The 55,449-nt window shown below is 62.1% G+C and carries 57 protein-coding genes, 1 tRNA gene and 3 pseudogenes (1 of these 61 cut by a window edge); 36 read left to right on the top strand and 25 right to left on the bottom strand.

Annotation, left to right across the window (positions count from 1 at the left end; genetic code table 11):
* The 6 genes from NKH28_RS19690 to NKH28_RS19665 all read right to left on the bottom strand — a co-directional run.
* Positions 1–999, bottom strand: the 5' portion of a protein-coding gene (locus tag NKH28_RS19690) for an ABC transporter permease (RefSeq protein WP_352448966.1). The gene continues 114 nt to the left of window position 1, outside the view; only the first 999 of its 1,113 coding nucleotides appear in the window; its start codon is at positions 997–999; its stop codon lies beyond the left edge, outside the window.
* Positions 996–2,588, bottom strand: coding sequence for an ABC transporter ATP-binding protein (locus NKH28_RS19685; protein ID WP_502906644.1), 1,593 nt, complete (start codon positions 2,586–2,588; stop codon positions 996–998). Before NKH28_RS19685 ends, NKH28_RS19690 begins: the two co-directional genes overlap by 4 nt.
* Before the next feature lie 152 nt (positions 2,589–2,740).
* A complete protein-coding gene (locus NKH28_RS19680) occupies positions 2,741–3,718 on the bottom strand; it encodes a quinone oxidoreductase family protein (RefSeq protein ID WP_352980116.1) in 978 nt (325 codons plus the stop codon).
* 18 nt (positions 3,719–3,736) lie between these two features.
* Entirely contained in the window at positions 3,737–4,513 is a 777-nt protein-coding gene (gene pcsA / locus NKH28_RS19675) for a phosphatidylcholine synthase (protein ID WP_502896505.1), read from the bottom strand.
* Positions 4,514–4,548: 35 nt separating this feature from the next.
* Complete coding sequence (locus NKH28_RS19670) at positions 4,549–5,163, bottom strand: DUF1326 domain-containing protein (protein WP_352471871.1); 615 nt, start codon at positions 5,161–5,163, stop codon at positions 4,549–4,551.
* Between the two features lie 14 nt (positions 5,164–5,177).
* Positions 5,178–6,074, bottom strand: a complete 897-nt coding sequence (locus NKH28_RS19665; protein WP_352980113.1) for a DUF2182 domain-containing protein — start codon at positions 6,072–6,074, stop codon at positions 5,178–5,180.
* A gap of 103 nt (positions 6,075–6,177) precedes the next feature.
* Here NKH28_RS19665 and NKH28_RS19660 point away from each other — a divergent pair, with 103 nt between their 5' ends.
* A complete protein-coding gene (locus tag NKH28_RS19660; RefSeq protein WP_352980111.1) occupies positions 6,178–7,386 on the top strand; it encodes a UbiH/UbiF family hydroxylase in 1,209 nt (402 codons plus the stop codon).
* A gap of 221 nt (positions 7,387–7,607) precedes the next feature.
* The gene (gene hspQ / locus NKH28_RS19655) at positions 7,608–7,931 is read left to right on the top strand and encodes a heat shock protein HspQ (protein ID WP_023675043.1); all 324 of its coding nucleotides are present in this window, start codon (positions 7,608–7,610) and stop codon (positions 7,929–7,931) included.
* Positions 7,932–8,041: 110 nt separating this feature from the next.
* On the opposite strand, the gene NKH28_RS19650 is transcribed toward hspQ, so the two are convergent.
* The gene (locus NKH28_RS19650; RefSeq protein WP_352448908.1) at positions 8,042–8,671 is read right to left on the bottom strand and encodes an invasion associated locus B family protein; all 630 of its coding nucleotides are present in this window, start codon (positions 8,669–8,671) and stop codon (positions 8,042–8,044) included.
* Between the two features lie 231 nt (positions 8,672–8,902).
* Between NKH28_RS19650 and NKH28_RS19645 the strand changes: the two are divergent.
* Positions 8,903–10,723: pseudogene (locus tag NKH28_RS19645) on the top strand (extracellular solute-binding protein).
* 23 nt (positions 10,724–10,746) lie between these two features.
* Positions 10,747–11,424 carry a DsbA family oxidoreductase gene (locus NKH28_RS19640; protein WP_352980109.1) on the top strand — a complete coding sequence of 226 codons (678 nt, stop codon included), beginning with the start codon at positions 10,747–10,749 and terminating at the stop codon, positions 11,422–11,424.
* Between the two features lie 6 nt (positions 11,425–11,430).
* Here NKH28_RS19640 and NKH28_RS19635 read toward each other — a convergent pair whose 3' ends face one another.
* Positions 11,431–11,865, bottom strand: a complete 435-nt coding sequence (locus NKH28_RS19635; RefSeq protein WP_352980107.1) for a hypothetical protein — start codon at positions 11,863–11,865, stop codon at positions 11,431–11,433.
* A gap of 629 nt (positions 11,866–12,494) precedes the next feature.
* On the opposite strand from NKH28_RS19635, the gene NKH28_RS19630 reads away from it, so the two are divergent.
* On the top strand, positions 12,495–14,384 hold the full coding sequence (locus NKH28_RS19630; RefSeq protein WP_352682747.1) for an ABC transporter ATP-binding protein/permease: 1,890 nt from the start codon (positions 12,495–12,497) through the stop codon (positions 14,382–14,384).
* Between the two features lie 271 nt (positions 14,385–14,655).
* Positions 14,656–16,020 carry a magnesium transporter gene (gene mgtE, locus NKH28_RS19625; protein WP_352980105.1) on the top strand — a complete coding sequence of 455 codons (1,365 nt, stop codon included), beginning with the start codon at positions 14,656–14,658 and terminating at the stop codon, positions 16,018–16,020.
* A gap of 57 nt (positions 16,021–16,077) precedes the next feature.
* Here mgtE and gor read toward each other — a convergent pair whose 3' ends face one another.
* The 3 genes from gor to rpiA all read right to left on the bottom strand — a co-directional run bounded on the left by gor (position 16,078) and on the right by rpiA (position 18,880).
* Positions 16,078–17,466 carry a glutathione-disulfide reductase gene (gor, locus tag NKH28_RS19620; RefSeq protein WP_352873383.1) on the bottom strand — a complete coding sequence of 463 codons (1,389 nt, stop codon included), beginning with the start codon at positions 17,464–17,466 and terminating at the stop codon, positions 16,078–16,080.
* Positions 17,467–17,583: 117 nt separating this feature from the next.
* Positions 17,584–18,162: a DUF2059 domain-containing protein gene (locus NKH28_RS19615; protein WP_352448901.1), complete on the bottom strand. Its 579-nt coding sequence runs from the start codon at positions 18,160–18,162 to the stop codon at positions 17,584–17,586.
* Positions 18,149–18,880, bottom strand: a complete 732-nt coding sequence (gene rpiA, locus NKH28_RS19610) for a ribose-5-phosphate isomerase RpiA (RefSeq protein ID WP_352456755.1) — start codon at positions 18,878–18,880, stop codon at positions 18,149–18,151. Before rpiA ends, NKH28_RS19615 begins: the two co-directional genes overlap by 14 nt.
* 144 nt (positions 18,881–19,024) lie before the next feature.
* Between rpiA and NKH28_RS19605 the strand changes: the two genes are divergently transcribed.
* Positions 19,025–19,708 carry a phosphoglycolate phosphatase gene (locus NKH28_RS19605; RefSeq protein ID WP_352980103.1) on the top strand — a complete coding sequence of 228 codons (684 nt, stop codon included), beginning with the start codon at positions 19,025–19,027 and terminating at the stop codon, positions 19,706–19,708.
* A 103-nt stretch (positions 19,709–19,811) separates the two neighbouring features.
* Positions 19,812–19,886: transfer RNA gene (locus tag NKH28_RS19600), tRNA-Val, on the top strand.
* 34 nt (positions 19,887–19,920) lie between these two features.
* On the opposite strand, the gene NKH28_RS19595 is transcribed toward NKH28_RS19600, so the two are convergent.
* Positions 19,921–20,133 carry a hypothetical protein gene (locus tag NKH28_RS19595; RefSeq protein ID WP_023717618.1) on the bottom strand — a complete coding sequence of 71 codons (213 nt, stop codon included), beginning with the start codon at positions 20,131–20,133 and terminating at the stop codon, positions 19,921–19,923.
* A gap of 258 nt (positions 20,134–20,391) precedes the next feature.
* On the opposite strand from NKH28_RS19595, the gene NKH28_RS19590 reads away from it, so the two are divergent.
* Both NKH28_RS19590 and NKH28_RS19585 read left to right on the top strand, forming a co-directional pair.
* Positions 20,392–20,643, top strand: a complete 252-nt coding sequence (locus tag NKH28_RS19590; protein ID WP_023675031.1) for a PepSY domain-containing protein — start codon at positions 20,392–20,394, stop codon at positions 20,641–20,643.
* 127 nt (positions 20,644–20,770) lie between these two features.
* Entirely contained in the window at positions 20,771–21,247 is a 477-nt protein-coding gene (locus tag NKH28_RS19585) for a hypothetical protein (protein ID WP_352774143.1), read from the top strand.
* Between the two features lie 11 nt (positions 21,248–21,258).
* Here NKH28_RS19585 and NKH28_RS19580 read toward each other — a convergent pair whose 3' ends face one another.
* Together NKH28_RS19580 and NKH28_RS19575 are read right to left on the bottom strand one after the other, a co-directional pair.
* Complete coding sequence (locus NKH28_RS19580; protein WP_352980101.1) at positions 21,259–23,151, bottom strand: L,D-transpeptidase family protein; 1,893 nt, start codon at positions 23,149–23,151, stop codon at positions 21,259–21,261.
* Between the two features lie 220 nt (positions 23,152–23,371).
* Positions 23,372–24,118, bottom strand: coding sequence for a 3-oxoacyl-ACP reductase family protein (locus tag NKH28_RS19575; RefSeq protein WP_352815580.1), 747 nt, complete (start codon positions 24,116–24,118; stop codon positions 23,372–23,374).
* A 98-nt stretch (positions 24,119–24,216) separates the two neighbouring features.
* Between NKH28_RS19575 and NKH28_RS19570 the strand changes: the two genes are divergently transcribed.
* Positions 24,217–24,831: a TetR/AcrR family transcriptional regulator gene (locus NKH28_RS19570; protein ID WP_352682763.1), complete on the top strand. Its 615-nt coding sequence runs from the start codon at positions 24,217–24,219 to the stop codon at positions 24,829–24,831.
* A 33-nt stretch (positions 24,832–24,864) separates the two neighbouring features.
* Here the strand turns inward: NKH28_RS19570 and NKH28_RS19565 are convergent, their stop codons facing one another.
* The gene (locus tag NKH28_RS19565; RefSeq protein ID WP_352815584.1) at positions 24,865–25,773 is read right to left on the bottom strand and encodes an alpha/beta hydrolase; all 909 of its coding nucleotides are present in this window, start codon (positions 25,771–25,773) and stop codon (positions 24,865–24,867) included.
* Positions 25,774–25,820: 47 nt separating this feature from the next.
* Between NKH28_RS19565 and NKH28_RS19560 the strand changes: the two genes are divergently transcribed.
* Positions 25,821–26,273 carry a MarR family winged helix-turn-helix transcriptional regulator gene (locus NKH28_RS19560; protein WP_254817243.1) on the top strand — a complete coding sequence of 151 codons (453 nt, stop codon included), beginning with the start codon at positions 25,821–25,823 and terminating at the stop codon, positions 26,271–26,273.
* Between the two features lie 26 nt (positions 26,274–26,299).
* Here NKH28_RS19560 and NKH28_RS19555 read toward each other — a convergent pair whose 3' ends face one another.
* Both NKH28_RS19555 and NKH28_RS19550 read right to left on the bottom strand, forming a co-directional pair.
* Positions 26,300–26,911, bottom strand: coding sequence for a pyridoxamine 5'-phosphate oxidase family protein (locus NKH28_RS19555; RefSeq protein WP_352980099.1), 612 nt, complete (start codon positions 26,909–26,911; stop codon positions 26,300–26,302).
* 138 nt (positions 26,912–27,049) lie between these two features.
* Positions 27,050–27,403, bottom strand: coding sequence for a gamma-butyrobetaine hydroxylase family protein (locus tag NKH28_RS19550; protein ID WP_023717628.1), 354 nt, complete (start codon positions 27,401–27,403; stop codon positions 27,050–27,052).
* Between the two features lie 199 nt (positions 27,404–27,602).
* On the opposite strand from NKH28_RS19550, the gene moaA reads away from it, so the two are divergent.
* Together moaA and NKH28_RS19540 are read left to right on the top strand one after the other, a co-directional pair.
* Positions 27,603–28,598 carry a GTP 3',8-cyclase MoaA gene (moaA, locus tag NKH28_RS19545; protein ID WP_352568644.1) on the top strand — a complete coding sequence of 332 codons (996 nt, stop codon included), beginning with the start codon at positions 27,603–27,605 and terminating at the stop codon, positions 28,596–28,598.
* Between the two features lie 94 nt (positions 28,599–28,692).
* The gene (locus tag NKH28_RS19540) at positions 28,693–29,127 is read left to right on the top strand and encodes a hypothetical protein (RefSeq protein WP_352980097.1); all 435 of its coding nucleotides are present in this window, start codon (positions 28,693–28,695) and stop codon (positions 29,125–29,127) included.
* 51 nt (positions 29,128–29,178) lie between these two features.
* Here NKH28_RS19540 and NKH28_RS19535 read toward each other — a convergent pair whose 3' ends face one another.
* On the bottom strand, positions 29,179–29,907 hold the full coding sequence (locus tag NKH28_RS19535; protein ID WP_352980095.1) for a DUF1579 family protein: 729 nt from the start codon (positions 29,905–29,907) through the stop codon (positions 29,179–29,181).
* Between the two features lie 196 nt (positions 29,908–30,103).
* Here NKH28_RS19535 and NKH28_RS19530 point away from each other — a divergent pair, with 196 nt between their 5' ends.
* The 11 genes and pseudogenes from NKH28_RS19530 (at position 30,104) to NKH28_RS19480 (ending at position 38,171) form a co-directional block, all read left to right on the top strand.
* Positions 30,104–30,460: a hypothetical protein gene (locus NKH28_RS19530; RefSeq protein WP_352448884.1), complete on the top strand. Its 357-nt coding sequence runs from the start codon at positions 30,104–30,106 to the stop codon at positions 30,458–30,460.
* Between the two features lie 122 nt (positions 30,461–30,582).
* Entirely contained in the window at positions 30,583–31,503 is a 921-nt protein-coding gene (locus NKH28_RS19525) for a DMT family transporter (RefSeq protein ID WP_352980093.1), read from the top strand.
* A gap of 58 nt (positions 31,504–31,561) precedes the next feature.
* Positions 31,562–32,191 (top strand): molybdenum cofactor guanylyltransferase MobA, encoded by a 630-nt coding sequence (gene mobA / locus NKH28_RS19520; RefSeq protein WP_352471892.1) that lies wholly within the window; start codon positions 31,562–31,564, stop codon positions 32,189–32,191.
* Complete coding sequence (gene mobB / locus NKH28_RS19515) at positions 32,188–32,697, top strand: molybdopterin-guanine dinucleotide biosynthesis protein B (protein WP_352471893.1); 510 nt, start codon at positions 32,188–32,190, stop codon at positions 32,695–32,697. The genes mobA and mobB overlap by 4 nt, the downstream gene beginning before the upstream one ends.
* A gap of 212 nt (positions 32,698–32,909) precedes the next feature.
* Entirely contained in the window at positions 32,910–33,692 is a 783-nt protein-coding gene (locus tag NKH28_RS19510; protein ID WP_352471894.1) for an ABC transporter substrate-binding protein, read from the top strand.
* A gap of 118 nt (positions 33,693–33,810) precedes the next feature.
* Entirely contained in the window at positions 33,811–34,524 is a 714-nt protein-coding gene (locus NKH28_RS19505; RefSeq protein WP_352471895.1) for an ABC transporter permease, read from the top strand.
* On the top strand, positions 34,521–35,348 hold the full coding sequence (locus NKH28_RS19500) for an ABC transporter permease (protein ID WP_352980091.1): 828 nt from the start codon (positions 34,521–34,523) through the stop codon (positions 35,346–35,348). The genes NKH28_RS19505 and NKH28_RS19500 overlap by 4 nt, the downstream gene beginning before the upstream one ends.
* Before the next feature lie 58 nt (positions 35,349–35,406).
* Positions 35,407–36,282 (top strand): annotated as a pseudogene (locus tag NKH28_RS19495) (NAD(P)-dependent oxidoreductase); the annotation flags it as partial.
* Between the two features lie 9 nt (positions 36,283–36,291).
* A complete protein-coding gene (locus NKH28_RS19490) occupies positions 36,292–36,996 on the top strand; it encodes a DNA alkylation repair protein (RefSeq protein WP_352980089.1) in 705 nt (234 codons plus the stop codon).
* Positions 36,956–37,537, top strand: coding sequence for a GNAT family N-acetyltransferase (locus NKH28_RS19485; protein WP_352980087.1), 582 nt, complete (start codon positions 36,956–36,958; stop codon positions 37,535–37,537). Before NKH28_RS19490 ends, NKH28_RS19485 begins: the two co-directional genes overlap by 41 nt.
* Before the next feature lie 145 nt (positions 37,538–37,682).
* A complete protein-coding gene (locus NKH28_RS19480) occupies positions 37,683–38,171 on the top strand; it encodes a DUF3299 domain-containing protein (protein ID WP_352980086.1) in 489 nt (162 codons plus the stop codon).
* A gap of 11 nt (positions 38,172–38,182) precedes the next feature.
* On the opposite strand, the gene NKH28_RS19475 is transcribed toward NKH28_RS19480, so the two are convergent.
* The 4 genes and pseudogenes from NKH28_RS19475 to NKH28_RS19460 form a co-directional block, all read right to left on the bottom strand.
* Entirely contained in the window at positions 38,183–38,674 is a 492-nt protein-coding gene (locus NKH28_RS19475) for an Lrp/AsnC family transcriptional regulator (RefSeq protein WP_023675006.1), read from the bottom strand.
* A gap of 201 nt (positions 38,675–38,875) precedes the next feature.
* Positions 38,876–39,493: pseudogene (locus NKH28_RS19470) on the bottom strand (uracil-DNA glycosylase family protein); the annotation flags it as partial.
* A 13-nt stretch (positions 39,494–39,506) separates the two neighbouring features.
* Positions 39,507–40,118, bottom strand: a complete 612-nt coding sequence (locus NKH28_RS19465; RefSeq protein WP_352540524.1) for a glutathione S-transferase — start codon at positions 40,116–40,118, stop codon at positions 39,507–39,509.
* Between the two features lie 41 nt (positions 40,119–40,159).
* Positions 40,160–40,783 (bottom strand): thermonuclease family protein, encoded by a 624-nt coding sequence (locus NKH28_RS19460; protein ID WP_352834905.1) that lies wholly within the window; start codon positions 40,781–40,783, stop codon positions 40,160–40,162.
* A gap of 75 nt (positions 40,784–40,858) precedes the next feature.
* Between NKH28_RS19460 and NKH28_RS19455 the strand changes: the two genes are divergently transcribed.
* Positions 40,859–42,373, top strand: coding sequence for a sensor histidine kinase (locus NKH28_RS19455; RefSeq protein WP_352774127.1), 1,515 nt, complete (start codon positions 40,859–40,861; stop codon positions 42,371–42,373).
* A gap of 4 nt (positions 42,374–42,377) precedes the next feature.
* Here NKH28_RS19455 and NKH28_RS19450 read toward each other — a convergent pair whose 3' ends face one another.
* Complete coding sequence (locus NKH28_RS19450) at positions 42,378–43,376, bottom strand: nicotinate-nucleotide--dimethylbenzimidazole phosphoribosyltransferase (protein WP_352980125.1); 999 nt, start codon at positions 43,374–43,376, stop codon at positions 42,378–42,380.
* A 197-nt stretch (positions 43,377–43,573) separates the two neighbouring features.
* On the opposite strand from NKH28_RS19450, the gene NKH28_RS19445 reads away from it, so the two are divergent.
* Both NKH28_RS19445 and NKH28_RS19440 read left to right on the top strand, forming a co-directional pair.
* Positions 43,574–43,807 carry a DUF1289 domain-containing protein gene (locus NKH28_RS19445; protein ID WP_352471906.1) on the top strand — a complete coding sequence of 78 codons (234 nt, stop codon included), beginning with the start codon at positions 43,574–43,576 and terminating at the stop codon, positions 43,805–43,807.
* 13 nt (positions 43,808–43,820) lie between these two features.
* Complete coding sequence (locus NKH28_RS19440; protein WP_352448873.1) at positions 43,821–44,525, top strand: TIGR02281 family clan AA aspartic protease; 705 nt, start codon at positions 43,821–43,823, stop codon at positions 44,523–44,525.
* Positions 44,526–44,533: 8 nt separating this feature from the next.
* Here the strand turns inward: NKH28_RS19440 and dusA are convergent, their stop codons facing one another.
* Together dusA and NKH28_RS19430 are read right to left on the bottom strand one after the other, a co-directional pair.
* On the bottom strand, positions 44,534–45,526 hold the full coding sequence (dusA, locus tag NKH28_RS19435; RefSeq protein ID WP_352815609.1) for a tRNA dihydrouridine(20/20a) synthase DusA: 993 nt from the start codon (positions 45,524–45,526) through the stop codon (positions 44,534–44,536).
* A gap of 165 nt (positions 45,527–45,691) precedes the next feature.
* The gene (locus NKH28_RS19430) at positions 45,692–46,363 is read right to left on the bottom strand and encodes a GntR family transcriptional regulator (RefSeq protein WP_023674997.1); all 672 of its coding nucleotides are present in this window, start codon (positions 46,361–46,363) and stop codon (positions 45,692–45,694) included.
* Positions 46,364–46,503: 140 nt separating this feature from the next.
* Between NKH28_RS19430 and NKH28_RS19425 the strand changes: the two genes are divergently transcribed.
* From NKH28_RS19425 to NKH28_RS19390, 8 genes are all read left to right on the top strand, one after another.
* The gene (locus NKH28_RS19425; RefSeq protein WP_352815611.1) at positions 46,504–47,091 is read left to right on the top strand and encodes an amino acid synthesis family protein; all 588 of its coding nucleotides are present in this window, start codon (positions 46,504–46,506) and stop codon (positions 47,089–47,091) included.
* A complete protein-coding gene (locus NKH28_RS19420) occupies positions 47,084–48,883 on the top strand; it encodes an alpha/beta fold hydrolase (RefSeq protein ID WP_352980082.1) in 1,800 nt (599 codons plus the stop codon). Before NKH28_RS19425 ends, NKH28_RS19420 begins: the two co-directional genes overlap by 8 nt.
* A gap of 5 nt (positions 48,884–48,888) precedes the next feature.
* Positions 48,889–49,947 carry an LLM class flavin-dependent oxidoreductase gene (locus NKH28_RS19415; protein WP_352980080.1) on the top strand — a complete coding sequence of 353 codons (1,059 nt, stop codon included), beginning with the start codon at positions 48,889–48,891 and terminating at the stop codon, positions 49,945–49,947.
* Positions 49,944–51,419, top strand: coding sequence for an aldehyde dehydrogenase (locus tag NKH28_RS19410; protein WP_352540532.1), 1,476 nt, complete (start codon positions 49,944–49,946; stop codon positions 51,417–51,419). Before NKH28_RS19415 ends, NKH28_RS19410 begins: the two co-directional genes overlap by 4 nt.
* 83 nt (positions 51,420–51,502) lie before the next feature.
* Positions 51,503–52,522 carry an ABC transporter substrate-binding protein gene (locus NKH28_RS19405; RefSeq protein ID WP_352980078.1) on the top strand — a complete coding sequence of 340 codons (1,020 nt, stop codon included), beginning with the start codon at positions 51,503–51,505 and terminating at the stop codon, positions 52,520–52,522.
* Between the two features lie 66 nt (positions 52,523–52,588).
* Positions 52,589–53,449, top strand: a complete 861-nt coding sequence (locus NKH28_RS19400) for an ABC transporter permease (protein WP_502906645.1) — start codon at positions 52,589–52,591, stop codon at positions 53,447–53,449.
* A gap of 1 nt (position 53,450) precedes the next feature.
* Positions 53,451–54,251: an ABC transporter permease gene (locus NKH28_RS19395; protein ID WP_352980077.1), complete on the top strand. Its 801-nt coding sequence runs from the start codon at positions 53,451–53,453 to the stop codon at positions 54,249–54,251.
* Positions 54,248–55,324: an ABC transporter ATP-binding protein gene (locus NKH28_RS19390; protein WP_352980075.1), complete on the top strand. Its 1,077-nt coding sequence runs from the start codon at positions 54,248–54,250 to the stop codon at positions 55,322–55,324. Before NKH28_RS19395 ends, NKH28_RS19390 begins: the two co-directional genes overlap by 4 nt.
* Positions 55,325–55,449: the final 125 nt, after the last annotated feature.

Raw genomic sequence — 55,449 nt, 5'->3', positions numbered from 1 at the left:
GCCCTGGAACACGCGCGCCACCTTGTCGGAGATGCCGAGCGCGCTTTGCACTGCCTCGCCGCCCAGATAGGTCAGCGCCAGCACAAGGCCTGCGGCGACGATGCCGAGCGGATTGAGCCGGCCGAGAAATGCCACGATGATAGCGGTAAATCCGTAGCCGGGCGAGATCACCGGCTGCAATTGTCCGATGGCTCCCGAGACCTCCGAAATCCCTGCAAGTCCGGCCAGTGCGCCCGACAGCAGGAAGGCAAAGAAGACCATGCGGTTAAGGCCAAACCCGGCGAAGCGCCCTGCCCTCGGGCTTGAGCCGAGCACGCGGACCTCGAAGCCTTTCAGCATACGGCTCATCAGGATCCAGATCAGTATCGCCGCGATCAGCGCGAAGACAAATCCCCAGTTTGCCCGGCCGGATTCCGGGAGGAGTTCCGGCAGTATCGCCGAGTCGTTGAACTGGATGGTCTGCGGGAAACCATGGCCCTGCGGATCGCGCCACGGCCCGCGTACGAGCCAATCGAGGAAGAGCTGGGCGACATAGACCAGCATCAGGCTGGTCAGGATCTCGTTGGTGTTGAAGCGCGTCTTCAGCAGTGCCGGGATTGCAGCATAGGCGGCCCCACCGACCATGCCGAGCAGAAGCATCAGCGGCAGCACCAATGGGCCTTCGAACTGCGGAAACAGCACGGGGATGATCGAGCCGACAATGCCGCCCAGGATGAACTGGCCTTCGGCGCCGATGTTCCAGATGTTGGCCTTGTAGCAGACCGACAGTCCGACGGCGATCAGGATCAGGGGGGCGGCCTTGATCGCCAGCTCATGCAACTGCCAGACCTGGCTGATCGGTTCGATGAAGTAGATGCGGAACGCGGTCAACGGGTTGACGCCGAGCAGCGCGAACATGATGGCACCGGCAATGATCGTCAAAACGAAAGCGATGAAAGGCGAGAGTGCCGAAAACAGCATCGAGCGCTGCGGGCGTTTTACAAGTTCGAGGCGCATCAGGCCGTCTCCAGCGTATGTTCGGCATGACCGGGTTCGGCGCCGCCCATCAGCAGCCCGATTTTCTCGAATGTCGCTTCAGCTATCGGCAGCGGCTTCGACAATTCGCCATTGTGCATTACCGTGATCGCATCGGAAATCTCGAACAGCTCGTCGAGGTCCTGGCTGATCACCAGCACCGCCGAGCCGCTGCGCGCCAGTTCGATCAGCGCCTGGCGGATGTGGGCCGCCGCACCCGCGTCGACCCCCCAGGTCGGCTGATTGACCACCAAGACGCTTGGCCGGCGGTCGAGTTCGCGGCCAACGATGAATTTCTGCAGATTGCCGCCCGAAAGAGCCGCTGCCTCCGGATCCGGCGCGCTCTTGCGCACGTCCATTGCCTTTATGATGCGCTGGGCAGCGGTATGGATCGCATCGCCTTTGACCATTCCACCGGTGCCGACAAACATCTTGCCATCGGTGGCGTGGCGCGACAGAAGCAGGTTCTCCGAAAGCTTCATGCGCGGTGCTGCGCCATGGCCGAGCCGCTCTTCCGGGACGAAGGCAGCGCCCATCAGACGCCTGCCGGTGATGGTGAGGCCACCGGCATCCTTGCCGCGGATGCGGACCGAGCCGGCATCCTGCTGCAGCACCTCGCCGGAAACGGATTCGAAGAATTCGCCCTGGCCGTTGCCGGCCACACCGGCAATGCCGATCACCTCGCCGGCGCGGACTTCAAGATTGATGTTCCTGAGCGGGATCGAGAACGGGGTCGCCGGCTTGCGGGTGAGTTCGCGGATTTGAAGCAGCACCGGCGCGGTCTCGATACCCTCGGCCGGCGCCCGCACCACGGCCAGCACCTCGTTGCCGACCATCATCCGCGCCAACGAAGACGCGGTTTCCTGGCGCGGATTGCAATGGCCGACCACCTTGCCATGACGCAGCACGGTGGCGCGGTCGCAGATCCGTTTGACCTCTTCCAGCCGGTGCGAAATGTAGAGGATGGACTTTCCTTCCGAACGCAGCCGTTCGAGCGTCTCGAACAACTTATCGGCCTCCTGCGGCGTCAGCACCGAAGTTGGTTCGTCGAGGATGATAAGTTGCGGCGTCTGCAGCAGGCAGCGGATGATTTCGATGCGCTGACGCTCGCCGACCGACAGATCACCGACCAGCGATAGCGGATCGAGAGGCAGGCCGTAACTGTAGGAGAGCGCCCTCGCCTTGGCCGCGATCGTACTGATCGGCGAGCCGTCATCCAGCGACAGCGCGATGTTCTCCGCCGCCGTCAGCGCTTCGAACAGGGAAAAATGCTGGAAAACCATGCCGATGCCGAGCTTTTTTGCGGTGCCGGGGCTGGTGATCCTGACCGCCTGGCCGTTCCAGAAAATCTCGCCGGAATTCGGTTCCAGCGATCCAAACAGCATTTTCACCAGGGTCGACTTGCCAGCGCCGTTCTCGCCAAGCAACGCATGGATCTCGCCCTTGGCGATGTTGAGATCGACATGGTCGCACGCCGTCAACGTGCCGAATATCTTTGTGAGGCCGCGAACCTCAAGCAGGTTTGCGCCGTCCTGATCTGCACTCACGGTGCCTCCATCTGGTTTGCCAGACATGTTCTGTGTTCCCGCAAGCATCGTATGCGCGGGCTGCTCTCTACGGTAAGCGCCTCACGACTTGAAAGAGCTTCAAGAATTTCAGCGGAAACTCAAGCGGTAAAGAGCAGTTCGCAAGAACGCCGGCGTCGGCGGCCCGAAACGGCGGGCACCTAAGGGATAAGTATTGTTGTCCCGGTGGTCCGGCGCCCTTCGAGATCGGAATGCGCTTTGCCGGCCTCGCTGAGCGCGTAACGCTGGTTGATCTTGATCTTGACGGCGCCGCTGAGCACCACACCGAACAAGGCGGCGGCGGAAGCTTCGAGGTCTTCGCGCTTGGCATTATAGACGAACAGTGTCGGCCGCGTTGCGAACAGCGAGCCCTTCTGCGCCAGCAACGAGATGCTGAAGGGCGGGATCGGCCCAGACGATTGACCGAAGCTGACGAAAGTGCCGAGCGGCCGCAGGCAATCGAGCGAGGCTGGAAATGTGTCGTTGCCGACTGAATCGTAGACAACGTCGCATTTCTTGCCACCGGTGATAGCGGCAACGCCGGCCACGAAATCCTGTTCGCGATAGCTGATCACGTGGTCGAAGCCATGCGCCTTGGCGAGCTCGATCTTGTCGGTGGAACTCGCCGTGCCGATCACTGTCGCGCCGAGATGCTTGGCCCATTGGCCGAGGATCAGCCCGACACCGCCGGCCGCCGCATGAAACAGGATCGTGTCGCCGGCTTTCACCTTGAATGTACGGCGCAACAGATATTCGGCGGTCATGCCCTTTAGCATCATGGCTGCGGCCTGTTCGTCGCTGATGCCGTCCGGCACCTTCACCACGCGGTCGGCGGCGATCACGCGCTGCCCGGCATAGGCGCCGGTCGTCACGGCGTAGGCGATGCGATCGCCGGGTTTGAGCCAGTCGACATCCGAGCCGACATCCAAGACCACGCCGGCCGCCTCGCCGCCAGGGATCAGCGGAAATCCGCCCTGCGGCGGATAAAGGCCAGAGCGATAATAGACGTCGATGAAATTGAGACCGATCGCGGTATGCTTGACCAGGATCTGTCCCGAGCCCGGCTGCCCGGGATCGGCATCCTCATAGGTCAGGACCTCCGGGCCGCCATGGGCATGGATGCGGATCGCTTTGGACATCTTCTGGCTCTCTTGGGATCAGGCTTTCTTATCCGGCTTGGCGCCGAGATTTGGGAAGAACTGCATGATAGCGCCGATGCAGGCGAGGTAAAGCCCGGTGAACGTAATCCCGAACTTGATGAAATCGCTGACCTGCTCGCCCAGCACGCCGATCTGGTCGTAGAAGGAGGCAAGTGCGGCCTGCGCCAGCGCCAGCGCGCCGAAAGCGCACCAAAGCAGCGTCATGCCGAGATTGATTGGCCGCAGCCGCTTCACCCGCACCGGATGGATGAAATTGATCGGCACGAAGGTGAGAATGCCGGCCACCACGACCACGGCGAAAGAAACCCATTGTCCGGGCTCGATGACGAACAGCGTGAACACCACCATGTTCCAGACGACCGGAAAGCCCTTGAAGAAATTCTCCTTCGTCTTCATGCCGGTATCGGCATAGTAGATTGCGCTCGACACCACGATGATCGCCGCCGACAGGAACGACAGGCGCTCGCCCATGAAACCGCGCTGATAGAGCGCGAAGGCCGGAATCAACACGTAGGTCACGTAATCGATGATGTTGTCGAGCAGTTCGCCCGACCAAGTCGGCAGGATTTCCTTGACATCGAGCTTCCTGGCGATCGGCCCGTCGATGCCGTCGACGAAAAGCGCCAGCCCCAGCCACCAGAACATCGCCGTCCAGCGCTGCTCGCTTGCTGCCACCAGCGACAGAAACGCCAGGAATGAGCCCGACGCGGTCAAGAGATGGACCGAGAACGCCCGCGCCTGAGGCCACGTGACTTTCTTCTTCGGCCGCGGAATCCGGTCGGCGATTTTCCTGGCCGTCGTCTTCTTGCTCACGGGCCCCGCCAGTCCAGCTTGCAGATTTCGGCCGAACGGCCAGCAAAGTTCCAGTTGCGGCCAAAGGCCCGCATTTTGCTCTTGTCGGATTTGGCGACGATGATTTCCGGCGCAATCCAGTATTCCGAATTGCTGATGACCGTATCCTTGTCGCGATCCTTGCCGGTAATTGGCGTCACCGCACCATCGATGATCTTCGGTATCTGAAAGATGCGTGTTTTCTCACGCGTCTCGTAGGTGATCGGCACCTGCTCGGCACCGAGGAACTGTCCGACCAGGATGGAGAGCAGCGATGTGGTTCCACCGGCCTTGCCGGTGAATATCTTCGTCAGTCCCTTCACAGCGTAAACCGAGGCGCGCTTGTCGATGAACAGGCCCGCCGTCCAGTTGCCGCGGCTCATATAACCGGGGATTTCCATGACCAGCCCAAGATTGAGGCCGGACAGGTCGACCTCGCCGAAATGGCCGGCATCGATCCGGAACCCCGCCCAGGTTTGGCAATAGCCTTCCGTAGGCGGATGATTGCCGAGCGAAAGAACGCAAGGGCAAAAAACCGTGCAATTGCAGGAAAGGATGAGCTCTCCCTTCATTGCCCAGTTTTGATCTGTCATCGAATTCTCCCCCCTCATGCCGAGACTACTAGTAGCGCGGCTGCCCAGACAAGCAGTATCGCACCGCCCAACCGCGTCGGCAGATTGCCTGCCGTCTGTTTTTCGACCAGGCTGAACAAGCCGATCAGCGCCATCCAGAACACGTTCATCACACCGACGGCAAACATTACCAGCATCAGCGCCCAGCAGCATCCAAGGCACCACAGGCCCTGCTCCATACCGAGCCGGAAAATGCGAATGGGCCTGGCGCTCCAGTTGGCGAACAGGACCGAGAACGGATTTCTGCACTTCACCAGACAGGCTTCCTTCAGCCAGCTGAACTGATAGAGACCAGCGATCGACAGTGCGGCTGCTCCGGCAATTCCAAGCAGCGGATCGAGCATCTGCCCGGATGACACGAATGCATGGACTGCGAGCGTCAGGGCAGCGAATATTGCCGAGGCGGCAAGCCAGACGCTCAAATATCCAGCGACCAGGATCAGCGGATGGGCAACGGGTTCCCCCTTGATCCGGGCGGTATCTGCGATCTCGCAATAGGTGCGGATCATCGGCGCCGCGGAGGGCAGCATGGTCGCGATGGCCATCAACAGCCACATCGCGGTGAGTGCCCCGCCTTGCGCGCCTACGCTTGCGCGAAGCGGCGCCGGCGCAAGGCAAAGGGCGAAGAAACGCGCAAGGAAATCCGGCAGCGGCAGTTGCGGCAGGTATTCCAGCACGGCGTCGCCGGGTACATCGGCGCCCGGGAGCCGGCTCACCGCCCCCCGAACTGCCATTGCGCCGAGAAGGAGCCAGGCAAGGGCGATGCCCATGCCGGCAACGACGCCCACCGTCAGTCGAGGGCTGCGCGCAACGCTCGCCATCGCGCGGCCGGTGCCGTCGAGGTGGCTGAAATCGTCTTGTTGGCCGGTCATGGCAACCGAATGGGCCGAATCGCCGCGTTGATCAAGCCGCATCACCTGACCTATATGGACCAGCAGGTCGGACGGGCCTCACTTCGCAATCCGGAAGCCGAATTTGAACCATCGGGAAACAGCACGGATACTGGTCGCCGGCAGCGGCCCTGCGGGGCTGATCGCGGCGCTTGGCTTTGCCGAGGCGGGCTTTCCCGTGACGCTCGTCGGACCCGATGCAGCCGTCCCCGACGGCCGGACGACAGCCTTGATGAACCCTGCCCTGAAGATGTTCGAACGGCTAGGGATCTTCGACGGAATCAGGCCGCACGCAGCGCCGCTCAAGGTGATGCGTATCGTTGACGCAACCAACCGGCTGATCCGCAGCCCGACAGTGACCTTTCGCGCCAGCGAGATCAACGAAGAGCAATTCGGGCTGAACTTGCCCAACAGCGTTCTCAACCGCACGCTAGCCGAGGCTGTCGCGCATTCGGGCATCGAATGGCGAAAGTCGATGGTGGAGGCATGGCGCCTCGATGCCGACCATGCCCATGCCGTTCTCGCCGACGGCAGCGAGGTTGAGGCATCGTTGGCAGTTGCCGCCGATGGCCGTCAGTCGCCGGCCCGCGAGGCAGCCGGCATCCGCACCTCGATCCGATCCTATCCGCAGGCGGCGTTGGTGCTCAATTTCGGTCACCGCAGCGACCATGCCTTCACCTCGACCGAATTCCACACCGAGACCGGTCCGTTCACACAGGTTCCCCTGCCCGGCAACCGGTCCAGCCTTGTCTGGGTGCTCGAACCCGATATCGCCAAGGACCTTGCAGCACTCGACGACGCCGAGCTTTCGACGCGGGTCGAACAGCGAATGCAATCGATGTTGGGCCGCGTGTCGGTTGAGCCCGGCCGGCAGGTCTACCCACTTTCAGCGGTGAGCCCGTGGCGGTTTGCGCATCGCCGCGTGGCACTTGTCGGTGAAGCCGCCCACGTGTTTCCCCCAATTGGCGCGCAAGGCCTCAATCTCGGCATCCGGGACATCGACGACCTGATTGGTGCCGCAAGCAGAAACCGCTCGGACCCGGGCGCCCCCAAGGCGCTTGCAGCCTATGATTTCAAGCGGCGGCCGGACATTCTGGCGCGCAGCAGCGCGGTCAACCTGCTCAACATGTCGTTGCTTTCCGACATGCTGCCGGCTCAGATGGTGCGCAGCGCTGGCCTTGGCGCGCTTGAGCGGTTTGCGCCGTTACGGGCGTTTTTCATGCGCGAGGGTCTTCGACCCGGCAGCGGTTTTGCGGCGTTTTTTGGCGGATTGCGAAAACCGGCTGAGCGATAGCGATCTTGGCCACCGCCCTTGATCCGCATCTCGCGATGCTCAACCCGGCATCAAGGGGATCGGGATTGAATTGACGCGGCGTCTGCGCCAAATAATGACGATGTCGACCTTAAGGTCTGGGCCAATCTTTGCCGGACCGGTGCGTAAGAATCTAAAGTCCTGGAGCGTTCCTTGCGTGTTCCAGGATGCGTGGCGTTCAAGAAGTTCAAGTGGTGAGTGCGATGAAGACAGCCAAATTCTCGATCGGACAGGTGGTTCGGCACCGGCTGTTTCCGTTCCGCGGCGTCATTTTCGACGTCGATCCGCAATTCGCCAATACTGACGAATGGTACGAGGCGATCCCCGCTGACGTGCGGCCGCGCAAGGACCAGCCTTTCTATCATCTGCTCGCCGAGAATTCCGAAACGGAATACATCGCCTATGTGTCCGAGCAGAATTTACTCGAGGACCGGTCGGGCGAACCGGTCCGGCATCCGCAGATTGGTGAAATGTTCGACAAGAAGCCGGACGGGCGCTACGAGCCGAAGCACCAATTGAGACATTGACTTAGTCGGAATCTGGCTGGCCTGAGACATGGCTGGACCCGACAAACAGCCGGTCCAAACGAAAAAAGCGGGGCATGAACCCGCTTTTTTATTCGTCCGAAACCCGTCGATCAGTTGGCGGCCTTCGCCTTTTCCTGCTCTTCCTTGAGCTTCTTGGCAAAGTCCTGATTGTTCTTGGCGACGAACTCCTGGAGCTTCTTCTGCCGGTCCTCGATGTCGGACTGCTGCAGCGGCGGGCCGTCGAAGGCGCCGCTGAAGCCGGTCAGCGCAATCTTGATCGGGTTCGGCTGGTTCTGGAAATTGACCGAGGTGAGCGTCAGCGCCGATCCCTTCTTGAAGGATGCGACAAGCTGATCGCTCAGCGGCACTTCCGCCACGCAGCGATCCGGAAAACAGATCACATAGTCGAGCTTCTGCGCCTTGCCGCCGTCGATCTGGAGGCCGATGCCGGGAGGAACGAGACGGCCGGTCGGAACCGTCACCTGGAACACCTTGCGGTTCACCTTGCCCTTCAATTCGATCAGGCTGACGCCGGTGATGAGCTGGCCGTTGCCGGCGGTGGTGATGTTCTGGACATTGCAGATGTCGACGTCTTCCTGCTTGGTGCAGGCCTTGAACCAGCCTTGCGGAATCTGCTGTTGCTGCTGCGCGGAAGCAGCGGGAATCCCGGCGCCCAGAATGCCGACCACGCCAGCGGCCATGACCGACAGGCGGTACGCGTTGCTGTTCAGGCTCGTCATGTCGTGCATTCCTCTCAAATGATCCCGGAACCGGCTTTTTTCATGCCGTGTGGTCCAGCTACCTGTTGCCGAAATGAGGCAACAGAATGACTTCGGACGGCGTGTTACACTGCAAGCGGTGCCGAATCCAGCCCGGGTCTCGCGAATCTTGGCCAAGGGATAGGCTCAAGGGGTTGGCCGGTGCACGACCGGCTCATGTATGCTGCGCATCGAATCGGGAAGGAGACGGTCATGGGCCGCGTTGTCGTTTGGCTGATCGCCGCAATCTTGTTTGTCGGCCTTTCCCTGCAGCCGGCCGTGTCGGAACCGGTCCACGCGCTTGCCATGCAGGGCGAGCCGGCGCTGCCGGCCGACTATGATCATTGCCACTACGTCAATCGCGCAGCGCCTTAAGGCGGCAGCATTACCTATGGCGTCGGCGGCAGCTTCGACACTCTCAATCCGTTCATCCTGAGAAGTCTGCGCACCACCGCGCGTGGCATGATGGATCAAGCCTATGGCAATCTCGTCTTTGAGCCCCTGATGCAGCGCAACTACGACGAGGCCTTCAGTCTCTACGGCCTGCTCGCCGATACCGCCGACATGGACCCCGAGCGCAAGAGCATCGAATTCCACCTCGATCCCAGGGCCAAATGGTCGGACGGCGAGCCGGTGACGCCGGAAGACGTGTTGTTTACCTATGACGTCTTCACCGAGAAGGGCCGCCCACCTTACAGCCTACGAATGAAAGCGATTGCCAAGCTCGAAAAGACCGGCGACCGCGGTGTGCGTTTCACCTTCAACGACAAGGCCGACCGCGAATTTCCGCTGATCATTGCGCTGACGCCGATCATCCCGAAACACGCCTTCAACAAGGACACCTTCGACAGGACGACGCTAAAGCCGGTGATCGGCAGCGGGCCTTACACGGTGGCGCAAGTCGTGCCCGGTCAGCGCATCGTGTTCAAGCGCAATCCGGACTATTGGGGCAAGGACGTGCCGTCCAAGCGCGGCTTCGACAATTACGACCAGATCACCATCGAATATTTCCTCAACGCCAACGCCAAGCAGGAAGCGTTCAAGAAAGGCATCTGCGCCATTGACGACGACAGCGACCCGGTCAAACGCGAGCGCGATCTCGATTTTCCGGCCTTCCACAGGGGCGAGGTCATCGCCGAAACTTTCGATACCGGCATTCCGCCGGTGGTCAACGGTTTCCTGTTCAACACGCGGCTGCCGAAATTTTCCAATCCGGTCGTGCGGCGCGCGCTCGGCATGCTCTACGATTTCGAATGGGCCAACAAGAACCTGTTCGGCGGCAAATACACGCGCACGATGAGCTTTTGGCAGAATTCCGAGCTGTCCGCGCTCGGCCACCCCGCCAGCGAAAAGGAAAAGGCCCTGCTGGCCCCCTACCCCGGCCGAGTGCCCGCAGATGTCATGGACGGCACCTACAGGCCGCCCGCTACCGACGGCTCCGGCCAGGACCGCAAGGTGCTGAAGGCGGCATTCGAGCTGCTGAAGAGCGCGGGCTATACGGTGCAGGACGGCGCGATGCTCGATCCCGAGGGAAAGCCGTTCGGTTTCGAGATCCTGACCGCCTCGCAGGACGAAGAGCGACTTGCCGCTATCTATCAGCGCACCCTTGAGAAGCTCGGCATCGATGTCGGCATCCGCAGCCTCGACGGTGATCAGATCCAGTCGCGCAAGCAGCGTTTCGATTTCGAGGTGCTGGTCGGCTCGACCGGTTTCAACAACTCGCTGTCGCCCGGTATCGAGCAAACCGGGCGCTGGGGATCCGCTGCCGCCAAGGCCGAAGGCTCGTTCAACCTAGCGGGTGTCGCCGACCCCGCAGTGGATGCGGCGATCGAGGCGATGCTGAGAGCTCGTTCGAAGGAGGACTATGTAGCGGCCGTCCGCGTTCTCGACCGGCTGCTGATCTCCGGCAATTACATGGTGCCGACGCAGCACAACAACCAGCAATGGCTCGCTTATTGGAACTATCTGGAACATCCGCAAAAGACGCCCATATACGGTTATCAGCTGCCGACCTGGTGGCGCAAACCGAAGTGACCTCTTCACAACAGGAGATCAAGATGAACGACGAGAACTCGATTACCGTCGATGTGGTCTCCGACGTCGTGTGTCCCTGGTGCTTTATCGGCCAGAAACGCCTCGACAAGGCGATTGCCGCCGTCGATATCGACGTTCACATACGCTGGCGTCCCTTCCAACTCGACCCAGCAATCCCGCCCGAAGGCAAGAACCGCCGCGACTATATGGTGGCGAAATTCGGCAGCGAGCAACGCATCCGCGAAATCCATGCCCGGATCGAGCCGCTGGGCGAGGCCGAAGGCATCTCCTTCGCCTTCGACGCCATCAAGGTCGCGCCCAATACGCTGGATGCGCACCGTCTCATTCGCTGGGCCGGCACGGCCGGCGAGGCCATTCAGAACCGGCTGGTGCGCCGGCTGTTCCAGCTGAATTTCGAGGAAGGCGCCAATCTCGGCGATCATGCCGTGCTGATCGAAGCCGCCCGCGAGGCCGGGATGGATGCATCCGTGGTCGAAACGCTTCTGCCGACCGACGCCGACGTCGAGGCGGTGCGCACCGAAATCGCCACCGCTTCGCGCATGGGCATATCGGGTGTGCCGTGCTTTCTGCTTGAAGGCAAATATGCGGTGATGGGCGCCCAGGACGCCGATACGCTCGCCGATGCACTCCGCCAGGTCGCCGCGGCCAAGGCACGCGGCGAACTGGAAACAGCGAACTGAGTCGGACTATTTCACCGCCACCTTGGCCTTGCTGACGAAAAAGCCATGGCCATGCTTGCCGGTGCAGGTCAATCCCTTGGTGGATGACTGGCAGGAAAACGGCCCCTTGCTCCAGCTGTTGCCGTACGCCAGCCTGGCGACGTCGCCGCAGCAGCCTTGCTCGCCCGGATTCTTGATCAGCGTCGCCGGACCTTTCGGGCCGAGGATGACGGTGACGTAGCTGGGCTCGACGCGCGAACAGCTCAACTCCGGTCCGCCATCCTGCGGCTCGTAGGTGCTGGTGCCGCCCTTCGGCGTGTAGATGCAGCCAATATTGCCGGACGGCGTGTTGAACTCGATCTGTCCCTCGGCGTTTGCGGGAACGGTCTGGCTGCCGGCATATGTTTGCGGCAGCCAGGCAAACATCGCGAGCATCGCCACAAACAATGTCCGTGCAAGCATGGCGAACTTCCCCCCGGTTCAAACCTGGATGCGTCCGGCAGGTTCGATCCGAAGCGCGTGTTTGTCAAACGCGGTTTGTGCGCGCTCTTAAAAAGGCACGGGCCAATTGATATTGATCTTCATCCTGGACTGTGTCGGCAAAGTCATTGCTTGGCCGACTACGGGGTCCTGACAAGGCGGCTTCAACCACGAATCATACGGTCACTTTCTGGTCGCCGACGAGGTCGGAGCTGACCGTGAAGGCGGGTCAGGCTGTGAAGATCGACCGCTGGACGGCGCTTCTATGTTCACAAAGCTGTGTGAAGACCTTCCCTTGGGGAAGGTCACTGCTTGCTCCGGCTCAGGCAAGTAACTATTTGAAATTACGTTGGTATTCCGCCCCTCGAAGCATGACGGCATAGCGCCATGATCATTCATTCTGTTGCTCCACTGCAACGGCCGGCGAGCTAAGCCACCTGCGACTGGTGAAAAGCTAATGGAAAATGATCAATTGGTGTTACTGTCCGTAACAAAAGAAAAATCGTTTGGGCGGGATAGTGATTCGGGTCGATAGACCAACGCGACATTCAATATCGGAAAAATGGCTCCGCGGTGCCGCAAGGCAGTCGCCCCTGACGCCCGTATCGTCGATGCGCAGCTTCTGGGGGCTGATGCGGGTCTACTGGTTCTCGGACCGCTGGAGGGAAGCCTGGACGCTGACGCTGGTGATCGCGCTGATCATCGCGCTGTCCAGCAAAGCCGACGTCTGGTTTACGGTAGCTGGGGCTGAGCTGGCGACTTCGATCGCTTTTTTCCACGATGCCGCGAACACGACGCCACTCAAGACAATACTGACCAACGCCGGTTGGCTGGTGCTGCTGGTCCTGCTCAAGGACTTGGTTATTGCCGGCATTCACAACCTGGTTTCCAAGACATTGCATCGCAAATGGCGTGGCTGGCTGGACAGCCGATTCAACGAGGCCCTGCTCGACTCTAACCATACGCATTTCCATGCCCAGCATGGCTCTTCCGGGAATGCAGCTCCCGACAATATCGACCAGCGCGTGCAGGAATCCATCAAGGCCATGACTGGCGGAGCCATCGGGCTTGCTTCGGGTGTGCTAAGCGTCTTCGCTTCGTTCTACTTTCTCGGTGGCGAATTGCTGAAAAACTCTGTCGAGGTGAAGGGCCTGGAGTTTCTCGGCAGCTACGGCAGCGCCGTCCTTGCTCTCCTGGCAATCGCTGTGTATGTGCCGTTCAACACCTGGATCGCATTGAAACTCGGCCGAATGCTGGAGTGGCTAAACGTCAGAATGCAGCAGGCCGAAGGCAGTTACCGCAGCGAGTTGATCACATTCCTGCGCCGCAGTTTTCATGTCGCCGCATCGCAGGGCGAGAATGTGCAGAAGACTGTAAACAGCCAGCGTTATGCCGACATTGACCGTACCTGGGCCAGACTGAACATCGTCAATACTGGCTACGCCTCGTTCGAGCTGATCTATAATTTCATCGGTGCCAAGATTGTCGCTTTCGGGCCAGGGCTCGTGCCCTTCATCCACAACGGCCTCGACCTCAAGGGTTATCTGACAGCTTCCGGCCAGGTCGATAAGCTGATCAGCAACTGTTCGTGGTTCATCCATGTTATGCCGGACATCGCCACCTTGCGCGCCAACAGCCAGCGCGTCATCGAATTGGCGCAGGCAATCGAGAACGTGCAGCAGCCACAGGAATTCTATCAGCAGACCGGCCGGTCCGACTTCCGCTACGACCACCAGAACCCGGTTTTCGGACTGACCATCCAGAAGCTCGAACTGGCGCATCAGGGCGAGGACGCAACGCCCTTCCTGAGTGCCGCGAACTTGCGCTTCCGGCGTGGCGAGTGGACTTTCCTCAAGGGCGAATCCGGTTGCGGCAAGACCTCGCTCGTCAAGGCGATCAACGGCCTGTGGCCTTATGGCCGCGGCACCATCGTCTTCCCGGAAGGGGTCAGGAGTTTCTACGCCGCCCAGGAGGTGAAGCTGCAGCAGGTTTCGTTGAAGCAACTGGTCTGCCTGCCTGGTTCCGAGCATGATTACGCCGACATGCAGGTCGCATCCGCCCTGCACAAGGCCGGCCTCGGCGATTTCATCGAGCATTTGGCCGATGAGAGCCGTGAAGGAAAGATCTGGGATCAGGTTCTCTCGGGTGGGCAGAAACAGAAGCTGGTTGTCGCCCGCATCGTGCTGCAGCAGCCGGGATTGCTGTTCCTCGATGAAGCCACCGGCGCGCTCGACCCCGATGGACGGATCGCCTTCCACCAGGCGATCAAGGACAATTGCCCTGATGCAACCGTGATCTCGATCATGCATGAGGCGACGCCGCCGAGATCGCTCGCGGGCACCGAATTCTACCACAGCGTGGTTGCGATCGCCGACGGCGTCGCTACCAAGAAGCCGCTGGTTCCGAGTCTGCCGGTCGAGCTCACCACCATCCTCACGCAGCCGACGCGGCCGGCCGAGGACAAGTGGCTGCGCTTTCCCCGCCGGCTGAAGCAGAGATAGCCGCGGCACCACTGCCGGCATCCAGCCAGCCTGCCACGTAGCCCGATCACAGTCTCGCGATCCAGTCGGTTTGCCGCCGTTTTAACCCGCTCTCGCGATTGACTCGGCAAGGCGCGCTCCTATGTTGCGCCGGCTTGCAGAATCTCAACTCGAACCCGCGAGCAGAAAGGTCACCGCGCCATGCCTGGCGACAGTCACAGTCAAACGCAACCGCCGTCCGCTTGACGTGACCTGACAGGCTCACGTCCTGCCGGACGGCAAGGAGTGAGCCATGAACGAGTTTTCCCCTGTCGCGGGCGGCGATGCCATCGCCATCGCTCGCGTACTTGCCAACGACCACGTCGCCGACATCGTCGAGGCCTTGAACCAGGAGCCCCGCGAGACGGCATCGGAGCTGCTTTGCGAAGTGCCGTTCGAGCGGCTGGTCGAGATCTTCGACCAGCCTGAACTCGACGGCGCATTCGAACTGGTCGAGGCGCTGCCCCGCATCAAGGCAGGCAGACTGCTTGCCGCCATGTCGGTCGACCGCGCCGCCGACATACTGCGCGATCTGAACGAGCCGGCTCGTTCCGAACTGCTTGGTGGCCTGGCGCCACCGCTGCGCGCGACGCTGCTTGCTATTCTCGGCTACCCCGAGGGCAGCGCCGCCTCGCTCATGACGACCGAATATGTCAGCGTGCCGCCCGACTGGAGCGTAGCCCGCACGCTGGATTATATCCGCAAGGTGGAGCGGACGCGCGAAACCGTCTACGCGATCTACATCGTTGATCCGCAAACGCATGTCCTGTTGCGCTCGACCAGCCTGCGTCGACTGATCGCTGGCGGGCCCGACGAGCTGATCATGGCAATCGCGCCGGATCGTGCGCCTGTCACCGTTTCACCGCTGACCGACAGTGAAAAGGTTGCTCAGCTGATCTCGAAATATGATCTGCTCGCCGTTCCGGTCGTGGACAACGGCAAACTGCTCGGCATCGTTACCATCGACGATATTATCGACACGATGATCGAGGAAACGACGGAGGATGTGCATCGTTTCGGCGGCATGGAGGCTCTCGACGAGCCCTATATGAAGATGGGCTTTCTGGCGATGATCCAGAAACGCGCCGGCTGGCTGTGCGCGCTGTTTATCAGCGAGATGCTGACCGCCAACGCGATGCAAAGTTACGAGGGCGAGCTGGAAAAGGCGATCGTGCTGACGCTATTTATTCCATTGATCATGAGCTCCGGCGGCAATTCCGGCTCGCAGGCGACCTCGCTCGTCATCCGGGCGCTGGCACTGCGCGAGATCGGCCTTGGCGACTGGTGGCGGGTGGCCCTGCGCGAGCTGCCCACCGGCCTGGTGCTTGGCTCGATCCTTGGCGTGGTCGGCGTCTGCCGCATCGCGCTCTGGCAGTATCTCGGCTTCTACTACTACGGCCCGCACTGGCCGCTGATCGCAATGACGATCGGCGCCACGCTGGTTGGCATCGTCACCTTCGGCTCGCTGTCTGGATCGATGCTGCCGTTCGCCCTGAAGCGCATGGGCTTCGACCCGGCCAGCGCATCGGCCCCGTTCGTCGCCACGCTGGTCGACGTCACCGGGCTGGTGATCTATTTTTCTGTGGCGCTGGTGATCCTGCGCGGAACGTTGCTGTAAGAAAACGCACGCACTTCCATCGCGGCAATTTCGTTGCCGCGATGGGTTGTCGTCGCGTCAGACGCGCTCACCATCTCTCACCCGGTAAGTCGGCTTGTACATGGTGACGAGTTCTTCCGCGGCGGTCGGATGCACCGCCATGGTGCGATCGAAATCATCCTTGGTCAGGCCGGCCTTTAGCGGTATGCCGAGAAGCTGCGCCATTTCGCCGGCATCCGGCCCGAGGATGTGGGCGCCGAGGACCTTTTTCGAGGCGCCGTCGACGACCAGCTTCATCAGCATCTTTTCGTCGCGGCCGGAAAGTGTGTGCCGCATCGGCCGGAAGGTGGCGCGGTAGATTTCGACATCCGAAAAGCGCTTTGCCGCCTCATCCTCCGACAGGCCGACCGTACCGATCTCGGGCTGCGAAAAGACTGCGGTAGCGATCGTGTCATGGTCGGGCGCCGTCGGCTTGTCCTTGAAGGCGGTCTCGACGAAGCACATCGCCTCGTGGATTGCCACCGGCGTCAATTGCACGCGATGGGTGACGTCACCGATTGCCCAGATGTTGTCGATGTTGGTGCGGGAGTATTCGTCGACGTGGATTGCCCCGGTTTTGGTCATCTCGATGCCGACGCCTTCCAGGCCCATGTTCTCGGTATTGGGAATGCGGCCGATGGCGAGCATGACCTGGTCGACCGTCAGCACCGTGCCGCCGGTGACAAGCGCGTCGAGCCGGCCGTCAGGCCGCTTCCTGACCCACTCGGACACGGCGTGGCAGAGGATTTTTATCCCCTTCTTTTCCATCGTTTCGTGCAGCACACGTCTGAGGTCCATGTCGAAACGGCTGAGGATCTCCTTGCCGCGGTAGACCAGCGTCGTGTCGACGCCGAGGCCGTGAAAGATGTTGGCGAATTCGACGGCGATATAGCCGCCGCCCTCGATCATGATTGCCTTCGGCAGTTCCTTGAGGTCGAAGGCCTCGTTGGAAAAGATGCAGTGCTCATGGCCGGGCAATGCCGGATGCGGCGCCGGTCGCCCGCCGGTAGCGATCAGGATCTGGTCGGCGGTAACGGTGCGATCCTCACCAAGAAGATGCACCACATGCCGATCGACCAGGATGGCGCGCGAATGAAAGACCTCGCCGCCGGCGCCCTGCACGTTCTTCTTGTAGATGGCCTCCAGCCGGCTGATTTCGCGGTCCTTGTTGGCGACCAGCGTCTGCCAGTCGAAACGCGCCTCAGGCACCGTCCAGCCATAGCCGGCGGCATCGGCGAAATGCTCGGGGAATTGCGAGGCGTAGACATAGAGCTTCTTCGGCACGCAGCCACGGATCACGCATGTGCCGCCATAGCGATATTCCTCGGCAATGCCGACACGCTTGCCGAGTGCGGCCGCGACGCGCGCCGCCCTCACCCCGCCGGAGCCGCCGCCGATGACGAAAAGATCGTAGTCGTAACCGGCCATGGCTGAACTCCTTGCCCCTCAAACCCCGAGACAGGTAGGCTGCCGACTATCAAAAGAAAAGCCCGGACTTGCCGGGCTTTTGGTCCAGTGGCGGTCAGGCGGCCCGGAAGTCCGCAATCAATTCGGTGTAGCGTCCGCGGGAGCTGCGCCATCGGCCGGAGCGGTACCGTCGGCAGGTGCAGCCGGCGCCTTGGCATTCGCCGCTGCACCCAGGGTCTCGCCGACCTGCTGGGCGAGATCGCGAGCCAGGCCGTTCTGCCAGATCTCGGCAGCCTTCACCAGTTCGCGCGTCACGATCGGGCCGTTGTCGAGCAGCTTCTTGCCGGAATCGGAATTGTAGAACGCGGCGATTTCATTGAGTTCTTTTTCCGAGAACACCTTTGCATAGGCGAGCGCCGCTTCCTTTTCCAGGTCGGCGCGGCGCGATGCCAAGGCCATCGCCTTCTCGTTGATCGTCTTGGCGATCAGTTCCTGCATGTCCGGGTTCTTCTGGATCAGCTGCTGCTCCAGTGCCGCGGCCGCTTGCGGCAGGATGCTGTCGAACGTATCCGTCGCATGGATCGCCGCGACGGCGGCGCGCGCCGCCTTCAAATGCGCATCGGTGACATCCTGCGAAAACGCAGGCGACGAAAACGCGAAAACGGCCGAGGCCGCCAGAATGGCAAAAAAGCGGCCAACCCGGTTATGCAACATCATGATCGGTAAAACTCCCTGATTTTCGGGCGGCATGGACGGTTTGGATGCCGTCGCCGCCGGCTATGATGGCCGTTGATGCCAGCCCGATGAAAAGACCATGCTCGACCACGCCCGGAATGGCGTGGAGAGCATTCGAAAGCGCTCTTGTATCCGGAATGCGGCCAAAAGATGCATCGAGGATAAAATGGCCGCCGTCTGTAACAAATGGCTGGCTCCCCGTCATCCTCAATGTAACTGGGCCGGAAAGGCCAAGGTTTGCAGCCGCGGCGCCAACCGCAATTTCGGTGGCGCGCAGGCCAAACCGGTTGACTTCGATGGGCAGCGGAAAACGGCCGATCATCTCGACCATCTTGGAGCTGTCGGCGATGACGATCATGCGGGCGGAGGCCGCCGCGACGATCTTTTCGCGCAGCAGCGCGCCGCCGCCGCCCTTGACCAATGTCAGCGCCGGATCGATCTCGTCGGCGCCGTCGATGGTAAGGTCGAGCTCGGGCGTTTCCTCGAGGGTCGACAGAGGCACACCAAGCTCGGTGCAAAGGACGGCGGTGCGCTCCGAGGTCGGCACGCCAATGACAGTCAGGCCGGTGGCGACCTTGTCGGCGAGCAGCCGCACGAACTCATCCGCTGTCGTGCCGGTGCCGATGCCGAGCCGCATGCCATCCGTGACATGGGCAAGCGCTGCCCGCGCGGCCTCAACCTTCAATTGCCTCGCATCCATGCCGGGTCCCGAGATTTATTTCGGCGCTCGTAGCATTTTTGCCGGGCTGGTCAAAGGACCTTGCCCGCGGTGGATAAGCCGTCTTGCCTGAACGGGCCGCAGCGGTTATCGCCTGCCGGCAATCAAATCGTCACAGGACAGGCCATGACCCGACCGATCATCGTGTTCGACCTCGACGGGACGCTGATCGACACGGCGCCGGACCTGCTCGACAGTCTCAACCACAGCCTTGCCGCCAGCCAGCTCGCGGCCGTCGACGAAGCCGGCTTCAGGCGCTTCGTCGGCCATGGCGGCCGGGTGATGATCGAGCGCGCCCACGCAGCGCAGCACAGGTCGCTGGCAGTGGAGGAGCACGACCGCCTGCTCAAGCTGTTTCTGGACCATTACACCGTTAACATCCCCGGCAAATCGCGCCCCTACCCTGGCGTCCGCGGGGCGATCGCACGGTTCGAGGCAGCCGGTTACCTGCTGGCCATCTGCACCAATAAATACGAGGCCAATTCGGTGGCGCTGATCGAGGCGCTCGGCATGACCAGGCATTTCGCGGCGATCTGCGGTCAGGACAGTTTTCCGTTCCGCAAGCCCGACCCGCGCCATCTCACGCAAACCATCGCGCGCGCCGGCGGCGACCCGCACCGTGCACTGATGGTCGGTGATTCGCAGACCGACATCGACACGGCAAAGGCCGCCGGGATTCCGGTGGTGGCAGTCGATTTCGGCTACACCGACCGTCATGTACGGGAGTTCGAACCGTCGGCGGTGATCTCGCATTTCGATTCGTTGACGCTCGATCTGGCACAAAGACTGATGGCCGCGGCAGAGGGCTGAAAGCCGGTCATCGGGCGGACCGCCAAATGCCGACCGACAAGTGGTTGACTTAGCAGGCCGGCCTCCCTTATATCGCGGCGCGCTTGGCCCTCGGGCAACGAGCGGGCGATTAGCTCAGCGGGAGAGCACACCCTTCACACGGGTGGGGTCGCAGGTTCAATCCCTGCATCGCCCACCATCTGCTTTCCTGAATCAATTCCAAGCCGGAGCGGCTAGCAGCTGCAGGTCGCCCCCTCGCCGCCAAAATTCTTTTGGGCGAAATTCAAAGCGCTGCTGTAGCTCGTATAGCTCTGGAACTGGCAAACGTTGGAGCCGGCCCGCACCTTCATCTGCTCGATATCCCAGAACGAAACCTCGATGCGGTCGTCGGCGCAATAGACCGTATAGCGTTCAGGTTCCAGCGCCTCGGCTTTCTGGACAGGCATCGAAATGGCCGGAATGGAAAATATGAAAAGTACAAATATGATGGCATGATGCATTTGCATGTAGCCCCCCCGAATGACCGCCGGCACTATTATGGCCGCGATGTTGAGGCGACGCATCATGATTTTAAGCGACCTGCCTTTCTTTCGGCGGCCATAAATCAGGTACGGCCGGCGCCTCCTTGTAGCGCAACGCTCCGCGATCCCGGAACAAACCTGCATGGAAACGAGTTTCTGCTCATCGAAATGTGAGGGAAAGCCATGTCCAGACTTGTTTTGGCGGCCGCCGTGCTGCTTGTCGGCGGATCGGCCTTTGCCGCGGACGAAAATCCGGTGCCGCCGCAGAATGCCAAGAAGCTGTCGGAAATCATCGCCAAGGTCGAGCAGCGCGACGACTTCCGCTACATCAAGGAAATCGATTGGGACAGCGATGGCTACACCGTCATTTATTACACGAGCGACAAGGCCAAAGTTGAAATCACCTATGATCCGGTGACAGCCGCGCCGAAATGAAGCTGGCCGCCAACGGTCCAGATTCTAAAAAATGGCGCGCCTCGAAGGCCCCCGGCCTTCGGCACACGCTTGCGTAGACATGACTTTGATGGCTGACTGGGTGCTATCATTGCGCGCGGGGGTGGGCATGGCGACGGTAAAGCACGTATTGAAACGCTTTCTGATGATGCTCGCGGGTTATTTCATAGCGGTACTGGTTGGGCTGATCGCGGTGGCGGCGATCTATGGCGGGCTGAGTTCGCTGCCAAATGCGCCGAATTATTTCGACGTCATGGGTGTCACCCCCATTGCGGTGCTGCTGTTGCCGCCGCTCGGCATGTTCATCTATTTTCTGACGATCGTGCTGACCGGCCTGCAGACGCTGATCTTCGCACTGATTGCCGAGTTTTTCTCGCTGCGCAGTTTTTGGCTGCACATGGTCTTCGGCGCGGCGGCCGCTGTTGGCGGCTTCGCCTTGATCTGGCCCAGTGTACCGGATGACACGAACCCGGAGCGCTGGGCCGATATCGGCATCATTGCCGCCGCAGGCATTGTCGCGGGCCTGGTCTATTGGCTCATCGCCGGACGCGATGCCGGTTTCCGGCGCCCACTGTTTCAGCGCTAGAACCGCATTCGTCAGCTTGCCGGCGAACGCACCGCTTCCGTGCTGTCGAGCGCCTGCTGCAGCCTTGTATCGCGGCCGTAGACGTCGTTGAAATATTCGACCTTGCCGGACAGGTCCGGCCACGCGGTGAAATAGGCGACATAGACCGGGATCTTGCGTGTCACGTCCTCGGTCGAATGTCCGTGTTTCAGTTTGTCCTCGATGTAGTCGATCGAGGTGCCGAGCACGGCAGCGGCCATGCCGCGCGGATCCTGCAAGCGAACGCAGCCATGGCTGAGCGCACGCATGTCGCGCTGGAAAAACGACTTCTGCGGCGTATCGTGCATGTAGATTGCATGCTTGTTGGGGAACAGTATCTTCAGCTCGCCCAGCGCATTGGCCTCGCTTGGCAGCTGGCGCACGCCGTAGGGTATCTTTGCGCCGTAGGCGCCCCAATTGACCGAGGACGAGGGAATGCGCTTGCCGCGGGCATCGACCACCTCGTAGCCGGCGCGGTCGAGATAGCCAGGATCCCGGCGCAGCCGCGGCAGCATCTCGTTGACCAGGATCGACTGCGGCACGCCCCAATAGGGATGGAAGTCGACCTGCTCTATCTGGTCATAGAAGAAAGCAGTCTGGTTGGTGGGCCTGCCAACCACGGCGCGGGTCTTCAGCTTCTCCTCGCCATCATCGATATAGCTCGCGGTGAAAGCCGGCTGGTTGATGAAGACGCGCGGGCTGCCAAGGTCGGAAGGCAACCAGCGCAACTCTTCGAGCGCAACCCGAACCTTCTGAACTTTGTCGGCCTTGGACGTTCCGGCCAACGATGCAACGGTACGCGGGCCGATGACGCCGTCGCCTTTCATGCCGGCCCGTTTCTGCACCGCCTGGATCACCGGCACCAGCTCCGGATCGTAGACCTCGCTGGTAGCGAGCCTCGCCAGGACCTCGCCATAGGCGCCGCCCATCTCGTCATCGAGATTGCGCGCGATCTTTGTCAAAAGCTTCGGCAGCTCGGGGCTGGTCTGCCCCGGCTTCAACAGCAGATTGGGATCGATGGTGATTTCGTCTTCGGCGCTGGCCTGGAGCGCTTCCAGTTCGACGCGCAGCGCCTGATACTCGGAATTCTGTGGATGCCGCGACTCGAGATAAGCGCGCACTTGCTGGGTATGGGCCAGCGTCTTCAGCACCCCTTCCATGTCGAGCGGCTTCGGCGGAAAATCGTAGTAGCCGGTCATGCGGTTGGGATCGACGCGGCCGCTTTGTGCGTCACGGGCGTAGCGCAGGACACGCGCCGACAGCGCCATCTCGAAGCGGACCAGCTCTTTCAGGCGTTCATCGGCATTGCCGGCCGATGTGCCTGCTGCCGGAACTTCAACGGTATAGTCGGCGGGAGTCAGGCCGTAGCTCGCGGCCTCGCCCAGCACCCGCACGGCATCCTGGGCACGGCTGCTGGGACTGGTTCCCGCCACCCAGATGAAATCCGGATTGGCCGAGTAATAGGCGATCAGCGCCTTGGCGATGTCCTTCTCGGCGTAAAGGTCATAGCCGTCGAGGCCGGCAATGGCTTCGCGGAATGCAGCCCCAGTGGCCGCCGGCTCGAAAGCAGCGTCCTGAGGCGTTGCTGGTTCAGGCGCTGCCGACAGTGCCGAAAAATCGACGCGCACCAGCGGATCGCTCTTGTAGGTATAATAGGACGGGCCGCTGATTTGCGCACCACCACCGGAAGCGGCCGGCGCCTTGGGCTTCGGCTTGTATTTTGACGGTGGCGGCGGAAAGTTACCTTTCGGCGGTGCGTGTTTGACGCCGCCGCCGAAAAGCATGTCGAAGAACCCTTGCGCTTCAGCCTTCGGCGCCCCGAAGGCCAGCATTGCCGCGGCCACCGCAAACGGCAGCACGGTTGCTTTGTTTCCAAGGAGTTTCATGGATCACCCGCTCCGGTTGAACCGGATCCCGTTCCGCACCGCTTTCACGGTCTCGCCCACCCCATGGCGGACGTAAGGCGTGACTACACTGATTCATACTGATTTCGTTAAGCTTTCATAAATTTCGGAACGTCTGTTGCAGAACGGTTTCACAACGTCGTGACGGGGGGAGCGAATCCGCCGTCGCTCCCGACCAATGGTAGTGCCCGTGAGCCAAACCTCAAGCGTTGGCGCCGCCGTCGATGGTCAATGCAGCGCCTGTCACGAAGCGCCCTTCGGGGCCGGCAAGCCAGGCGACCATGCCGGCGATCTCGTCGGCCGTGCCGAAGCGAGGCATCGCCATCTTCTGACGCTGATGCTCGGCGTGCGGGCCGGCTGCCGGATTCATGTCGGTATCGGTCGACCCCGGATGGACGACATTGGCGGTGATGCCGCGCGGACCAAGATCGCGTGCAAAGGCCTTGGTCAGGCCAACCAAGGCAGCCTTGCTGGCCGAGTAGGCGCTCAGGCCGGCGTCCGTGGCACGCTCGGCCAGATTGCTGCCGATCGAGATGATCCGGCCACCCTCGCCCATATGCGCTGCTGCCGCCTTGGCGGCGACGAACGGGGCTCTGAGGTTGACCTCCATCGTCTCGTCGAAATCGGCAAGCGACAGGGCATCGATCGGCGCAGCGCGCCAGATGCCGGCGCTGTTGACCAGGATGTCGAGCCGTCCGAAGGCTGTTGCTGCCTCATCGACTGCCGCCTCGATCGCCCCAGCATCGCGATTGTCGGCCTTGATGGCAAAGGCCCGGCCGCCGGCCGCCTCGATTTCCCTGACCACCGCACACGCCCCTTCCTCGCCATTCACATAGGTGATCGCCACGCCTGCGCCGTCGGCCGCGAGCCTTCTTGCGATCGCCGCACCAATGCCGCGGCTGCCGCCGGTGACGAGGGCGGCCTTGCCGTTCAAGCTTCTGGATGACATCTGCTTCTCCATTTTGTAGTGATTGATACATAAATATCTGCCAGCCTTGCTGAACCACGTCAACCGAATTATGTATCGATCAATACAGAAAGGATGCCATGCCGGAACGAGGCCGCCCCCGCACCTTCGATCGAGCCGCCGCCTTGCGGCGCGCAATGGAAGTGTTTTGGGCCAAGGGTTATGAGGGCGCGTCGATAAGTGACCTGACCGCTGCAATGGGCATCAACTCACCCAGCCTCTATGCCGCCTTCGCCAGCAAGGAAGCGCTGTTTCTCGAGGCAACCGAGCTTTACACGCGGGTCGAGGGAACCGAGATCTGGTCCGCGCTGGAAAAGGCGCCGACCGCGCGCGAGGCCGTCGAACGGTTCCTGCGGCAGACTGCCAGGGCCTATTCACAGAGCGGTCGTCCGCAAGGCTGCCTTATCACGCTCGGCGCATTGCACCAGGATTCAAGCCGCGGCGCCATCTGCGATGATCTGCGCCGTCGCCGCGCCGAAAACCGCGAAGCCTTGCTGAGACGCCTCGAGCGTGGCGTCGCCGAGGGAGAGTTGCCGGCCGATTTCGACTGCGGTACGGCCGCGACCTTCTACGCGACCGTGCAGCACGGCATGTCGATCCAGGCGCGCGACGGCGCGTCGCGCTCGGCTCTTCTGGCGACGGTGGCCGGGGCAATGGCGGCTTGGATAGCGATGGCCAGCACCGGGGCAGCGTGACGTCGAACCCGGCTGACAAGAACGATATTCAGGTCACGGCAGAGACGGCTCGAGCCTGCCGGCAACGAAGCCAACGGCACGCTCCGCCACTCCCCTGTCGGCGAGAATGCGGCGGTGGCCGAGCCCGTCGGCCCAGTAAAGCCGCACATGGTCGCCGGCGCGCGTGTAGAGCCTTGCATGCTCGGCGGACACTTCGCGGTCGTCCGGCGCGTGGATCACCAGCGTCGGCAGCGGCGTGCTTGCGAGCTGGCGGTCACCGGTGAACTCGTGCAACGGCCGGCCGGCGATGCGCTCGACCCGGTCGGCCATGGCGGCCTGCGAGCGCGAGCCGACATTCAGCATGCGGCTGAAATCAGCGAAGATCGCCGGCAGCGAGCTCGGCGCGGCGATAAGCACCAGCCGCCCGGCCGCCAATCGCGGGATGTTCCTGATCGAACCGGCGACGGCGTTGGCGGCAACGGCACCACCGAAGGAATGGCCGACAATGGCGGCAAACGGCCCGAACCATTCGCCGGCAACCCGTGCCGCATCGACCCCGCTGACCAGGGTAAGCCGGCGGCCCTGCGACTGGCCGTGGCCCGGCAGGTCGAGCGAGACCACCTTGTAGCCGGCATCGCGATAGGCTTCGATCAGCGTGCGCATGTATTCGGTGCGCGAACGCCAACCATGGATGACGAGCACGGTGCCGGCAGCCGCCCTGCCCGGCTCGGGCCGGAATTCATGCACCATGACGCAGCCGGTTCTGGTCTTTAGCCGATGATGGCGTGCCTGGGTCATGAAATCGGCGGCGCGGTCGATTGCGCGGCGCTCGCCTTCGCTCAAGCTTTTCTCGTGCGGCGTGCGGCAGAACAGCTCGAATGCAGCACGCCCGGTGAGTCGCGGTGCCACATGCTCAGCCACGCCGAACGTGCCGCGGATGACCTTCAGTCCAAATGATGCCATAGTGGCGGTCCATTCATTAGTTCAAGCATGAACATAATAGTTCAAACATGAACATTAAGCAAGACCTGCCCTGGGACAACCCGCGTTTTCGCAACTGGGTCGCGGTGGCGCGCGCCTGCCATGTGCTGGAACGCACCCTGGCGGTGAAGCTTGCGCCGCTCGACCTGAAGCCGGCGCAGCTCGACGTGCTGATGAACCTCTACCGTCATCCCGGCATGTCGCAGCACGACCTCGCTCGCCGGCTGCTGGTCGGCCGCTCCAACATCACCATGCTTTTGCCGCAGCTGGAGACGCGCGGCCTGCTGCGCCGCGAGGGCGATGAGAAGGACAAGCGCGTGCTGCGGCTGACGTTGACCGAGGCCGGCGAGGCACTGCTGATGCAGGCACTGAAGGTCCATATGGCGCTGATCGAGAAGGCGATGAGCCAGTCGACACCGGAACAATGCGACATGATCGGCGAACAGATGCGTAGGGTTGCCGAGGTTTTGAAGACCGCCTGACAGCCCAGTGCTCCACCACCAATGCTTCACCACATCGATTTTTTCGCGCGCTCTGGCCATTCCTTGTCGTAGACCTCGCCGTCAATGTTCTTGCGGCTGGTGATTTCCAGGATTTGGCCGGGAGTCGGCAGCGATCTCGGGTCGACATGCCTTGCCGGATTCCACAGTTCCGATCGGTGGATGGCGCGGGCGCACTGGAAATAAACCGCATCGATCTCGATGATCGTCACCGAGCGCGCCGGCTTGCCCTCGACAGCGAACGAGGCGCAGAGCCCGGTATCGGTGGTGATGTGGGCGCGGCCATTGACGCGCAGCGTCGTGCCGGAACCCGGCACCAGGAACAGGAGCGCGACGCGCGGATCGCGAAGGATGTTCCTTAGCGAATCGGCACGGTTGTTGCCGCGCCGGTCCGGCATCATCAGCGTTTTCGGATCGTGGATACGGACGAAGCCGGCGAGATCGCCGCGCGGAGAGCAGTCCAGCCCTTCTGGCCCGCAGGTTGCGAGCGCGGCAAACGGCGAAGCCTCGATGATAGCTGCGTATTCGCGAATCAGCTGGTCGAGTTCCTTGACCACTGACGCTTCACCAGGCTGGCCATAGAGCGCTTCGAGCTGTTCGACGCTGGTGACTATCGACATGTTTTCGTCTCCAAACCGTTGCCGGCGCTACTCCAGATGGATGACGTTTTCACGACAAATGCCCGTTTGCCGGTCATCAGGAAACGGGTGTCGAGGCAACGCGAACAGGGGCAGACTGTTCTATCCCGAGAAAACCGTTCAGCGGTCGCGGCTCAGCCCCTTCTCTTCCAGCTCGGCGAGATAGGCGGCCCAGCGTGCATCCTTCTCATGACCCAGCGTATGCAGGTAATTCCAGGTGAAGATACCGGTGTCGTGGAAATCATCGAAGGTGATGCGCACGGCATAATTGCCGACTGGCTCGATCTTCAGGATCGCCACGTTGCGCTTGCCGGGAACGGTGACGCGCTGTTCGGGCGAATGGCCCTGCACCTCGGCCGATGGCGAGGCGACGCGCAGCAGCTCGGCCGGCAATTCGAACGGCTGATGGCCAGGAAAGGTGACGGAAAGCAGCTTGCGGTCCTTCGAGACCCTGAGTTCCTTGGGCGCTGTCATGGTGGTGGATCCTGCGGAGAACCGCCCTTCCCTACGCCGCTTCGCGTCGAGGGAAAAGGCCGCATGGAAAGTTCCGACATGATCTGTCGGCGTCGGAATGTTACCGATGATCGCGAGCTTCTATCTTGAATGGCAAGTTGGCTCGTATCACATAGCCATATATAACGAAGCCGTTCACGGCCACGGAAAGCGCATACGCATGGATATGATCGATCCTTTCGGTCGCACGATTACCTACCTGCGCGTGTCGGTCACCGACCGCTGCGATTTCCGCTGCACCTATTGCATGGCCGAGGACATGACGTTCCTGCCCAAGAAGGACCTGCTGTCGCTGGAAGAGCTCGACCGGCTCTGCACGGTCTTCATCGAAAAGGGCGTGCGCAAGCTCCGCCTCACCGGCGGTGAGCCGCTTGTGCGCAAGAACATCATGCACCTGGTACGCCAGCTTTCGCGGCATCTCGAGAGTGGTGCACTGGAAGAGCTGACGCTGACCACCAACGGATCGCAGCTTTCCCGCTTTGCCGCCGAGCTCGCCGACTGCGGCGTCAAGCGCATTAACGTCTCGCTCGATACCCTCGATGCCGACAAATTCCGCCAGATCACCCGCTGGGGCAATCTGGACAAGGTCATGGACGGCATCGACGCCGCGCAGGCGGCCGGGCTAAAGGTAAAGCTCAATGCCGTGGCGTTGAAGGACTTCAATGACGCCGAATTGCCTGAAATGCTGCGCTGGGCGCATGGCCGCGGCATGGATCTGACGGTCATCGAAACCATGCCGATGGGCGAGATCGATGCCGACCGCACCGACCAGTATTTGCCGCTGTCGCTGCTGCGCGCGGCTCTCGAACGCCAGTTCACGCTAAGCGACATTCCCTACAAGACCGGTGGCCCGGCCCGCTATGTCCAAGTCGCCGAGACCGGCGGGCGGCTGGGCTTCATCACACCGATGACGCATAATTTCTGCGAAAGCTGCAACCGGGTCCGGCTGACCTGCACCGGCACCCTTTACATGTGCCTCGGCCAGGAAGATGCGGCCGACCTGCGCGCGCCGCTGCGTGCGTCGGAAGGCAACGAGCTGGTCGCCGACGCCATCGACGAAGCAATCGGCCGCAAGCCCAAAGGCCACGACTTCATCATCGATCGCCGCACCAACCGTCCGTCGGTGTCGCGGCATATGAGCGTCACCGGCGGCTGATTTTTCGCCGATTTCGTGCAAGAATAATCGCCTTGGTATCGGCGCGAGGCAAGGCGTGCAGCGGTTTTTTGCAGTCCTGACGTTTTTCGGAGTGATGGCGGGGACCACGGCAGTTGCCGCGCCATTTACCTATACGAACGAGCGCTTCGGTACCATCTGCACCTTTCCGGATGAAATCTTCACTCTTCGCCAGTCTGAGCCGGACAATGGCGATGGACAACAATGGCTCACTGCCGATGGCGCCAGCCTGATCTGTTCGGGTATCCTCAACATCGATGATGACACCCCGACAGCCTTGGTCTCCGCCGAGAGGGCCGGCAAGGAACCTGGCTACAGGATCACCTACAGCAAGACCGGCAAGGACTGGGCGGTGCTGTCGGGCATCAAAGGCGAGAACATCTTCTACGAACGCCGCCTGTTCGGAAAAGACGGTGTCATCCGCACGGTCTGGATCGACTACCCGCCAGCCCTGAAATCGAAATACGACCCGCTCGTCGATGCGATCGCCGGCAGCCTCAGGGGACCGTGAGCATCCGGCGACGTCAGAACTTATTGGCAGCCTATTGTTTTTGCTAGCGAGTCACGGTTGTTGGCGCGTGTAGTCATATCGTACGGCAAGCCATTTTTTGCCGCTGCCATTGGCCTGGAGGAAATGTTGCTCGGCCACTTCGTGATTGTCGCCGTCCCTGGAAATGACGAAATCGGAGGCCGTGAACCGCCCTTCGACCTCGGGGCCGAAGCCGACGAAACCAAGCGGCTGGAACAGGAGTGAAATCTTGCCGTCCTCCTCACCACCAAAACTCCAGGCGGGCATGATCCCTGCCGGGAAACGGGTGTCCATGGAGACATACTTCCAGCGGCCCTCCACTCGGTCATAGCTCAAATAGGCTATCGGCTGGAAGTCCGGCATTTTCGACCCGGGCGCCGGGCGCATCACCTCCTGCATGAAGGGACCGATCATCGTGCGCTCGGCCACCAGCCCGGTCATGACGATCGGCTGCGCACCGGGCGTTGGCCAGATCGTGTTGACGACGGACCATTTCCCGACGCGGCGAGCGAGCTCATCCGCTTCGTGACCCGGCGTGGACATCCGTTCGACTGCCGACGCCGAAGCGCCGTTCTCGGCGAACGCAGGCGCTATCGCCATGAGGATGACGGCCAGGGCAGAAGAGAACCGGAAAGCCGACGAAACATGCCGCCTGCTGCCTGTGCCAAGCCAGTCCGCATTGCCTCGTGCATTCATCATGGACCATCTCCCCAACACGATCAGAAGCTTACAATGACCAATTTGGTGAATCTTGCCGAGCAAATTTGATCTCGTCGAAAATTTTCCTCGAGCCGCAGTGTGATAAATTTGCCCTCCGGACCTATCCTTTAGAACGGCACCTTTTTTGGGTCACACCCAGAAAAGGTCTCGTCCGCAAACGGTCACCGGATTTACCGCAAGCCCATTCGGGCCTAGCCTCTGCTCTGGAGCGGTTCTTCGCCCAGTGGGGGAATACGATATGCGCAAACTCATTCTTTCTCTTGCATTGCTCAGCCTCGCGGCCCTGCCCGCGGCGGCTCAGTCGATCGGCGGCACCTATGCCGTGGCCGGCACCAATTTCGATGGGTCGTCCTATGGTGGCGACGCGACGATCACGCTGACCAGCGAGACGACCTGCACGATCCATTGGGAGACAGGCGGCTCGTCCTCGGACGGTATCTGCATGCGCAATGATGATGCCTTCTCCGCCGGTTATGTCATGGGCAAGGCGGTCGGTCTTGTCGTCTACAAGGTGCAGGACGACGGCTCGCTGCGTGGCCTGTGGACGATTGCCGGCAAGGAAGGCAACGGCACTGAGGTACTGACGCCCAAATAAGCCCTGCCGCTCTTGCGCGACAGATGTTACGGGCCATAGAAAGGCTGTGGCCCAGCCCTTTGACGTTGCTGTTTTGCGGGTGCCTGCTAGACGCTTGCTGCAGGACTCACCCGGTAATCGCCTTGCCTCTTTCGCCAAACCTGCGCGGCGCGTTGTTCATGATGGTGGCCATGGCTGGTTTCACCCTCAACGACGCTATCACCAAATTCTCGTCGGAATCGATGAACATGGCGCAGGTCATGCTGATCCGCGGCGCCTTCGCTTCGCTTTTCGTTGGCCTGCTTGCGTGGCAACGCGGCGCGCTTGCCCGGCCAGGTTCGATGCTGCAGCCGACCGTTGCGCTGCGCGTCGCCGGCGAGGCCGGCGCCACGGTGTCCTTCCTGGTTGCTCTGGCGCATCTTCCGATCGCCAATGTCTCCGCCGTGCTGCAGGCGCTGCCGCTGGCGGTGACGATGGCCGCAGCGCTTGTGTTCAACGAGGGCGTCGGCTGGCGGCGCTGGCTAGCTATTGCCGTCGGTTTTGCCGGCGTGCTGATCATCGTGCGGCCGGGCTTCGAAGGGTTCAGCGTCTTTTCTCTGCTGGCGCTGGCCAGCGTGGCATGCTGTGCGGTGCGCGATCTCGCCACCAAGCGGATACCGCAGGCAATTCCGACATTGCTGGTGTCGAGCGCCACCGCCCTTGCCATGACGTTTCTGGGCGCGGCATTGCTTTCACCGATGGGCGGCTGGACACCGATGACAGGACAAAGCACGGCGTTCCTGGCGCTGGCGGCGGTGCTCGTGCTCATCGGCTACCACTTCATCATCACGGCGATGCGGGTGGGCGATATCTCCTTCATCGCGCCGTTCCGCTACACCGCCCTGCTCTGGTCGATCCTGCTTGGCTTCACGATCTTCGGCGATGTCCCGGATCTGCCGATGATCGGCGGTGCCACGATCATCATCGGCTCAGGCCTCTATGCACTCTACCGCGAACGGATCGTCGGCCGGCGAAAGACAGCCGCCGAAAGCACTGGACCGGACATGGCGCCGGACGGCATATAGAATGACTGTCGACGACTGTCTGATTTGAAAACTGGATTTTGGGTCTAGGCAGCAAACGATGGGCCGAGATATCGCAGGGATCATTCTAGCCGGCGGCCGGTCGAGCCGGATGGGCGGCGGCGACAAGACGCTGCTTGCGCTTGGCGACGGTACCCTGCTCGACCATGTCGTTTCGCGCCTTGGCCCGCAGGTCGGACCGCTTGCGCTAAACGCCAATGGCGATCCGACACGGTTTGCCGCGACGGGGCTTCCGGTGCTTGCCGACACCGTCAAAGGTTATGCCGGGCCGCTTGCCGGGATCCTGACCGGCCTCGAATGGGCTTCCGACACGACCTGCCAGGCGCTGGTCACGGCTGCCGGCGATACGCCTTTCCTGCCGAGGGATATGGTCGAGCGGCTGCTCGCGGCAGCCTATGCGCGCTCCGGCTCGATCGCCGTTGCCTGTTCCGGCGGCAAACGACATCCGACCTTTGCACTCTGGCCGCTAGGGTTAGATCAGGCCTTGCGACAATTTCTCGTCGAGGAAGACAACCGGCGCGTTGCGGCGTTCATCGACCGGCACGGTTTTGTCGAGGTGGAATTTCCCATCCTGAAATCCGGCGGGGCCGAGATCGATCCGTTCTTCAACATCAACACTCCCGACGACCTTGCCCAGGCCGCGCATCTGTTGCGGAGCATCGAGCCATGAAAAGACGTGTCTTCGGCATCACCGGCTGGAAGAACTCCGGCAAGACGACATTGACCGAAAAGCTGGTAGCCGAGTTCGTCCGGCGCGGCTGGAAAGTGTCGACGGTAAAACACGCCCATCATGATTTCGACATCGACAAACCCGGAGCGGACAGCTTTCGCCACCGGCAGGCGGGAGCAGTGGAGGTCGCGGTCGTGTCGGGCAGGCGCTGGGCGCTGATGCACGAATTGCGCGGCGAGGACGAGCCGACGCTGGACGCGATCCTGTCACGGCTGGCACCCTCCGATATCGTGCTGGTCGAGGGTTACAAGCGCGAGGCGCACAAGAAAATCGAGACGCGACGGCTCGAGGCCAAGGACCGGACACCGCTCTCGGCAGGCGATCCACACATTGTCGCCATCGCGTCCGACTTCCACATTGTCGGCGAAGACCTGCCGGCCTTCGATCTCGACGACACGAATTCGATAGCTGACTTCATCGAGCGCGCCACCGGCCTGACGCGCTGAGATCGCGGCCGCAGGGGGCTTCCGGCCACTTTCTCTCCATTCAGGCGTTTGACCCAGCGTCACCGTTTTCTGAACATGACCTTCCCTCAAGCGACGGTTTTGCAGTTGCTTTTTCTTGGGAAAGAATGGGAGTATCGCGCCAGCGGGCGGTCAAAAGCACCGCCCACAGAGCCGTTCGGGAACGACGGCCGGGACCAACAGAGAGGACCATTATGCGTATTGCACTGCGTATCGCGCTCGCCGCTTCGGCTGCGCTGCTGACGCTTGGCGTTGCCCAGGCGCAGGAAAAAACCTTGAGGATCGGCACCGAGGGAGCGTATCCGCCATTCAACAACCTCACCGCCGACGGCCAACTCGTGGGCTTCGATATCGACATCGCCAAGGCGCTTTGCGACGAGATGAAGGTGAAGTGCACCTTCGTCGCGCAGGACTGGGACGGCATCATTCCAGCCCTTCAGGCAGGCAAGTTCGACGCCATCGTCGCGTCGATGTCGATCACGCCGGAACGCGCCGAGAAGGTCGACTTCACCCACAAATATTACAATACGCCGCCGGCGATCGCCGCGCCCAAGGACACCGACATCAAGGGTGTCACCAAGGAAGATTTGGCCGGCAAAACGATCGGCGTGCAGGCGTCCACCACGCATTTCAACTATTCGACCAAGACTTATACCGACAGCACCGTCAAGCCGTACCCGACCGCACAGGAATACCAGCTCGATCTGGCCAATGGCCGGCTCGATGCCGCCAACGACGACGTCGTCGTGCTGCAGCAATGGCTGGATTCGCCGGACGGCGCCTGCTGCAAGCTGGTCGGCACAATCAAGCCGGTTATCGAAATCCACGGTCCGGGCGCCGGCATTGCCGTGCGCAAGGGCGAGACCGATCTGGTCAACCAGTTCAATGCGGCGATCGACGCCATCCGCGCAAACGGAAAGTACAAGGAAATCAACGACAAATACTTCAAATATGACGTTTATGGCGGCGAGTCCTGATCGACCGACATAGGATGACGTGAACGGCGGGAGATTCCCGCCGTTCTTATAAGGACGCCGCGCACGAGGGGTGATGCGGTACGGGTCTCGAAGAGCCTCAAGGAGAACAGGCAGGCGGATGCAGAGCGCACTGACGCTTCTCAGTTGGGGACCCGAAGGCTGGCTCGACGACATCGCCGCGGGTGTATTTGTCACGGTATGTCTTGCGCTGGCCACCCTGCCTTTCGGGCTGACGCTCGGCTTTTTCGTGGCGCTGGCCAAACAATCGGAAGAGCCGTCGCTGAGACTGGCCGGGAACATCTACACCACGATTTTTCGCGGAATACCCGAGCTGCTCACCCTATTTCTCATCTTCTTCGGCATCCCATTGATCCTGCAGTACATTGTCCGGCTGGTGAGCCCTGGCACCTCCGCCGACGTCAACAGCTTCGTCGCCGGCATGATCGCGCTGTGCTTCATTTTCTCCTCTTATTCCAGCGAGGTGTTTTTATCCGCATTCCGCGCCATTCCAAAAGGGCAATATGAGGGAGGCTATTCGGTTGGCCTGTCCAGCGGCCAGACGATGCGGCTGATCGTGTTGCCGCAGTTGATCCGCATCGCGTTGCCCGGACTTGCCAATCTCTGGCTTATCCTGCTCAAGGACACCGCGCTCGTCTCGGCCGTCGGCCTCAACGAGATCCTCCGGCAGAGCGGGGTTGCCGCTCGCGTCACCAAGCACGCCTTCCTGTTTTACGGTTTTGCCGGCCTGATCTATCTCCTGCTGGCGATCGTCTCCTCCTTCGGCATCAATGCGATCGAACGAGCGGTCGGCAGCAGCGAGGTCAAAAGATGAGCCTGGCCACCGACACGCTGAAGGTCGACCGGCCGCCGCCGCCCGCACGCGGCTGGTCGCGCCAACGCATCCTCGGCCATGTCCTGGTCGGCCTGTGGATCGCTCTCGGCATCGGCATGGTCGTCTACCTGGTCGCTGCGTGGAACCCGGAGTTCTTCCAGAAATATGCACCCGGCTACATATCCGGCCTCGGCATCACCCTGTTGCTGGTTGCCATCTCGATTGTGCTTGGCGCGATCCTGTCGGTGCCGATCGCCTATGCACGCATGTCGAAGAACCCGATCCTTTCGGGGTTCGCCTATGCCTATGTCTATTTCTTTCGCGGCACGCCGCTGTTGGCGCAGACCTTCCTGGTCTACTATGGGGTCGGCTCCTTCCGGCCGGAGCTCGAGATGGTCGGACTGTGGGGCTTCTTCCGCGAAGCGTTCAACTGCGCGATCTTCGCCTTTTCGCTGAATACGGCCGCCTATCAAGCCGAGATTTTGCGTGGCGCAATCGAGAGCGTGCCGAGGGGCCAGTGGGAAGGTGCCGCCTCGCTCGGCCTGCACAAACTGCAGACGATGTGGAAGATCATCCTGCCGCAGGCGCTGATCGTCGCGTTGCGCCCGTATGGCAACGAGATCATCCTGATGATCAAGGGCTCGGCAATCGTCGCCATCATCACGGTCTACGATTTGATGGGCATCACCCGGCTCACCTATGCGCGCACCTTCGACTTTCAGTCGTATATCTGGGCGGCGATCATCTATCTGATCATCGTGGAAACATTGCGTCACGCGGTCGAGTGGATCGAACGGCGCATCACCATCCATCTGCACCGCTGACTCCCATCGCCTTGCCTGATCCGGTAAGAAGACCGCAAAGCAGGCTTCTAAGGGATTCGAAAACATGGCTTCGGTGGCATTTCTTGGTCTTGGCGTCATGGGCTATCCGATGGCCGGGCATCTCAAGAACAAGGGCGGTCACGACGTCACCGTCTACAACCGCACCAGGGCCAAGGCCGAGCAGTGGGTTGCCCAGCATGGCGGCAGCTTCGCCGCGACACCAGCGGAGGCGGCCGCGGGCAAGGACTTCGTCTTTTCCTGCGTCGGCAATGACGACGATCTGCGCTCGGTGACGACCGGCGCCGGAGGCGCCTTCAATTCCATGAAGAAAGGCGCCATCTTCATCGACAATACCACCGCATCGGCGGAGGTCGCGCGCGAACTGGCGCAGCAGTCGGAAGCGCTCGGGTTTGCGTTCCTCGACGCCCCGGTCTCCGGCGGCCAGGCAGGCGCCGAGAACGGCATGCTGACCGTGATGGTCGGCGGCGAGTCCGACGCCTTCGACAGGGCCAAGCCAGTCATAGATGCTTATGCCCGCATGGTCGGATTGATGGGACCGGCCGGGGCTGGCCAGCTCACCAAGATGATCAACCAGATCTGCATCGCCGGCCTCGTTCAGGGCCTGGCCGAGGGCATCCATTTCGGCAAGAAGGCAGGGCTCGACATCGAAAAGGTCATCGAGGTGATTTCCAAGGGTGCGGCCGGTTCCTGGCAGATGGAGAACCGGCACAAGACGATGAATGCCGGCAAATATGATTTCGGCTTCGCCGTCGACTGGATGCGCAAGGATCTTGGCATCTGCCTCGCCGAGGCCGACCGCAACGGCGCCAAACTGCCGGTGACGGCACTTGTCGACCAGTTCTACAAGGACGTGCAGGCGATGGGCGGCAAGCGCTGGGACACGTCCTCGCTGCTGGCGCGGCTGGAGAAATAGGACTTCACCGTGGCCGAGCTTTCGCCTCAATCCAGCGCCGATGAAATCGTTGCTCATCTGCGCTCGATCGCCTCGGAGGAAAATCGGCTTGGCATGCTGCGCTACGGCATCAAGATCGAACGTGCGCTCGGTATCTCGCATGGCGTGCAGCGGCAGATTGCCAAGAAAATCAAGCGCAACCATGAGCGTGCCTTTGAGCTTTGGCAGACAGGCATCATGGAGGCGCAGTTCATCGCTTCCGTGACAGCCGATCCGGAGCGGTTCTCCGCCGCGGATGCAAGACGATGGGCGGCGACTTTCGACTCGTGGGATATCGTCGACGGGGTCTCCGATCTCTTTGTCGACACGGATTGCTGGAAGGAATTGATCGCCGAATTCGCGGTCGACGAACGGGAATTCGTTCGACGCACGGCTTTTGCGATGATGGCCTGGTCGGTGGTCCACCGGAAGAAGGAACCCGAGACGACCTTCCTCGAATTCTTGCCGATCATCGAAGCGCATGCGACCGACGCCCGCAATTTTGTGAAGAAGGCCGTGAACTGGGCGCTTCGTTCGATCGGCAAGCGATCGATGAATTTGCACGGCCCTGCCCTTGCCGTGGCGCTAAAACTGGCGGCCTCGACAGACAGGACCGCACGCTGGATCGGCAAGGACGCCGTGAAGGAACTTTCCGATGCCAAGACGCTCGAGCGGCTCGCCGCCAGAAAAGCTTGACCTGAGCGAAGTGCGCTTCACGGAGGTGAAGCAATCGACGCGCGCCGATTTCGAAAACCTGTTCGAGCAACCCGGCGGGCCGAAATACTGCTGGTGTATGGCTTGGCGCAATCTCGACCGCCGCGAGCATGTCGAGAACGACGAGAAGAAACGCGCGATGATGACGCTGATCGACGCCGGCACGCCGGTCGGCATTGTCGCCCAGATCGATGGCCGGACCGTCGGCTGGTGCTCGATTGCGCCGCGCGAGACCTACCGCAAGCTGTCACGGCAGCAGGACGATAGCGAGATGGGCATCTGGTCGATCGTCTGCTTCTTTGTGCCGAGAGCGTTGCGCGGCGGCGGGCTGGCAAGCGCATTGCTCGACGCGGTCATCGATCACGCCTTTGCCAAAGGCGCCAGGACGATCGAAGCCTATCCCGTCGACCAGGCTTCGCCGAGCTACAGCTTCATGGGTTTTCGCGACATGTTCGTCGCCCGCGGCTTTCGCGAGATCGGCATGACCGGCTCGCGCCGGCATGTGATGCGGCTTGAGCGTTGACCTGTGAGGCAGCGGCAGCTTTACTTGATGTCCGCAGATCAAGGCTCAACGGCGGAGCAGCGATGAGCAACCGTTTAAATCAGGCACGATCATGGCAACTGCCTTGTTGGCGTCCGCGATCGCGGCAAGCGCTTCCACTGGGACCATGCACATTTTCTGGAAGGATCTGCGCCCGGCGACCCAGGCAGCCGCCGAAAGCGTCGGACTGCCGATGATCGCGGCCAAAATGCCGGATCGTGGCGAGACGCTCTCACTCGACTTGCAGGACAAGACCGTGCAACTCGCAGGCTATGCGCTGCCGGTCGACCGCGATGGTGATCTCGTCTACCAATTCCTGCTGGTGCCGTGGACGGGAGCCTGCAGCCACATGCCGACGCCGCCGCCCAACCAGATCGTCCTCGTCACGCCTGCACAGCCTTACAGGATGTCCGAGGCCTACCAGCCGGTTTCGGTGACCGGCGCATTATGGCCGGGCATGGAGAAGAGCCAGCTTTTCATCCTCGACGGCGTCAGTGTCATCCAGTCGGGCTACACCGTGCGCAAGGCCGAGGTGGTTAACGTCGACGCCGTGCCGGACACGATCACGCTGCCGGTCAACTCGCCCTGGAGTTTCCTCAACAAAAAGAAGAACTAAACAGAAAAATCTCAGGCGGCGTTGGCGCCGGACTCCTTGTCGAGCATCATGTAATCCAGCGGCATCTCGGTCGTGTATTTGATCTGCTCCATGGCGAAGGAAGACGACACGTCGCGGATCTCGATCTTGGCGATCAGCCGCTTGTAGAAGGCGTCGTAGGCGGCGATATCGGGCACCACGACGCGCAAGAGATAGTCGACGTCGCCGCTCATGCGATAGAATTCGACCACTTCCGGGAATTCCTGGATGACCTCCGAAAAGCGCCGCAGCCATTCATGGCTGTGCGAATTGGTGCGGATCGAGACGAACACCGTTACCCGCACGTTGACCTTTTCATGATCGAGGATGGCGACGCGCCGCTTGATGACGCCCTCTTCCTCGAGCTTCTGGATGCGCCGCCAGCACGGCGTCGTCGACAGGCCGACCTTCTTGGCGACGTCGGCGACTGCAAGCGTCGCATCCTCCTGCAGGAGGCGGAGAATTTTTCTATCAAGGCGGTCCATTGGGTGCTCCCCTGATGCAAGTCGTCCAAGTGCGCAGCGGCCTTGGCACAACGACATGCATAAAAACAAGAATTTAACGCGCGTCCCCTCATGCGCGACGCGCTTCGAGGAATGGATTACCATAATCCCTCTTGCTCGAGCCTATTACAAGAAAGAAATTCTGCCGCATAGTGCGAAAGCGAGTGATTTCTTGCTGAATGCCTAGCCGAGGCGATAGCGGATTTCCGATCTCAGAAAGGGCAGCAAATCCATTTCAAACCATGGATTGCGCTTCAGCCAGCCGGTGTTGCGCCAGGACGGGTGCGGCAGCGGCAGGACTTTCGGGTCGGTTGCCGCCGCCCAGATGGCACGCCAATCCATGACCGTTTCCGTCAGCGAGGGACGGCGCGCCGCGCCCATATGCCAGCTTTGCGCGTAGATGCCGATCGTCAGCACCATATCGACTTGCGGCATCAGCGCCATCAGCGATGTGCGCCAGGCCGGCGCACATTCGCGGCGCGGCGGCAGGTCGGCGCCCCTGGCGTCCTGACCGGGAAAGCAAAAGCCCATCGGCACGATGGCAAACTTGTCCGTGTCATAGAATTCCTCGCTGCCGACGCCCAGCCAGCTTCGCAGCCGGTCGCCGGAGGCGTCGGTGAACGGCATCCCTGTAATGTGAACCTTGGTACCCGGCGCCTGGCTGGCGATCAGGATACGCGCACTCGACGATGGCCTGAGCACCGGACGCGGCTGGTGCGGCAACGGCCTGCCGGCCGGGTTATCGACGCAGGTGCGGCAGGCGCGTACCCTCGCCGCCAAGGCTTCCAGCTCTTCGCTCATTCGGAACTCGTTGTCAGGCGGCGGCACTCGGCCGGCTGGAGATTTCCCGATGCCAGCGCAGCACGTTCGTGCACTCTTCGGGTACCTTGATGCGAGCCGGCTTCATGAAGTCGATGGCGACCAGCCCGGTGATGTCGGCGATCGAATAGGCATCGCCGGCGACGAATTCCCTGCCGGCGAGCTCAGTGTCCAGAAATCTCAGGAATTCGATCGCCTTCGGCTTGTTGGCCTCGCCCCATTCGGGGATTTGCGGGATCTCCCATTCCCTCATTGCGGGGTGGATGTGCCGGAACGCCGCAGCGACGCAGCCGAACAGATTGAACTCCACACGTCTTTGCCACATCTCGACGATCGCCTTGCCGAGCGCGCCACGCCCGAACAAAGCCGGCTCGGGGTGCAGTTCCTCGAAGTAACGACAGATTGCGACGGATTCGGTGATGACAGTGCCGTCGTCGAGCTCGAGCACCGGTAGACGCTTCAGCGGATTGCGCGAGCTGACCGGCTGCTCTTTGTGCTCCAGCGCGCCCATGTCGACGGGCACCAGCGGAACCTGAAGTCCCTTTTCGGCCAGAAAAATCCGAACCCGGCGTGGATTGGGCGCACGCCCGCCGTCGAACAGCTTCATCTCTATCCTCCTCGTCCGTCTCGACGAACTATAGGCACAGCTCACCAGAAGCGAAAAATTTCGCGCAAGGCGTCGCCGATCGACGCCAAGGTACCGTGCTTTCTTTCAACCAGCTCATGGCCGTGGCTCTCGCGCCAGTTCTTCGGCTCGTCGAAAGTTCCGGCCCAGATGCCGGCTTTGCCCGCGCGCGCAGCAGCTTCCTCGGTCTCGAAATCGCCAAAGGCGACCGCCCAGCCGGCCTCGACCTGCGCGCGGTTGAGATCCTTGCCGCCGGCCTTGCAGTCGCCGAGCAGCCTGCCGTAGCGGTCGCGCTGCCAGCCGCTGCAGGAGACGGCTTTGCCGGCGATCAACCGCACCAGGGACTGCCGCGCGAGCTTGCCGCAAGGATAGTCGGCACCGTCCTTGCGGCAGATTTGCGAATATTCCGGCGCGTCGATGCCACGCATGCGGATACGCTCGCCGCCGAGCGTGATGCTATCGCCGTCATTGACGGTGGCCGCGCCCTCCGTCTTGCGCGTCTCGATCCGGTCGAGGCGCGCCGCCAGGAGGATCGCCAGGCCGAGCACGATGAGTGTCAGCCCATAGTCCATCAGTCGGCGCCACAGGCTTCGCGGACGTGGCGCATAGTATCGCTGGCGAGGCCATTGCGACCACGAACGGCTCATATGGCAAACCGTTGGTTAATCATTCGAACGTAGCTTAACGATTTGAAATTGCTGCCCGCGTAAATTGAAGACTTCATGCCCCTGCAACGCTCGACCATGGCAGACAAGTTTATTGTGGACCGCAGGAAACGCCATCGCAACAGCGATGTCGCGCGCGCGGTGCGCAAGACGCGCGACCGTCTTTCGCAGCAAGCCGGAAATCCCGACTTCGACCGCGAGCTGTTGAAGCTCCACGCGCTTTCGATGACCGGCGGCGTGATCGTCATTCCGCTGCTCATCCTGGCAACGGCCGCGGCAGGCTTGTTCGCGGGCATCGGCAAGGAGATCGGCGTCTGGGCGCTGTTCACATTCATCTGCTATACCATCGTTGCATTCATGGCCAGACGCGTCACTCAAGCGTCCGAGCTCAACCCGCTGGAAACGCATAGGGATTTCCTGATCGGCCATTTTCTGTGCGGGCTTGGCTGGGCCTGGTTCGCATGGCTCGGCTGCGAAGCTTGCCAAATGGATCAGTTCCAGGTCGCCAAGGCGGTGGTGCTGCTGCTCGCCATGTCGGCAACCGCGATCCTGGCCTCGTCCCTGCGCGGTGCGCTGTTGGCGACCTTCGCCCTCCCGGTCGCCATCTATGCTTATGCCAGTGCGAAATTATGGATGCCGGTCGAGGCGATCATGGCAGGCTTGCTGATCTCCTCGTTGCCTTTCTTCGCCTATGTAGCGCGCCAGCTCAACCGTTCCTCGCTGATGCTGCTGTCGTTCCGCTCCGAAAAGGATGCGCTGATTGCCGAACTGGAGACGGCGAAATCGATGTCGGACGAGGCACGGCGGCGGGCGGAAGACGCCAATCTGGCGAAATCGCGTTTCCTGGCCTCGATGAGCCACGAACTGCGCACACCGCTCAATGCCATTCTCGGCTTTTCCGAAGTGATGGCCAACGAGGTGCTCGGCCCGATGAGCAACCCGACCTATCGCGACTATGCCCGTGACGTGCACGACTCCGGACAGCATCTGCTCGACCTGATCAACGAAATTCTCGATTTGTCGCGCATCGAAGCGGGCCGCTACCAGCTCAACGAGGAGCCGATGATGCTGCTCTCAGTCGTCGAGGATTGCTGCCACATGATGGAGCTGAAGGCGCGCAACAAGGACATCCGCATCGTCCAGGATTTCGAAAACGCCTTGCCGCGCTTGTTCGCCGACGAACGCGCGGTGCGGCAGATTGCGCTCAACCTGTTGTCCAATGCCATAAAGTTCACCGCCACCGGCGGCGAAATCCGCGTGCGCGTCGGCTGGACGGCGGGCGGCGGGCAATATCTCTCCGTCAAGGACAATGGGCCGGGCATACCGGAAGACGAGATTCCGATCGTGCTTTCGGCCTTCGGCCAGGGCTCGATCGCCATCAAGAGCGCCGAACAGGGCACCGGGCTTGGCCTGCCGATCGTGCAAGGCTTGCTGGCCATGCATGGCGGCGAATTCCAGCTCCATTCCAGGCTGCGCGAAGGCACCGAGGCGATCGCCATCTTCCCGCTGAGCCGGGTGATGGAGGAACTGCCGGCGCTGCCGACCAAGGCGGTGGCCTCGCGCCGGCGCTGAATGCTCAACCGCGGACCGCCGCTGCCATGCCGGAGCTGGTCAGCGCGGCCGCCTTGATCAGGCCGGCGGCAAGAGCCGCCCCTACCGCCTCGCCTTGACTGACGCCCAGATCGAGCAGCGGGCGAAGGCCGAGGCGCTCGGCGGCCTTGGCATGACCAGGCTCCGGCGACAGGCTTGCGAGGAGACAATGATCGAGCGCGGCGGGGTTGGCGGCATGTAGGACACCAGCGGCGGCAGTCACCGCAAACCCATCGAGCAGCACCGGGATCTTCTGCATCCGCGCCGCCAGAATGGCGCCGCAGATCGCGGCGAATTCCCGCCCGCCGACCCGGCGCAGCGCTTCCAGCGGGTCCTTGAGGCTCGCGCCGTGAAACGCGACCGCGGCATCGACCACCTCCGCCTTGCGCCTCTGCATCGCCGCGTCTGCCCCTGATCCAGGGCCGATCCAGTCGGCGCCGGTGCCGCCGAACAGTGCCGTGCAAAGGGCCGCGGCGACAGTCGAATTGCCGACGCCGAGGTCGCCAAGGCAAAGCAGGTCGGTGCCGCCGGCAATCGCTTCCATGCCGAAGGCCATGGTAGCGGCACAACCGCGCTCGTCCAGTGCCGCATCCTCGGTAATGTCGGTTGTCGGGATGTGCAGAGCCAGATCGAACACCTTCAAGCCGAGATCGTTGGCGATGCAGATCTGGTTGATTGCTGCACCGCCGGCGGCGCAGAGCTCGACTGCATTTGCCGTGGCGGCGGCCGGGCGCGGTGAAATGCCGTGGCGGGTGACGCCATGATTGCCGGCAAAGATCGCCACCAATGGCCGCGTCACCGCCGGCGGCGCGCGGCCGCTCCACCCGGCAAGCCAGGCGGCGATGTCCTCGATGCGGCCAAGCGAGCCTTTGGGCTTGTCTGCCTTGGCAAACAACTGGCGCACGCGGGCCTTGGCCGCCATATCTCCCGGCGGCAGGCTCACCAGGAGGTCGCGAAAATCGTCGAAAGGCAGCGCGCTGGTCATGTCGATGGCGATCGTCCGTGTGAATTGGTGAGCGGCATAGCCGCCTTGGCCAGCCGGCACAACCTCAAGCCGGCACAAGCTCCAGGCCTGGTACAACTTCGAGGTATTGACGCGAAAGCACCCGTTGGCGGCGCTTCCCGGAGGGCTTGTATTGACTTTGTCGTTGCACCATGTGGAGGCTAGCCAAGGAAATCCTTATGACGGCCATTGAATCCCCGTGCATCCTGGTCTGCTCGATCGATATGAAAACCGGCTTCTGTTTCGGTTGCGGGCGCACGCGCGCGGAAATCGCCGCCTGGATCGACATGACCCCGCAAACCCGCCGCAGCGTCATGGCCGAGCTGCCGGCAAGGCTGGAAACGGTCGAGCGACGCCCCCGCCGGGAAACCCGTCGCAGCCGCATGGCACGCGAACGCGACGCCCTCTCGTGAACTGGCCGCAGAGATGAACCGACTATTGTGGATTCTGATCGTCGCGATCGGGGCGGGTGTACTCCTGCTCATGCTCAACGATTCCGCCGGCAGTACATTCGGCATTGAGAATTACGATTTCAGCCAGCTGATCTGGCTTGGCGCTTTAGCGGCGCTCGTCGGCGCCGGCCTGCTCAGATCGGGCAGACCGTTAGGCACCATGGCCCGCAGCCTCGGCGCCTGGGGTGCCATCGTGCTGGCGCTGATTGCCGGCTATCAGTACCGCTATGAGTTGCAGGATTTCGCCAGCCGCGTCACCGCCGGCCTTGTTCCCGGCAGTCCGCTGGCGCTGGGCGTGGAAGAAGGCCATGCCACCGTCACCCTGGACAAGGCCGGCAGCGGCCATTTCGAAGCGCGCGTCACGATCAACGGCACGCCGATCCTGACGGTTGTCGATACCGGCGCGACCAGCACCGTTCTGACCGCCGAGGACGCGCTGGCGGTCGGGTTCAATTCGGCGGCTCTCCGCTTCACCATACCAATCTCTACCGCCAACGGCATGACACGCGCGGCGGCGGTGCGAACCGACGAACTGTCGATCGGCGGCATCGTGCGCAAGGACATGCCCATCATGATCGCCGCACCCGGCACGCTCGGCCAGAGCCTGCTCGGCATGAATTTCATCGGCTCGCTATCGGGCTTCGACGTACGTGGCGATCGCATGATTTTGCGGGATTGAGTTTTTCCTCAGGCCGCCTCTGCGGTCCGGCCGAAATCGACCTCTGCAAAAGCCGCCTTGAGCACCTGCGGTCCGGCACCCGGCCTTGTCGCATCGGTGGACAGGATCTGCCGATAGCGGCGTGCACCGGGCAGGCCGTGAAACAGCCCGACCATGTGCCGGGTGACATGCCCGAGGCGTCCGCCCTGCTCGATATGGCGTGACGCGTAATCCGCCATGGCATCGATCAGTGCGACAAAATCGAACGACTCAGCTGTGCTGCCGTAAAACGCGGCATCGATGCCGGTGAGTATCCCTGGCGTGTGATAGGCGGCGCGGCCGAGCATGGCGCCATCGACATGGTCGAGATGCGTCAGCGCCTCTGCGAGAGATTGAATACCGCCATTGATGCCGATGAATTTGTTTTGTTTTCTGGCTTTCAGCCGATAGACGCGGCCATAGTCGAGCGGCGGGATGTCGCGATTTTCCTTTGGGCTCAGTCCTTCCAGCCAGGCCTTGCGGGCGTGCACCCACAGCGCGTCGGCGCCGGCCGCGAAAACACCATCGGCCAACGCATCGAGTGCCGGTTCCGGATCCTGCTCATCGACGCCGATGCGGCACTTGACGGTGACCGGTATTTTCACCGCCGCCTTCATTGCGGCGACGCAATCCGCGACGAGCACGGGCGTCTTCATCAGGCACGCGCCGAAGGTGCCCGACTGGACGCGGTCGGACGGGCAGCCGACATTGAGGTTGATTTCATCATAGCCGAAGGCTTCGCCGATGCGCGCCGCCTCGGCCAGCTTTCCCGGATCGGCGCCGCCGAGTTGCAGCGCCAACGGATGTTCGTTGTCGTCGAAGCCAAGCAGCCGCTCGCGTGCGCCGTGGATGACCGCATCGGCCACCACCATCTCGGTATAGAGCAGCGCCTCGCGCGTCAGCTGGCGATGGAAGAACCGGCAGTGCCGGTCCGTCCAATCCATCATCGGCGCCACGGCAACTTTGTGGCGTAACATGTTCATTTTACTACTTTTCTGTCTCAGTCCGTTCGAAAGATGCGCACACCTAACTGAACCGATATACGATTTTGCCGCCGCAACTGAAAGCAAATTGGCATGTCACACATGTCACTGTACGCACCAGTTAGATGCCTGCCGTGGAACGATGGACCGCCGGCGGCATACCAGTCAGCCAAGGCGAAGCGTGTTGCGGGCGATCTGCCACGCGGATTCGACATGCCGCCGCGCCGCCTCCTCCGCCTCGTCCGGCTTGCGCGAGCGGATTGCATCCATGATTTCGGTCATTTCGGCGATCGCCGGCTCGCGGCGGTTCTCCGACGCGATCGTCATTGAGCGGAGCTGGTTGATGCGGACATTCAGCCCCGTCACGATTTCCCAGGCAATGCGCTTGTCCGCCGCCTCGAACAGCGTTTCGTAGAACTTGGTCGTTGCCCGCATCACCTCGACAGGCGCACCGGACGCCCACGCCTCAAGCAGGTTAGTCAAGGCGGCATCGAGCGAGGCGATCTGCGCGTCCGTGGCTGTCAGGGCGCAAGCCCGCGCCGCGATGCCCTCGAGCAGCGCCCGCAATTCATAGATTTCGTCGGTGCGGCCGAGATCCGGCTTGGCCACGGCGGGTCCGTGGCCCGGTATCATCTGCACCAGGCCTTCCGCCTCCAGCTGCCGCAGCACCTCGCGCACGACGGAACGGCTTACCCCGAGCTGATCGCATAGCGGCCGCTCGACCAGCCTTTCGCCAGGCTGGAAATGGAAGCCCATGATCGCCTCACGCATGCGCTCCAGCGCCAGCGTCCTCAGCGTCTTGGCAGAGCGGTCGATCCGCAGCGTATCGCCTGACATTTTCTCTCCCTACCCCGATCCGGCCACAAAACAGATTCCATAGCCGATTGACAAGGCTTCTGGTGCTCCATAGTATGGTATACCATAAGATGATGTAAAGATTTCGGCGTTGCACAGCGCCGCGGCGACCGAGGACTTTCATGAAACCAGCCATTCGAAAGATCGTCACCTACATCGAGAACACGCTAATCGAGGGCGGCAAGGAAGCCCCAAAACCGCTGCGTCTGATCGGTGTCGCCGCTGTGCTGACAAATCCTTGGGCCGGCCGCGGTTTCACCGACGACCTGTCGCCGGAGATCCGCGCCATTGCTCCCGTCCTCGGTGAACTGCTGACCCGCGAGATTATCGCCGTTGCCGGTTCCGGCGAGGCGATAGAGGGCTACGGCAAGGCCGCGGTCTGCGGCACGGCGGGCGAGATCGAGCATGCATCGGCGCTGATCCATACGCTGCATTTCGGCAACCATTACCGTCGCGCGGTCGGCGCCAAGACCTATCTCGCCTTCACCAATCTGCGCGGAGGGCCGAACACCCCGATCATGATCCCGCTGATGGACAAGAACGACGAAGGCCGCCGCTCCCACTATCTGACCATACATTTCCAGATCGGCGACGCGCCCGCGCCCGACGAGCTGGTGGTGGCGCTTGGCGCTTCGATTGGCGGCCGCCCGCACCATCGTATCGGCGACCGCTATCAGGACCTCAAGGAGGTCGGAGACCTGCATGGCTGACGTCGCTGCCACCGCATGGGTCCGGAACACGGCTCCGGACGGCACCGGCTTCATCCGCGCCGGCTCCGGCGCGCCGGTTCTGCTCATTCACGGTGTCGGCATGAACGCCGCAATCTGGCACGATCAGATCGTGGCGATGAAACACCATCATGACCTGATCGCCATCGACATGCTCGGCCACGGCGTTTCACCGCTGCCGCCGGAAGAAGCCAGCCTGTCGGATTTCGCCGATCAGGCGGTTCGCCTTCTCGACCATCTCGGCGTGGCGTCGGTGTCGATCGTTGGCCATTCGATGGGCGCGCTGGTCGCTCTGGAGATCGCCCTTCGCACCCCATCGCGCGTTCGCTCCATCGTCTGTCTCAATGCGGTATTCCGCCGCCCCGCGGCCTTGGCGCAGGCCGTACGCGAGCGTGCGGCCGCGCTCGGCACCCATGGCAACCCTTCCGCCATTGCGGCTACGCTTGCCCGCTGGTTCGGCGACCCGCTGCCGGCGAATCTTATCGGGGCGGCCTCTACCGCGCGCGCCGCCCTTGAAAGGGTCGACCCCGAAGGCTACGCGCGCACCTATCGCCTCTTTGCCCATGCCGATGCCGAGCATGCTGATGCTCTCCCCGGTCTTGCCGCGCCGGCCCTGTTCATGACCGGGTCGCAGGACAGCAATTCGACCCCGGCCATGTCGGCGGCGATGGCGAGGCTTGCGCCGCACGGCCAATGCCTCGTGCTCAATGGAGAAAGGCATATGATGGCAATGGCTTCACCTGAAAAAGTGACCAAACACATCATGGATTTTCTCGACACGGCAGGAGACGCTGGCGTGAAGCCGGAGACGGATGCAGTCTTTGACAGCGGCGAATTCCGGCGCGCGCTCGGCTCGTTCCTGACCGGTGTCACCATCGTCACAACGATCGGAGCGGAAGGCGAACCGCGCGGCTTCACCGCCAACTCCTTCACCTCGGTCTCGCTCGAGCCGCCGCTGGTGCTTGTCTGCATCGCCAAGAGGGCCCTGGGGCACAGTGCTTTTTCGACATCGAGAGGTTTCGCCATCAACATCCTGTCGGAGGACCAGAAGGCCCATTCCGGCATCTTCGCTTCCAAAGCAGCGGACAAGTTCGCGGCCGTGGCCTGGCAGCCGGGCCGGACCGGCAATCCGCTGATCGACGGCTCCGTTGCGGTGTTCGATTGCGGCATGGAGCAGCTGGTCGATGCTGGCGATCACTCGATCCTCATCGGCCGCGTCCACGACTTCAGCCACAACGGAGCCCAGCCCCTCGGTTATTGCAGAGGCACCTACGTCACGCCCGGCCTCAGCCAGGAGGCGCTGGCGGCGGCGCCCCCCAATACGGAGGTCGGCGCCATTCTCGAGAACGAGGGCCGTGTGCTGTTCTTCGCAACGGCCGACGGGTTTCATGAATTGCCTGCGGGGCGCGGACTGGGCACGCCCAACGATGCGCGCAGCCTCAAGGGGCGCCTTGCCGCCAGGGCCATAGACGCCCAGCTCGGCTTCCTTTTCGCGGTGTGGGACGATGCCGCCGAACCCTGGCGCACGCATGTTTATTATCGCGGAACGGCCGAGGGGTCCTATTCCGACGATCGCCAGATGCGGCTTGTCGACATCGAGCAGATCGCCGATCTGGAGATCGCCGATCCCGCGGTGCGTTCGATGCTTGCCCGCTATGCGCGCGAACGCACGGAAGATGCATTCGGCGTCTATGTCGGCAACGAGGTCGAAGGCGAAGTCCGGCCGCTCGCCAAGTCCTCGCCTTCTCAAATTTCTCTTTCCGGCCGCGGGTGAAGCCGATGAAATTTTCGCTTTTCGTCCACATGGAGCGATCGGATCCGGCCAAGCCGCATTCCGAGCTTGTCGGCGAGCTGGAGGACCTGGTTGTCCAGGCCGAAGAGGCAGGGTTCGAGACTGCCTGGATCGGCGAGCATCACGGGATGGAATTCACCATCTCGCCGAACCCGTTCATCAACATCGCCTGGCTCGCCGCCAAAACCAGGCGCATCCGGCTCGGAACAGGAACCATCGTCGCGCCGTTCTGGCACCCGATCAAGCTTGCCGGCGAAGCAGCGATGGCCGACGTCGTCACCGGCGGCCGTCTCGACATCGGCATTGCGCGCGGCGCCTACGCTTACGAATACCAGCGACTTTTCCCAGGCCTCGAGGCCTGGGTCGCCGGGCAGCGTATGCGCGAGATGGTGCCGGCGATCCGGGGCCTTTGGGATGGTGATTTCGAAGTCGCCGGCGAGTTCTGGTCGTTTCCTTCAACCACCTCGTCGCCCAAGCCGCTGCAAAAGCCTTATCCGCCGATCTGGGTGGCCGCACGCGATCCGAACTCGCACGACTTTGCGGTTTCCAGCAAATGCAACGTCCAGGTGACGCCGCTTGCCTCCGGCGATGGCGAAGTGGCCAGCCTGATGGAGCGTTTCAACGCGGCGTGCAATGCCCACCCCGACGTACCAAGGCCGGAGATTATGCTGCTGATGCATACTTTCGTCGCCGAGGATGCAGCGGAGGCTGACCGGCTCGCGCAGGATCTGTCGCAGTTCTACTGCCAGTTCGGCGCCTGGTTCCAGAACAAGAAGCCGGTGCACCAGGGCATAATGGAAGCGCTGACCGAAGACGAGATCGCGGCCATGCCGCAATATGCGCCTGACAAGATCAGGCAGAACCTGGTCATTGGCGAAGCCGACGAGGTGATCGCCAGGCTGAAGGCCTACGAAGCGCTCGGCTACGATCAGTATTCGATCTGGATCGACAGCGGCCTTTCCCATCGGCGCAAGAAGAAATCGCTGCAGCTCTTCATCGACAGGGTGATGCCGGCCTTTTCCGAACCGAAAGCCGGATTGCGATGAGCACCACTCAATTCAGGAACTATATTGACGGCAGCTTCGTCGAAGTGGCGGCGACCTTCGACAGCGTCGATCCCTCGACGGGCGCGCCATGGGCGAAGATGCCCGCTGCATCGTCTGATGACGTCGACCGCGCCGTCGAAGCTGCTCACCGGGCGCTTGGCTCCGGCACGTGGCCGGCAATGACGGCAACGGCACGCGGCAAGCTTCTGGTGCGGCTCGGCGATCTGGTGGTCGCCAATGCCGACCGGCTGGCGGAACTCGAGACGCGCGATACCGGCAAGATCATCCGCGAGACCCGCGCCCAGATCGCCTATGTCGGCGACTATTACCGCTATTATGGCGGGCTGGCCGACAAGCACGAGGGCTCGTTTGTTCCCATCGACAAGGCCGACATGGAAGTGACCATCCGGCCGGAGCCAATCGGCGTCGTAGCCGCCATTGTGCCGTGGAACTCGCAGCTCTTCCTGTCCGCCGTCAAGCTCGGGCCGGCGCTGGCGGCCGGCTGCACCATCGTTCTGAAAGCATCGGAAGACGGCCCTGCCCCGTTGCTGGCCTTCGCTGAACTCGTCCATGAGGCGGGATTTCCCGCCGGGACCGTGAACATCCTGACCGGCTTCGGCCACGATTGCGGTCACCGGCTGACCAGTCATCCGCTCGTCGCCCGCGTCGCCTTCACCGGCGGTCCCTCGACCGCTCGGCAGATCGTCAGGAATACGGCGGAAAACCTCGCCTTCACGACGCTCGAGCTCGGCGGCAAAAGCCCGGTCGTGGTGTTTGCCGATGCCGATCTGGACAGCGCCGCCAACGCGGTCGTTGCCGGCATCTTCGCTGCCACCGGCCAGAGCTGCGTCGCCGGCTCGCGGCTGCTGGTCCAGCGCTCCGTGAAGGACGAATTCCTCGACCGGCTCAAGCGCAAGGCCGAGGCGATCAGGATTGGCGATCCGCAGGATCCCGCGATCGAAATGGGACCGCTCGCCACCTCGCGCCAGCGCGAATGGATAGAGAAGATCATTGCTGAAAGCCTGGCCGCGGGCGGGCAACTGGTCACCGGCGGCATCCGCCCCGCGGGCATGGCGGACGGCTTCTATTACGCGCCGACGATTATCGACGCGCCTGATCAGACGCTTGCCTGCGTGCGCGAAGAGCTCTTCGGCCCGGTGCTCTGTGTGCTAGCCTTCGACAGCGAAGCTGAAGCGCTTTCGCTCGCCAACGACACGAAGTTCGGCCTGGCGTCCGGCGTGTTCACCACCAATCTGGCAAAAGCCCACCGCATGGCGCGCGGCATCCATGCCGGCGTTGTCTGGATCAACACCTATCGGGCGGTCTCGCCGCTGGTTCCGTTTGGCGGCTACGGCCAATCCGGGCTCGGCCGCGAGGGCGGCCTCGATGCGATCCGCGACTACACGCGTTCGAAATCGGTGTGGATACGCACCTCCGACGACCCAATTCCCGATCCTTTTGTCATGCGGTAGCCGCCGCTGGCCGGAGATGCGCGATCAAGGCGAAAACGACCGATCGCGAACAGACACCAACGAAAACAACAGAGGAGAACGACATGAAACTGATCATCACCGGCTTCCTTGCCGGATTTATTGCAACGACAGTTCTGGCAACGACGGCCGCAAAGGCCGAGGACATGGTCTTCACCAGCTGGGGCGGGACGACCCAGGAAGCGCAGACCAAATCCTGGGCCGAGCCGTTCACCGCTGCATCCGGCATCAAGGTCATGCAGGACGGCCCGACGGACTACGGCAAGCTGAAGGCGATGGTCGACAGCGGCAGTGTCAACTGGGACGTCGTCGACGTCGAGATGGATTTCGCCATCAAGGCGGCCAAGGACGGTCTGCTCGAGCCGATCGACTTCAAGACCGTGCCGAAGGCCGACCTCGATCCGCGCTTCACCACCGATCACGCCGTCGGCAGTTTCTACTATTCCTTCGTGCTCGCCTGGAACAAGGGCGCCGTTTCGGGTGAACCGGCCGGCTGGGCCGACATGTTCGACCTGACGAAGTTCCCGGGCAAGCGGACCTTCTACAAATGGTCGGCGCCCGGTGTCATCGAGATCGCGCTGCTGGCCGATGGTGTTCCGGCGGACAAGCTCTATCCGCTGGATCTCGATCGCGCCTTCAAGAAACTCGATACCATCAAGTCGGACATCGTCTGGTGGGGCGGCGGGGCGGAGTCGCAGCAATTGATCGCATCCGGCGAAGCAACGTTCGGCCAGCTGTGGAACGGCCGCGTCTTCGCACTGGACAAGGATGGCGCCGATGTCGGCGTCTCCTGGAACCAGAACCTGACCGCAGCCGACGTTTTGGTGGTACCGAAGGGTGCCAAGAACAAGGATACGGCGATGAAATTCCTCGCCGCGGCGAGCAGCCCCGCCGGCCAGGCCAAATTTGCCGAAGCCAGCGGCTATGCGCCGATCAACACCAAGGCCAAGGCAGAGATGCCGGCCGATGCCGTGAAATCGCTGCCGGACGCTCATGTCGACGGACAGATCGATCTCGACATGAACTACTGGGCCGCCAATCGCGACACCATCGCCGCGCGTTGGTATGCCTGGCAGGCGAAATAAGCCCGCCCTTGAACCGCAATGGACGAGACGGTTCGCGCCGTCTCGTCCCGTAGCCGGGTCGCTGTCATGTCGGTCGAAACACGCCGGAACTTTGGAACGGTGCGGGTGCCGGCAGGTCTCAATGGCCTGCTGCCGGCCCTGATTCTGATTATGCTGTTCTTCGTCGTCCCCGTGCTGGCGCTGCTTTTGCGCAGTGTCACGGAGCCCGAGCCAGGCTTGCAGAACTATGCTGCCCTGCTTGGTGACGGCACCTATGCGCGGGTGTTCTTCAACACATTCCTGGTCGCGGCGTTGGTCACCATCGTCACGGTCCTTGTCGCCTTTCCGGTCGCCTGGATGCTGGCGATCATGCCTTCGGGACTGGCCTCGATCATCTTCGGCATCATCATTCTGTCGATGTGGACGAACCTGCTCACCCGCACCTATGCCTGGATGGTGCTCCTGCAGCGTACCGGCGTCATCAACCGGACGCTGATGACCATCGGCGTCATCGACCACCCGCTGCCGCTCATCAACAATCTCACCGGCGTCACTATCGGCATGGTCTATATCATGCTGCCCTTCATGATCCTGCCGCTGGTCGGCACGTTACGGGCGATCGATCCGATGACGCTGCGTGCGGCGTCGCTGTGCGGCGCAAGCCCTTTCCAGGCGTTCCGCCGCATCCTCGTGCCGCTGTCGCTGCCCGGCGTCGCCGCCGGCGGCCTGATGGTCTTCGTCATGTCGCTCGGCTACTTCGTAACGCCGGCACTGCTCGGCGGCACGTCGAACATGATGCTTGCCGAAATGATCGCGCAGATGGTCCAGTCGCTGCTCAACTGGGGGCTCGGCAGCGCCGCTGCCTTCATCCTGCTTGTCGTCACCATGGTTCTCTACGCGCTGCAACTCCGCCTTGTCGGTGCCAGGCGCATGAGCGGAGGCATCTGAGATGCTGCTCGACTATGACCGCATAGGTTGGCTACGGGTTGCCCTGCTCGGCTTCACCGCGCTGGTCGCTGGCTTTCTTCTGTTGCCGGTGGTCTTCATTGTCCTGCTCTCCTTCGGCTCGTCGCGCTGGCTGGCTTTTCCGCCGCCCGGCTGGACGCTCAAATGGTACCAGGAGCTTTTTGCCGATCCGGCCTGGCTCGACGCCGCGCTGACCAGCGCTCGGATCGCCACCATGACGGCGATCCTGGCAGTAGCGATCGGCCTGCTCGCCTCCTTTGCCCTGGTTCGCGGAAGGTTTGCCGGACGTGAGATCCTGCGCGGCCTGCTGCTAACGCCGATGGTGCTGCCCGTCGTTGTCTTCGCCATCGCCATCTACGCCTTCTTCCTTCGCCTTGGCCTCGGCGGCACCACCATCGGCTTCGTCATCGCCCACACCGTGCTGGCGCTGCCCTTCGCCATCATTCCGATCGCGACCGCGCTCGAAGGGTTCGACAAGTCGATCGAGGACGCGGCAATCGTCTGCGGGGCAAGCCCGCTCGAGGCCGGGCTCAGGATCACCTTGCCGTCAATCCGGATCGGCATCTTCTCCGCCGCGATCTTTTCCTTCCTCGCGTCGTGGGACGAAGTCGTGGTGGCGATCTTCATGGCCAGCCCGAGCTTGCAAACCTTGCCCGTCAAGATCTGGGGCAGTCTGCGGTCGGACCTCAGTCCGGTGATCGCCGCTGCCTCCAGCCTGCTGGTCGGGCTGACGCTTGCCCTGATGGTGATGACGGCGCTGCTGCAGCGAAAGTTTCGGACATGACCCACCCTTTCCTCTCCATCCGCAATCTGCGCAAGGCGTTCGGCGCGATCGTCGCCGTGCACGACCTCACGCTGGACATTCCCAGGGGCGAGTTCCTGACCTTCCTCGGGCCCTCCGGTTCGGGAAAATCGACGACGCTCTACGCGATCGCCGGCTTTCAGGACCCGACTTCCGGCGATGTCTTGCTGGAAGGAAAGTCGCTGCTTGCGGTGCCCCCGCACAAGCGCAACATCGGCATGGTCTTCCAGCGCTACACGCTGTTTCCGCATCTGACGGTGGCCGAAAACGTCGCTTTTCCGCTGCGGGTTCGCCGCCGGCCGGACGCCGAGGTGAAGAAAAAGGTCGCCGACATGCTGGCCCTGGTGCGGCTCGAAAGCTTTGCCGGACGCTTACCCGGTGCGCTGTCGGGCGGCCAGCAACAGCGCGTCGCGCTGGCCCGGGCGCTGGCCTACGATCCTCCGATCCTTTTGATGGACGAGCCATTGTCAGCGCTCGACAAGAAGCTGCGCGAGGAAATCCAGGGGGAAATCCGCCGCATCCATCGCCAGACCGGCGTCACCATTCTCTACGTCACCCACGATCAGGAAGAGGCGCTGCATCTGTCGGACCGAATCGCCCTGTTCAAGGATGGCCGCATCGAGCAGACCGGCACCGGCGAGGATCTCTATCTCAGGCCGGCGACCGATTTCGTCGCCGGCTTCATCGGCAATTCGAATTTCCTCGCCGCCGAACATCTCGGCACCACCAACGGCACGACAACGATCCGCATGACAGACGGTTCGGTCATATCCGGAGTCAGGGCCAACGGCACGTTCGGCAAAGGCCAGAAGACCAGGCTGATGATCCGGCCCGAAGCCTTTAGCATGGAGCGGAGCCCGGCGAGCGCGGAACTGAATGTCGAGATCGTCGACATCGCATTCTACGGCGAGCGCCGGCGGATCGTCGCGCGCATCGCCGCTGGACAGGAGGTTGACATCAGGCCGACCTCCGCCGCCATGCAATCGCAGGATGTGTGGCCCTGCAGCCGGCAGGTCTTTTTCGATCCCGCTGCTGCATTCCTGTTTCCGGCCTGACTAAGCCGCGGTGGATCGCCGCCCTTCAACGCTTCGCAGCGATGGAAGCGTGCTTGGGACAAGCTGTGGTTAGGTCCATCATCAGCTTCGGTCAGCAAGCGCGCAACGTGATCGACGCTGCAGTC

This window comes from Mesorhizobium sp. M1227 (assembly GCF_040318315.1).
Classification (GTDB): Bacteria; Pseudomonadota; Alphaproteobacteria; order Rhizobiales; family Rhizobiaceae; genus Mesorhizobium.
The sequence above is the reverse complement of the archived record's forward strand: the minus strand, read 5'-3'. Positions and strand labels throughout refer to the sequence as shown.

Bases quoted from the DNA above. Each gene is read 5' to 3' on its own strand.
- NKH28_RS19685 (WP_502906644.1), bottom strand. From the start codon at position 2,588: ATGTCTGGCAAACCAGATGGAGGCACCGTGAGTGCAGATCAGGACGGC.
- NKH28_RS19680 (WP_352980116.1), bottom strand. From the start codon at position 3,718: ATGTCCAAAGCGATCCGCATCCATGCCCATGGCGGCCCGGAGGTCCTG.
- NKH28_RS19670 (WP_352471871.1), bottom strand. From the start codon at position 5,163: ATGACAGATCAAAACTGGGCAATGAAGGGAGAGCTCATCCTTTCCTGC.
- NKH28_RS19665 (WP_352980113.1), bottom strand. From the start codon at position 6,074: ATGACCGGCCAACAAGACGATTTCAGCCACCTCGACGGCACCGGCCGC.
- hspQ (WP_023675043.1), top strand. From the start codon at position 7,608: ATGAAGACAGCCAAATTCTCGATCGGACAGGTGGTTCGGCACCGGCTG.
- NKH28_RS19650 (WP_352448908.1), bottom strand. From the start codon at position 8,671: ATGACGAGCCTGAACAGCAACGCGTACCGCCTGTCGGTCATGGCCGCT.
- NKH28_RS19640 (WP_352980109.1), top strand. From the start codon at position 10,747: ATGAACGACGAGAACTCGATTACCGTCGATGTGGTCTCCGACGTCGTG.
- NKH28_RS19635 (WP_352980107.1), bottom strand. From the start codon at position 11,865: ATGCTTGCACGGACATTGTTTGTGGCGATGCTCGCGATGTTTGCCTGG.
- NKH28_RS19630 (WP_352682747.1), top strand. From the start codon at position 12,495: ATGCGCAGCTTCTGGGGGCTGATGCGGGTCTACTGGTTCTCGGACCGC.
- mgtE (WP_352980105.1), top strand. From the start codon at position 14,656: ATGAACGAGTTTTCCCCTGTCGCGGGCGGCGATGCCATCGCCATCGCT.
- gor (WP_352873383.1), bottom strand. From the start codon at position 17,466: ATGGCCGGTTACGACTACGATCTTTTCGTCATCGGCGGCGGCTCCGGC.
- NKH28_RS19615 (WP_352448901.1), bottom strand. From the start codon at position 18,162: ATGATGTTGCATAACCGGGTTGGCCGCTTTTTTGCCATTCTGGCGGCC.
- rpiA (WP_352456755.1), bottom strand. From the start codon at position 18,880: ATGGATGCGAGGCAATTGAAGGTTGAGGCCGCGCGGGCAGCGCTTGCC.
- NKH28_RS19605 (WP_352980103.1), top strand. From the start codon at position 19,025: ATGACCCGACCGATCATCGTGTTCGACCTCGACGGGACGCTGATCGAC.
- NKH28_RS19595 (WP_023717618.1), bottom strand. From the start codon at position 20,133: ATGCCTGTCCAGAAAGCCGAGGCGCTGGAACCTGAACGCTATACGGTC.
- NKH28_RS19590 (WP_023675031.1), top strand. From the start codon at position 20,392: ATGTCCAGACTTGTTTTGGCGGCCGCCGTGCTGCTTGTCGGCGGATCG.
- NKH28_RS19585 (WP_352774143.1), top strand. From the start codon at position 20,771: ATGGCGACGGTAAAGCACGTATTGAAACGCTTTCTGATGATGCTCGCG.
- NKH28_RS19580 (WP_352980101.1), bottom strand. From the start codon at position 23,151: ATGAAACTCCTTGGAAACAAAGCAACCGTGCTGCCGTTTGCGGTGGCC.
- NKH28_RS19575 (WP_352815580.1), bottom strand. From the start codon at position 24,118: ATGTCATCCAGAAGCTTGAACGGCAAGGCCGCCCTCGTCACCGGCGGC.
- NKH28_RS19570 (WP_352682763.1), top strand. From the start codon at position 24,217: ATGCCGGAACGAGGCCGCCCCCGCACCTTCGATCGAGCCGCCGCCTTG.
- NKH28_RS19565 (WP_352815584.1), bottom strand. From the start codon at position 25,773: ATGGCATCATTTGGACTGAAGGTCATCCGCGGCACGTTCGGCGTGGCT.
- NKH28_RS19560 (WP_254817243.1), top strand. From the start codon at position 25,821: ATGAACATTAAGCAAGACCTGCCCTGGGACAACCCGCGTTTTCGCAAC.
- NKH28_RS19555 (WP_352980099.1), bottom strand. From the start codon at position 26,911: ATGTCGATAGTCACCAGCGTCGAACAGCTCGAAGCGCTCTATGGCCAG.
- NKH28_RS19550 (WP_023717628.1), bottom strand. From the start codon at position 27,403: ATGACAGCGCCCAAGGAACTCAGGGTCTCGAAGGACCGCAAGCTGCTT.
- moaA (WP_352568644.1), top strand. From the start codon at position 27,603: ATGGATATGATCGATCCTTTCGGTCGCACGATTACCTACCTGCGCGTG.
- NKH28_RS19540 (WP_352980097.1), top strand. From the start codon at position 28,693: ATGGCGGGGACCACGGCAGTTGCCGCGCCATTTACCTATACGAACGAG.
- NKH28_RS19530 (WP_352448884.1), top strand. From the start codon at position 30,104: ATGCGCAAACTCATTCTTTCTCTTGCATTGCTCAGCCTCGCGGCCCTG.
- mobA (WP_352471892.1), top strand. From the start codon at position 31,562: ATGGGCCGAGATATCGCAGGGATCATTCTAGCCGGCGGCCGGTCGAGC.
- mobB (WP_352471893.1), top strand. From the start codon at position 32,188: ATGAAAAGACGTGTCTTCGGCATCACCGGCTGGAAGAACTCCGGCAAG.
- NKH28_RS19510 (WP_352471894.1), top strand. From the start codon at position 32,910: ATGCGTATTGCACTGCGTATCGCGCTCGCCGCTTCGGCTGCGCTGCTG.
- NKH28_RS19505 (WP_352471895.1), top strand. From the start codon at position 33,811: ATGCAGAGCGCACTGACGCTTCTCAGTTGGGGACCCGAAGGCTGGCTC.
- NKH28_RS19500 (WP_352980091.1), top strand. From the start codon at position 34,521: ATGAGCCTGGCCACCGACACGCTGAAGGTCGACCGGCCGCCGCCGCCC.
- NKH28_RS19485 (WP_352980087.1), top strand. From the start codon at position 36,956: ATGCCAAGACGCTCGAGCGGCTCGCCGCCAGAAAAGCTTGACCTGAGC.
- NKH28_RS19480 (WP_352980086.1), top strand. From the start codon at position 37,683: ATGCACATTTTCTGGAAGGATCTGCGCCCGGCGACCCAGGCAGCCGCC.
- NKH28_RS19475 (WP_023675006.1), bottom strand. From the start codon at position 38,674: ATGGACCGCCTTGATAGAAAAATTCTCCGCCTCCTGCAGGAGGATGCG.
- NKH28_RS19465 (WP_352540524.1), bottom strand. From the start codon at position 40,118: ATGAAGCTGTTCGACGGCGGGCGTGCGCCCAATCCACGCCGGGTTCGG.
- NKH28_RS19460 (WP_352834905.1), bottom strand. From the start codon at position 40,783: ATGAGCCGTTCGTGGTCGCAATGGCCTCGCCAGCGATACTATGCGCCA.
- NKH28_RS19455 (WP_352774127.1), top strand. From the start codon at position 40,859: ATGCCCCTGCAACGCTCGACCATGGCAGACAAGTTTATTGTGGACCGC.
- NKH28_RS19450 (WP_352980125.1), bottom strand. From the start codon at position 43,376: ATGACCAGCGCGCTGCCTTTCGACGATTTTCGCGACCTCCTGGTGAGC.
- NKH28_RS19445 (WP_352471906.1), top strand. From the start codon at position 43,574: ATGACGGCCATTGAATCCCCGTGCATCCTGGTCTGCTCGATCGATATG.
- NKH28_RS19440 (WP_352448873.1), top strand. From the start codon at position 43,821: ATGAACCGACTATTGTGGATTCTGATCGTCGCGATCGGGGCGGGTGTA.
- dusA (WP_352815609.1), bottom strand. From the start codon at position 45,526: ATGAACATGTTACGCCACAAAGTTGCCGTGGCGCCGATGATGGATTGG.
- NKH28_RS19430 (WP_023674997.1), bottom strand. From the start codon at position 46,363: ATGTCAGGCGATACGCTGCGGATCGACCGCTCTGCCAAGACGCTGAGG.
- NKH28_RS19425 (WP_352815611.1), top strand. From the start codon at position 46,504: ATGAAACCAGCCATTCGAAAGATCGTCACCTACATCGAGAACACGCTA.
- NKH28_RS19420 (WP_352980082.1), top strand. From the start codon at position 47,084: ATGGCTGACGTCGCTGCCACCGCATGGGTCCGGAACACGGCTCCGGAC.
- NKH28_RS19415 (WP_352980080.1), top strand. From the start codon at position 48,889: ATGAAATTTTCGCTTTTCGTCCACATGGAGCGATCGGATCCGGCCAAG.
- NKH28_RS19410 (WP_352540532.1), top strand. From the start codon at position 49,944: ATGAGCACCACTCAATTCAGGAACTATATTGACGGCAGCTTCGTCGAA.
- NKH28_RS19405 (WP_352980078.1), top strand. From the start codon at position 51,503: ATGAAACTGATCATCACCGGCTTCCTTGCCGGATTTATTGCAACGACA.
- NKH28_RS19400 (WP_502906645.1), top strand. From the start codon at position 52,589: ATGTCGGTCGAAACACGCCGGAACTTTGGAACGGTGCGGGTGCCGGCA.
- NKH28_RS19395 (WP_352980077.1), top strand. From the start codon at position 53,451: ATGCTGCTCGACTATGACCGCATAGGTTGGCTACGGGTTGCCCTGCTC.
- NKH28_RS19390 (WP_352980075.1), top strand. From the start codon at position 54,248: ATGACCCACCCTTTCCTCTCCATCCGCAATCTGCGCAAGGCGTTCGGC.